Source organism: Halarcobacter sp., assembly GCF_963675975.1.
In the GTDB taxonomy this organism is placed as follows: domain Bacteria; phylum Campylobacterota; class Campylobacteria; order Campylobacterales; family Arcobacteraceae; genus Halarcobacter.
The window spans coordinates 115,343-173,013 of sequence record NZ_OY780939.1 but is presented as its reverse complement, the minus strand read 5'-3'; the positions used below and the strand labels follow the sequence as shown (position 1 = coordinate 173,013).

Here is a 57,671-nt window from a genome sequence, read left to right as displayed (position 1 = left end):
CTATGGACATATTGTTGGTGATAAAGTATTAATAGAATTAGCTAATATAGTAAGTGATGACATAAGAGTTACTGATTACTTTTTTAGAGTAGGTGGAGAGGAGTTTGTAATTCTTTTGTCAGATACTACTTTAGAAGAGAGTAAAGCTGTTGCAGAAAAAATAAAAAATTCAATTAGTGAAAAAGTAAAAGTTATAGATTCTTTAATAGTAACTGTTAGTATTGGTTTAACAGAAGTAATAAAAGGTGATGAGGAAGAGAGTATTTATAAACGAGCTGATGCTAATTTGTACAAAGCTAAACATACTGGAAAAAATAGAGTTGTAGTTTAAAGATGATAATTTTAATTATCATCTTTAGCTTTTTATACGAATTAATGTTTTCCCATATCTAATAGTCCAAATAATAAATAAAACTATCCATAAAGTACTACTCAAGTGTAAAAATATTGTAAATGAATCTAGATTAGCAATAAAACTTACAGAAACTAAAACTCTAGAGATTAAAACTATTTGTGTTAAGACAAACAATGAAACTGTAATCTTATCTGCAACCATTGCTTGAGGTGGTACAGCATGACCCATTACAACTCTACTTCCAAATCCAATCAATAGTGTTGTTACAAATCCAATTGCAAATATATGAAAAGAGAGTTTAAAACTATAAGGTATAAATATAGATTCTAAAAATAATAATATATAAGCTATCTCAAACCAAAGCAAACCTACAACTAAGATACTAATCAAAGCAGGTGTTTTCTTAAAAAGATTTAATTTATATATAATGAAACCAAAAAATATAAGAGAAATAAAAGATACTATTTTTAGAAGAGAATCAAAATGAAACTGCATTGATATACCTGTAACACTTAATAAAATAAATGAGATAGGTCTAAGATACTCAGGTCTTTGCCAAGGAGTAATTCTTGTATGTGCAAAATAAAATGCTGGAATCATTCTAAGGGCAATAATAAACACCATAGATAAAAGATAAGCAAAGAATACTAATGTAGATAGATTGTAAAAAGTAATAGCTTCTATAGCTAATAAAGTTGCTCCAATGCAAAGTATAAGGTTTATATATATACTATCAGTTTTAATAAAAGCTTTTCCCTCTTTTATGCTAGTATAGAAAAGTTTAACAAAATAAAACATCACTAAAGAAACTAAGATTTTACCAATAAATACACTTATAAACAAAGTACATAAAATTCCAACTTGATATATAATCCAAGCATTTAAGTATTGATTCTCTTTTATAATTGTAGAGGAGTTATATTTTGGCATCACAGTTATCAAAAAGCCTAAAAAAGCATTTGTAAATAATCCATAATTTAGACCAAAGCCATGAATAAGTGCAAAATTTAAATCAGTTTTTCCTAAAAGTGATAATAAGCTTAGAGTCATAATAAATATTGCAAAAAATATAGCTGAGGTGAAAAATAGTTGATGGGGTTGAGAACTAAATCTTTCCCACCAAGTTTGTCTAACAATCTCTTGTTGAAATGAAGTTGAAAATTGCATCTGTTATCCTAAATTTTTTTAGAAGTATGACATAACTGATAACTATTATCATTGATTCAAATCAATAAAAAAGGGGGAAGAGTTTTTACTCTTCCCCCTTTTTTGGTTTTATATATTTTTTATTTAGTCCATAGTCCCAGCAGGAACAAATACATTACCATCCATAATAATTCTAGCACTTCTACTCATAGAAGCTTTTTCAACAGTATATTTATCACCATTTTTAGAAAGTGTTGCACCAACTTTAATAGCTCCACTTGGATGTCCAAAAGTAACTGAATCTTTCTCTCCACCACCAGCAGCAATATTTACTAAAGTTCCAGGAATACAAGCAGCAACCCCAATAGCAACAGAAGCTGTACCCATCATAGCATGGTGTAGTTGTTGCATAGAAAGTGCTCTTACATGTAAATCCATCTCATTTGCTTTCATCTCTTTACCACTTGAAGTTGTAAAGTCTTGTGCAGGAGATACAAAAGCAATTTTTGGTGTATGTTGTTGAGTTAGTGCATCTTCTGGTGATTTCATAACACCCATTTTAAGAGCACCTGCAATTCTGATTTTTTCAAATCTTTCAAGTGCAGCTGTATCTGAGTTGATATCACCTTGAAGCTCAGTTCCTTTGTATCCAATCTCATCAGCATTTACAAATACAGTTGGGATACCAGCAGTGATCATAGTAGCTTTAAATGTACCAACACCCTCAACCTCTAAATCATCAACTAAGTTTCCAGTAGGAAATAGCTCTTCACTTGGATCTACTGGCTCAACAAACTCTAAAACAATCTCTTCAGCAGGAAAAGCAACACCATCAATCTCATAGTCACCCATCTCTTTTACCATACCATCTTCCATAGTTACATAGCAAAGGATAGTTTTTTTGATATTTGCTTGCCAAATTCTTACACAACATACACCATTTTCAGGTACATTATCAACAAGCCCCTCTTTAATTGCAAAAGGGCCAACAGCACTAGAAAGATTTCCACAGTTCCCACTCATATCAACAAAGTCTTTGTCAATTGCAACTTGGCAAAAATAGTAATCTACATCGTGGTTAGCAACTGAAGATTTTCCTACTAAAATAGCTTTAGATGTAGATGAAGTTGCTCCACCCATACCATCTATTTGTTTTTTATATAGATCAGGACTTCCTACTATTCTTTGAAGTAATTTATCTCTTTTTCTTGGATCATTTTTTGCTTCTTCTGGTAAATCAGCGATGTTAAAAAAAGTTCCTTTAGAAGTACCACCTCTCATATATGTTGCTTTAACTTTAAATTGTGGTTTATAAGCCATTAAATTTCCCTTGTAAATTAGTATATTATCTTTTTTAAATATGAACAGATTATTCACACTAAAAAAAGATAATTCAAAGAGCAAAAGCTCTTTGATTATCATATGATATTATTAACCTTCAGCTACAACATCTTTAGCGAATTTTTGTAAAATACCACCGTTTTTATAAACATCAACTTCAGCAGAAGTATCAAGTCTACATAAAACTGGGAATTTAACAACTTCACCATTTGCTCTAGTCATAACAACTGTTAAGTCACATCTTGGAGTGATTTCACCTTCTATGTCAAAAGTTTCAGTACCATTGATATTGTAAGTAAATCTTGTATCACCCTCTTTAAATTGTAATGGTAATACACCCATTCCAACTAGGTTAGTTCTGTGAATTCTTTCAATTGATTCAGCAATTAAAACTTCAACACCAGCAAGTCTTACACCTTTTGCTGCCCAGTCTCTTGAACTACCTTGACCATAGTTAGTACCAGCAATAATAATAAGTGGTTGTTTTCTATTGTTATACTCTTCAATAGCTTCCCACATTCTAGATTCTTTACCTTCTGGCATAATCTTAGTTAATGAACCTTGTTTAACATTTCCATCTTCATCTTTAACCATTTCGTTAAATAGTTTTGGATTTGCTAACGTTGCTCTAGAAGCAGTGTTGTGATCACCTCTATGTGTTGCATAAGAGTTTAAGTCTTCAACTGGTAATCCCATTTTTAAACAATACTCACCAGATGCAGAGTCTGGTAAAATTGCATTTGATGGAGATAAGTGGTCAGTTGTGATATTATCAGGGAATACACCTAATGGTCTTAAACCTTTTAATGCTGGCATACTCATATACTCATCTTCCCAATATGGTGGTTTTTGAATATAAGTTGAGTTTGGATTCCATTTATAGAATGGCTCAGCTTTAACTGCTGTTAATCCATCTCTATTGAACATTGGCTCATAGATTGCATTATACATCTCTGGTTTGATATAGTTTTTCTCAATCTCATCAATCTCAGCATCAGATGGCCATAAATCAGCTAATTTAATATCATTTCCATTAGCATCTTTTCCTAAAGAATCGTTTTCAATATCAAATCTTACAGTCCCAGCAAGAGCATAAGCAACAACTAGTGCAGGAGATGCTAAGAATGCTTCTTTTACGTATGGGTGGATTCTTCCATCAAAGTTTCTGTTTCCAGATAATACAGCAGTTGAATAGATATCTCTATCAACAACTTCTTGTTGGATTTTTGGGTCTAGTGCACCAGACATACCATTACATGTAGTACAAGCAAAACCAACTACACCAAATCCAAGTTTTTCCATCTCTGGTAATAATCCTGATTCTTTTAAGTAAACTTCGATTACTTTTGAACCTGGTGCAAGTGAAGACTTAACCCATGGTTTTCTAGTAAGTCCTAATTCATTTGCTTTTTTAGCAAGTAAACCAGCAGCGATTACGTTTCTTGGGTTTGAAGTATTTGTACATGAAGTAATAGCAGCAATTAAGATACCACCATCTGGAATTAAATCACCCTCTTGAGTCCACTCTTTTACTATACCTTCTTTTCTAAGTGTAGAAGTTGGAACTAATTTATGTGGTTTAGATGGTCCTGCTAAAGATCTTGTAACAGTTGATAAATCAAATTTTAAAGTTCTTGCATATGTAGCTTTATCAAATTGATCAGCCCATAAACCATTTGCTTTTGCATAAGCTTCAACTAACTCAACTTGTTTTTGCTCTCTACCAGTTACTTTTAAATAAGAGATTGTTTGCTCATCAATAGCAAACATACCAGCACTTGCACCATACTCAGGAGTCATATTTGCAATAGTTGCTCTATCACCTAAGTTTAGGTATTTAGTACCTGGTCCAAAGAACTCTAAATAAGCAGAGATAACATTGTTTTCTCTTAAGAAAGATGTAATTGAAAGTGCAATATCAGTTGCAGTGATTCCAGGAGCTCTGTCACCTACAATTTCAACACCAATGATTTCAGGAACTCTCATATATGAAGGGTTTCCAAGCATTACATTCTCAGCTTCTAATCCACCAACACCAACAGCAATAACACCAAGTGCATCAACATGTGGAGTATGTGAATCAGTACCAACTAATGTATCTGGACTTGCAATTCCATCATTTAAGTGTACAACTGGAGACATTTTTTCAAGGTTGATTTGGTGCATAATACCATTACCTGGAGGGATAACATCAACATTATTAAATGCTTCTTTAGTCCAGTTAATAAAGTGGAATCTATCTGCATTTCTTCTATCTTCAATATCTCTATTTTTTTGGAAGGCATCTGGATCATATCCACCACACTCAACTGCTAATGAGTGGTCAACGATTAATTGAGTTGGAACAACTGGATTAACTTTATCTGGGTTTCCACCTTTTGAAGCAACAGCTTCTCTTAGTCCTGCTAAGTCAACAAATGCTGTTAGACCTAAGATATCATGACAGATAACTCTACTTGGATACCAAGGGAAATCTTTATCTGTTCTTTTTTCAATTAATTGAATAAGTGAATCTTTTAAGTCCTCACTTGGACATTTTCTAATTAAGTTCTCTGCTAAAACTCTTGAAGTATAGTTTAGTTTTTCGAATGAACCAGGAGTAATATCTTCTACCGCTGATTTAACATCATAATACTTAACACCATCTATACCATCAAGGTCTTTAAGATATTTTTCGTTTGTCATTATTGTATCCCATATTATCGAATTGTTTGATTTATTTATTTGCTATGGCTCTGAAGCTTTTAGCACTAACACCTTTTTCAGCTACCCCACTTTTGAGGCAATTGAAAAGTGTATTGTTAAGTATGTGAAAGAGAAAGAGTTAAACTCTTATCTCTCTTCCATAGGAACGAAATCTCTTGGCTCAACACCAGTATATTCAGAACCTGGTCTGATAATTCTATTATTTGCTCTTTGTTCAAATGCGTGAGCAGCCCATCCAGCAGCTCTTGACATAATGAATAATGGAGTATAATATAATCTCTCAATTTGCATATAGTGATAGATTAATCCACCGAAGAAATCGATATTATCAGGTAAACCTTTATCTGCTTTTACTTTATCTCTTACTGCTGCTGCAATATCATAAAGTTTTGGATCACTTGTTGGAAGCTCTTTAAGTTCAGCTGCTAATTGGTGCCCAATAGGAGATCTTGGATCTACATTTCTATAAACTCTATGTCCAAATCCCATGATTTTTTCTTTTTTTGCAAATAATTCATCTACAGATTTTAGTGCATCATCAACATCACTAAATCCAAGTACAAATTTAATTGCAACTTCATTTGCTCCACCATGTAATGGACCTTTTAATGTACCAATACCAGTAGTCATACAAGAATAAATATCTGATAATGTAGAAGCTGTGATTCTATTTGCAAATGTTGATGCATTAAACTCATGCTCAGCATATAAAGTTAACATAGCATCCATTGCTCTTACTTCAACATCAAGTGGTTTTTTCTCTTTTAATCTTTCTAAAATATATCCAGCAATTGTTGGTTCATCAGATTTTAATTCAATCTCTTTACCATTTACATGCCAGTGATGCCAATATACTAAAAATGATGGAAATGCTCCAAGAAGTCTTAATATTTTGTCCATTTGATCAGAAAAATCTGTTTGCTCAGGTTCAACACAACCTAATGCTGATGTTGCAGTCTTCATTACATCCATTGGATGAGATGAAGCTGGTAATGCTTTTAAAACATCTTTTACATTTTGAGGTAAATCTCTACCTGCAACAATTTTTGCTGTAAACTCTTCTAATTGAGCTTTGTTTGGTAGTTCACCCTCTAATAAAAGGTATGCAACCTCTTCAAAATCACATTTTAATGCTAAGTCTGCAATATCATAACCTCTATAGTTAAGACCATTTCCTAAACCACATGTACAAATTGCTGATTCTCCAGCTATAACACCTGCTAATCCACTCATATTTTCTCCTTTTGTAAATTTTCCCTAGTTTTTACTTTTTTTCTTTTATAAATTATAGTTTGTGTAGGTTAAACTATTTTGCTTTTCCCTTTGAAAATAGTTCATCCATTTTTTGCTCATAATCATGGTAACCTAACATATCGTATAGTTCCATTCTTGTTTGCATAGTATCAAGAACACCTTCTTGTGTACCTTTATCTTTTAATTCTTGGTATACATTTAATGCAGCTTTGTTCATTGCTCTGAATGCTGATAATGGGTAAAGAACCATATCAATACCAACTTCTGCTAACTCTTCAGTTGTAAACATTGGTGTTGCACCAAATTCTGTAATATTTGCTAATACAGGTACTGACATTTTTTCAGTAAATTCTTTATACTCTTTTAAAGTGTGAATTGCTTCAGCGAAAATTGCATCTGCTCCAGCTTCAACATATGCTAATGCTCTCTCAACAGCAGCATCTTGTCCTTCAGAAGCGTGTGCATCTGTTCTTGCAATGATATAAAAATCAGGGTCAAGTTGCATTTTTGCATCAACAGCAGCTCTAATTCTGTCACACATCTCTTCAGTTGTAACTAACTCTTTGTTTGGTCTGTGTCCACATCTTTTTGCAGCAACTTGGTCTTCAATATGTAGTCCAGCAGCTCCAGATCTAATGAATTCTTTAACAGTTCTAGCAACGTTAAATGCATGTCCCCAACCTGTATCAGCATCTACGATTAATGGAGTATCACAAATAGAAGTGATTCTTCTGATATCAATACATACATCCTCAATCATTGTCATACCTAAATCAGGTAAACCATAAGAAGCGTTTGCAATACCTCCACCTGAAAGGTAAATTGCTTTATGTCCTACTTTTGTAGCTTGTAATGCTTGGTAAGCATTGATTGTACCTACAATTTGTAAAGGTTTTTCTTCAGCAAGTGCTTCTCTAAATTTTTTTCCTGCGCTCATATAAATCCTTCTGTAATTATTTCAATATTCATTATACATGAGTTTGATGCTAGTGTGATGTATAGTTTTTGCTTTAGAAAAAGCAATTTTTTTTACTTTCTATTTAATTTGTACAAAATCTGTTCTTATGTATATAAATGGTACAATAATAAAAAAATAAATAAGGTTTACTAAGATGACATATAAAAATGGAATAGAAAAATTCATAGAAATCTTTAAAAGATCAAATTTGAGTATATCAAAATTTGCGTCATTAATCCAAAAAGATAGAAGAACTGTTACTTCTTGGATTGACCATATTTCAGATATAGAACCAAACAATGATGTAAAAAATAAAATCTGTCAAGTATTTAGATATCCTGATTTTATCTGGGATGAGGGCTGTTCCGGAGAAGAGTTTATAAAATCAATTACACAAATACCTCAAAAAGAGGTAAGAATTATTGATGAAGATTATACTGGAAGATTAAAATATATTATTGATTTGGAAAAAAATAGAAGATTTGTAATTCAAGCGCAATTTCCTGGACCTATGTATAGAGATAGTGCAGTTCAAAGAGTCTCAAAAACAAAAACTAACTCAGAGATTGAAGAATTAAAACAAAAAAGAATTGACCAAATGTTAAGATATGATTACGATACAACTGAATGGTACTCAATAAAATCTGTTCTAAGTTTCTGTTTTGCTTCGATTGGTAACTTTTATACAAAAGAGGAAAAATTAAGAGTTTTAGAACTTATGTATGAACTTTTTAACAATAACTATAATAAGAAGTTATTTTTATTTGATTCTTATTCAAGAAAGATATATGGTACTGAGACTACATATATATCTATAAATGTAAAACAAAAAGTATTGTTTTTTAAATCACCAATAGAATCTGTATTTATTGAGATTAGAAATAAAAGTTTAGTTGAAAGAATGCATAAATATTATTCTTCTCCAATAGAAGCTCCAAGTCATGTAAACTTTTTAGAATCAGTAAAAATATTAAAAATATTACAAGATGCTTTAAAATATAACAATAGCATTGCACAAGCTTATGAAACTATAAATAGAACAACAGATTATGGAGAGCTTTTTTACAATAATCTAAGTATCGATTTACAAAAACAAGTTAGTCAACCAAAGCAAGGGCAAAAAAGAAATTAAAAGATTTTTTATTATTTAATTTAACATTCTTAAGAGTATAATTATACAACGGAAAGAAGGAGTTTATAATGAAAACTTTAACAAAAGTAGGTGTGTTTTTATGCACGGTTTTAAGTTCATTATTGATTTTTTCAAGTTTAGGTATGGCACAAGATTTACCCTCAAGAGGACCAATACCTTTTGCTACATATGATGTAAATTCAGATGGATTTGTTTCTCAAGATGAGTTTTACAATATAAGAGCAAAAAGGATTCAACAAAAAGTAGATCAAGGTATGCCTATGAGAAATGTTGGAAATGCTCCAGATTTTGAGTTATTTGATACAAATGGGGATGGAAAACTAACTGAGCTTGAACTAATTAAAGGTCAGAATGCTATGATGCAAGAAAGAAGACAAAACAAAGGTAAAGGTTTTGGTGGCAAAGGCATGATGCAACAACAATAAATATGAGGGACTTCCCCTCATATTTCTTCTTCTAATAACTTACCATAAAAAAGAGGTACAATGGATTTTTCAATATATATACATGAATTTTTAATTTTAGCAGGAGCTATGATTTTAGCTTTATTATCTCCTGGTCCTGATTTTGCAATGATTTTAAAACAAAGCGTAACTTATGGAAAACGTTCATCGATTTTTGCAAGTATAGGAATAGGTCTTGGAATCTCTGTACATATTATATATTCAATACTTGGAATAGGGCTGATAATATCAAAATCGATAATTCTTTTTAATATAATAAAATATTTAGGTGCCGCATATTTAATCTATATAGGTTATCAAAGTTTAAAGTCAAAAGGTATAAAACTTGATAATAGTGCTTCAAAGGCAAATAAAAATATGAGTGATTTTAAATCGTTTTGGTTTGGTTTTTTATGCAATGCCTTAAATCCAAAAGCAACTTTATTTTTTCTTTCAATGTTTACAGTTGTAATAAGTATTGATACCCCTTTATATATCCAAGCTTTTTATGGTTTATTTTGTATCTTAGCAACTATGATTTGGTTTACAAGTTTATCTTTAATCTTGAGTCAAAATAGAGTAAGAGAATTTTTAAATTCATTTGGTAAATGGTTTGACAGAGTCATCGGGTCTGTCTTAATTTTGCTTGGTTTAAAAGTTGCTTTCTCAAAATAGGAAACTTATGATTAAAAAAATTTCTATATTATTTCCACTTTGGGCTGTTTTATTTTCTATAATTTCATATTTTAACCCAAATTTGGTAGTTGGTTTTAAAAGTTGGATTATCCCACTTTTGATATTGATAATGTTTTGTATGGGTGTAACTTTAAAAATATCAGATTTTAAAAGAGTATTAAAAAGACCAAAAATTATAGCTTTGACAGTTTTTTTGCAATTTTTAATTATGCCTTTGGCTGCATTTATAATCTCAAAACTGTTTAATCTTTCAGATGAATTATTAGTAGGAATGGTACTTGTTGGGGCAGTTTCTGGTGGAACTGCTTCAAATGTAATAGCATATTTAGCAAAAGCTGATGTGGCTTTATCTATTACAATGACGGTAGTTTCAACTTTATTATCTATATTAGTTACACCATATCTAACACTTTTATATGTAGGACAAACAGTTCCCGTACCTGCACTTGATATGTTATTTAGTATATTTAAATTGGTATTTATGCCTGTAGTAGCTGGCTTAATAATAAATCAAATATTTGATAAATATATAAAAGAGAAACATGATATTTTTGCTTTATTGTCTATAGTCTCTATAGTTTTTATAATAGGAATTATAATAGGAATAAATCAAGAAAAAGTTTCAAGTTTAGCATTATCATTGATGTTGTCTATTGCCTTACATAATATTATAGGTTTAGTAGGTGGATTTTATATAACAAAACTATTAGGTTTTGAAAAAAAAGAGTGTAAAACAGTTGCTATAGAAGTAGGGATGCAAAATTCAGGACTAGCAGTAGTCTTAGCAATGAAATACTTTACAGCTCTAAGTGCACTTCCTGGAGCCATATTTAGTATTTGGCATAATATTTCTGGTTCAATTATCGCTGGAATTTGGGCGAAACAAGAAGATTAATATTTACAAAAAGTAGAAATAGGCAAAAATAGTATACAAATTGCCTTTGTATAATTAAGTATTAATTTTATAATCATTTTAAATTTATATAAGGATTTAAAATGATTAAAAACAAAGTAGCTATTATTACTGGTTCATCTAAAGGGATTGGTAAACAGATTGCCTTACATTTAGCAAAATTAAATATCACAGTAGTTATAAACTATAATAGTAATAAGCAAGAAGCTCAAAATTTAGTAGACAAAATAGTTTCCTTAGGTGGAAATGCAATTGCATTTAAAGCAGATATTTCAAAAATAATAGAGATAGAAAAACTATTTGAAAATGTATTAAATGAGTTTGGGAAAATAGATATTTTAATAAACAATGCAGGAATTATGGAAAATAATCTATTAAAAGATGTAACTGAAGAAGAGTTTGATAGACAGTTTCTAACAAATGTAAAAGGGACATTTTTTTCTTGTCAACAAGCAATGAAATATTTGAGTAACAATGGTAGAATTATAAATATTTCAACCTCTGTAAATGGTGTAATGTTTCCTGCATATAGTGTATATGCAGCATCAAAAGGAGCAGTTGAACAAATAACAAGACAATTGGCAAAAGAGTTTGGAATAAAAGGTATTACAATAAATGCAATTGCCCCTGGTCCTGTTGCAACAAATTTATTTTTAGAAGGAAAATCTAAAGAACAAATTGATAATTTAAGTAAGATGAACTCTTTTGGACGTTTAGGAAATGTTGAAGATATAGCAAATAGTGTTGAGTTATTGATTGATGAGAAGTCTCAATGGATTACGGGACAAACAATTAGAGTAAATGGTGGATTTATATAAAAAAGGCTTAAGATGGATACTCTTTCAAAAATAAAAGAGATAGTTAATAAATATGATTTAGAAGAGGGATTAAATAAAACAAATATACCTTTTGTAAAGGTTTTTAAATCTTCAAATAGTTCTGAAATTTTACAAAGTGTTTATGAACCATCTTTATTTTTGATTTTACAAGGTTCAAAAAAAGTTATGGTAGGGGATAAAATATTTGAATATGATAGTTCCTCTTATTTTATCTCCTCTACACATTTAGCAGTATCAGGAAAAACCGTTAAAGCTTCAAAGGATAAACCTTTTATCTCTCTTCAAATAGCTTTTAAAGAGGATGAGATTTTTCAAGCACTAAATGAATTTTCACTTGCAATAAATAAAATAAATAGTACAAATTTTAGTGCTTCTATTTATAGATTGGACAATGATTTAAAAGATTGTGTTTTTAGATTGTTAAGTTTAAATAAAATAGATATAGATGCTTTGTCAAAATTGTATTTAAAAGAGATTTTGTATAGATTGTTAGTCTCAAATCAAAATAAAGAGTTGCAACAATTGGCCTTTATTGAAAGTAATTCTTATAAAATCTCAAAAGCAATTACTTTGATAAATGAAAATATTTATGATAACTTTTTGGTAGATGATATTGCAAAAGAGGTTAATATGAGTATCTCATCTTTTCATAAAAATTTTAAAATTGTTGTTGGTATTAGCCCTTTACAATATATTAAAAAAATAAAACTTCAAGAAGCTAAACGCTTAATGACTTTAGAGAATATGGATATTTCAGGGGCTTCATTTTATGTAGGATATAAAAGTTGTTCTCAATTTAGTAGAGAGTATTCAAGCTATTTTGGTATGTCTCCTTCAAAACATATAAAGAGTTTAAGAGATTAATAGTGAAGGGATTATAATAAATCTAACTCTTCACTGATATCTTTTATAAGTTTTGAAAGAGGACGTTTGTGTAAATCTTCAACATCTAAATATCCGCATGTTATAAACCTATGTATTTCTGCCTCATCAAATCCAATTCCACTTAATGATTTGCGAAGTACATTAAAATGTTCTTTAGTAGATTCATTATATAGTTTTGCATAAAGTTCATAAACTATATCTCCATGATGTTTATAAAAATCTTCAAGTTTAAAATATTTATCATTTATATCAATTTTTGTAACTAGTTTAGGTGGAAAGTTATCGATAGATTTAATATCAAAACTAAATTTAAAATTATCATTTATCATTTCATAAGGGCTTATTAATTTATCTTTATAACTATCATTATTGCCTTTTACTGTTGTTCCATTACATACTGAACAAGAAGGTATAAGATTATAGAATGAAACTCCTAAATATGGATATTTATCTTTAGGAAAAAAATGGTCTATTTGAGGTCTAACTACTCCTCTTCTACTTACTGATTGGATATAAGCTCTATTGCAATAGGGACAAGTTTGTAGCCTAATATCATTTACAAATTTTAAACCATTAAACTTTTTTGTTGAATATACATTGCTGACAAATATATTGTAAATAACTTTTTTTAAATTATTTGACATTTGAGGCTCAAAGTCATTAATAATATCTCGTAATTCCTTTGTATTAGCAGTTAATATTTCTTTTAATTTTTTTTCTAAATTAATAGATTTCAAAAAATCTAATTCATTTGTATTGAGTGGAATTCGAGAACGTTTTTTTGTTGCTTTAAGTCCACGGTCTTTTATAATACGATTCAGTTGATTTTGCACATTTCTCCACATCTTCTCAGCAAATTTATCTGCTTGAGTTTGCTCAATCTTTAGGCTTAACATTCTTTAGCCTTTCTATTTCTTCTTCAAGTTTTTTAATTTTTGCTTCATTCTTCACTTCATCACTTGAATAGTTTTCATGAAACATTTCTTCTAATTTGTACTTTAAAAATGGCTCACCAACTATTTGGATGATTTTCCAAGCATCTTTTTTTGTTTGAATTGTTGATTTATCATTGTTTAAAAAATTAATAACATTTTGAATTTTTTCTTTTGCAAACCCTCCCATAAGTCCATCTTTCATAAAAAAACCATGAGAGAGTAAAGTATGAATATTTGCTCCAAACGTTTGTTGATTATCTTCAAAAGGATAAACTTGTTTTCCTTTTTCTAAAAATATTACATTTTCTTTTGGTAAGTCTGAAAGAATAAATGGAGAGTGAGAAGTAATAATTACATGAAAATTTTTATTTGGAAAATTGTGAAGTAGGTTTAACAGTTCTTTTATATATCCTTTTTGCCAATCAGGATGAAGACTTAAATCAGGTTCATCTAATACTAACAATATATCATCCTTATCTGTTTTTACAATTGCATCATAAATCATTAGTGATTCAGTAAAAAACTTTCTTTCTCCTTGAGATAAATCAAAATAAGTTCTTTTTAAACAATCCACGAAATCTATTTGTAAATAACCTATTTCTATAAGTTTTAAAATCACTTCTTTATATTCGTTATATATAGTACTAAAAGATTCAAGGGAAAAAGCTGTATTATTTTCATATTTGGATAAAGTATCAAAAAAATCATAATATAATTTTAGTTTATCAAGCTCAAATTCTTTAACGTATTTAATTACCGTTTCCTTATTCTTTTTAAATGATTTTTCTAAAGAATCTCTATCCTTATTAGTAAGAATTCCAAGATGGTTAATTTGGGCATAAAGAAAAACAAAAAAATTATCTTTAGATAATATCTCTTTTTGACTCTCTTCTATGAGTTTATTAATTTTTTTAGAATCAACTTCAGGCATTTTTACTTTAAAAAAGATTTTTATAGGATTAAATATAAAGATATTAGATTTAAATAGTTTTCTATATTTAACAATTAAATTATAAAAATTTTTTCTAAATTTATCTATATTAAAATCTAAACTTATTGCAATATTATTTTCAACTTTTTTATATAAATTTTTATCATAAATATGTAAATTGAAATAATCCGCATAATTTTTCTTAGGTTTGATTTTTATTAAATCAGAATCTAAATAAATTATCTCATGTTCTTTATATGAGTTATATTCATTCAATTTTTTATTACATTTCGAATCTTTAAAATGGGAACTAAACAATTTACTTTCTTCTTTTTTGATTACAATTTTTCCATTTGTTATACCAACTAATAAACTACTCTTTCCACTTCCATTTTCTCCAACAATAGCCGTAATATTTATGTTTTCAGGAAATATACTCACATAATCTTCATTTTCATTAATAGTTAATTCTTCAGTATTTTTATCATACTTACACTCAAACCTAGGAGAAAAATTAAACCCCTGTTTCTTTATATTTTTATAATCTTCAACCCACAAATAAACCAATTCCATAATAACTCTTTAAATATAATATTTGCAAATATATTACAAGAATATTATTTAAAAGTTTACATAAATATCAATGACTTATTTAGAGGTTTTTTATTTGATTCAAGATAAAAACTAGAAAAAAGTATGAATCTGCTAAAATAACAAACTATAAAAAAAGAAGGAATATCATTGAAACAATACTTAGACTTACTGCAACATATTTTAGATAATGGTATTAAAAAAGAGGATAGAACAGGTACTGGTACTACTTCTGTTTTTGGTTATCAAATGAGATTTGATTTAAGTGAAGGTTTTCCTTTAGTTACTACTAAAAAAACACATCTTAAAGCTATTATTTCTGAGCTTTTATGGTTTATTGAGGGAAGTACAGATGAAAGAAGACTTGCTGAAATCCATTTTGGAGACAAAGCAGAAAACCTTATTGGTAAAAAAACTGTTTGGACTGCAAATGCAGATGCCCAAGGGAAAGCTTTAGGGTATACAAATACTGATACTGAAAAACAATTAGGACCAGTATATGGAGCTCAATGGAGATCTTGGGAAGGTGCAAATGGAAAAAGAGTTGATCAACTAGCTGATATTATAAATCAAATCAAAACAAATCCAGATAGTAGAAGAATTATTTTAAATGCTTGGAATGCAGCTGAGATAGACAATATGGCATTACCACCTTGTCATACTTTTTTCCAGTTTTATGTAGCAAATGGAAAACTATCTTGTCAACTATACCAAAGAAGTGCAGATGTATTTTTAGGAGTTCCTTTTAATATAGCTTCTTATGCACTTTTAACTATGATGATTGCACAAGTTTGTGAATTAGAATTGGGAGATTTTGTACATACGTTTGGGGATGCACATATCTACTCAAACCATATGGAACAAGTAAATTTACAACTAACAAGAACACCATTTAAAAAACCAACAATGAAAATCAATCCAGATATCAAAGATATAAATGATTTCAAAATGGAAGATTTTGAACTTGTTGATTATGAGTGTCACGAAGCAATAAAAGCAGTTATGGCTGTATAGCCAAAAGGCAACTCGTTGCCTTCTTTAGAATTTTCCTACTTTTAGAAGAAATTTATTTTCTTCGCTAAAAAGTAGACAAATAAAAAAAGGTCCCTTTTTATTGGGAACCAATTAAAAGGAATAGTATGATTATATCGATGATTGTAGCTTATGGAAAAAACTGGGAGATTGGTTTAAACAACCAAATGTTATGGCATATTTCTGAAGATTTTAAAAACTTTAAACAAATAACTTCAGGACACCATATTCTAATGGGAAGAAAAACTTTTGAATCTATAGGAAAACCTCTTCCAAACAGAACATCGCTTGTTTTAAGTAATAGTGGTTTTGAGCACGAAGGTGTTCACACTTTCAATGATGTTCAAGAAGCTTTTAATTTTGCAAGAAAAACTGCAGAAGAGGAGCTTTTTATTATAGGTGGAGCAAATATTTATAAAACACTTTTTCCTTATGTTGACAAAATGTATTTAAGTGAAGTTGATTTTGAGGGTGAAGCAGATGCATTTTTAGAGCCAATTGATTTTTCAACTTGGGATTTAGTTGAGCAAAAAGATTATGAAGAGATCACAGAAAATGGTCAAGTAAAAAGTCCAGCTTGGAAGTTCAAAGTTTGGACAAAAAAAGATTAGTTAGTTTTAACTAATCTTTTTTAAAACAAATCTTAAAATCATCTCAACCATATGATTTTCAAAATTTTCAATATTTTCTTTCGAAGTTAGTACATCTCCAAAAGCAGTTGTAAAAGATGGTCTATTTGAGATATTAAAAAAAGATATTGCACTTATATGCCAATGTATTTCTAATGGACTAATACCTTTTCTAAATAGATCTTTCTCAACACCTTTTTTATAAATCTCTTCAAGCCTTTTAATAGCTGGAGCATTTACCTCTTTTATTATAGATGATAGTTTTAAATATTTACAATCATGTATATTTTCATTCATAATAATACGAATAAAGTCAGGATTTTTAGCATGATGTTTTATTGTAAATAAAGCAAGTTTTTTTAGTGCCTCAATTGGTTCAAGTTCATCAAGTTTTATACTCTCTTCTGCTTTTCTAATAGAATTATATGTTGATTCAAGTACTGCTTTATATAAGCCCTCTTTGTTTTCAAAATAGTAATAAATCATTCTTTTTGAGGTATCACATTTTTCTGCAATAATATTTATTCTACTTCCTGCAAGGCCATTTTTAGATATCTCTTTAGTAGCTACTTTTAATATATTTTTTTTTACTAATTGGGGATCTTGCTTCCAACTTTTTCTTTTAATAGTTTTTTCCTTTTCAAAACAATTTCAAAATTTATTATACCTATTACTTGTTAAAGCTAATTAAGAAAAAAAATTGATATAATTAACCATTTGGTACATTTAGTAAGTAGCTAATCGTAAACTAGGGTACTAAGAGTTAATCAAGGAGAAATAATGAAAAAATTGTCTATATTAAAAGCAGTAGCAGCTTTAGGTTTTTTTGCCTCAACAGCAATAGCAGCTCCTGTAATTAAATTAGGTCATGTAGATGGTTCTGAATGGCAAACATCAAAAAAAGGTTCAGCAGCAATTATTTTTAAAAAAATTGTTGAGGGCGAAACTGATATAAAAGTTGAGATTTTCCCTGCAAAAGCTTTAGGAAATGAGAGTGAAATGATTCAACAAGTACAAGAGGGAATCACTTCTATGGCTATAGTTTCAGGTGCTATGTCAAAAGTTTGTCCTGCAGCATCAGTTTTAGATATTCCTTATACTTTCTCTTCGCCATCAGTTGCGTGGGATGTTTTAGATGGACAATTTGGTAAAGAGTTATCAGCTCATTGTTTAGAAGAGACTGGACTTAGAACTTTAGCTTATGGTGAAACAGGTTTTAGAAATTTTACTAACAATACAAAAGAGATTAAAACTCCTGCAGATATGAAAGGCTTAAAATTTAGAGTTATGCCTATTCCATTATATGTAGAGATGGTAAAAGGTTTAGGTGGTGAGCCAACTCCAATTGCATGGTCTGAGTTACCAAATGCCTTATCAACTGGTGTTGTTGATGGACAAGAAAATCCAGTAGGAACTATTTACAACAATAAATTTCATAAACTACAAAAATATATGATTTTAGACAACCATGTTTATGGTGCAGATTTTATTGTAATCAATGACGAACTTTTTGGAATGTTCACACCAGCTCAACAAGAGATTATTCAAAAAGCTGCAAGAATTGCAGGAACTATGGGAAGAGCAATCCAACAGTTTAACACAGCAGATGGTGTAACAAAAATTGTAGCAGAAGGGATGAAAGTTTATTCTCCTACAAAAGACGAATTAAATCAATTCAAAAAAATGGCACAACCTGCTGTAAAAAAATGGTTAGCAAGTGAGCTTGGTAGTGATTCTGTATGGATTAAAAAACTTGACAAAGCAGTACAGGAAGCTACTAATTAATGTTTAAAAAATCTTTAGAAAAAGTTACTAATACCTACTCTACCTTTTTAGCAGGTGGAGCAGGGCTTTCAATGTTTGCTGTGTTTCTTATAATTTTTATAAACTCAACAAGAAGGTATGCTTTTGATAAATCCTTTGAATGGGGAGAACAACTTCCAGTATTTTTAGCAATATATGGAGTTATGTTTGGAGTAGCTTGGGCATATATGAATGATCAACATGTAAAATTTACTATATTAGTTGATTTTATCTCAAAAGCTTGGATGAAAAGATTAAATATCTTTGTTGATTTTATTATGATTATAACTGGTTTTGTATTGATGTACTCAGGATATGTTTTTGCAGCAAAAAGAGGAAAGATTCAAGCTTCTGGTTTAATAAATGGTGCAAAAGATTTAAGAGATTTCTTTGGCATTGATAACCTTATTATCTTAGGGAAAATGTACCCTTATCAATTTTCAATTGCATTTGGTGGATTATTATTAGCTCTTGCAGCATTAATAAGACTTTTAAATAGACTTTATGAAGCTGACTCAGATAAAGTAGTGGAGGCTGGTCTATGACTTATGCAATTTTACTTATTGGACTTTTAGTTGGTGTTCCTATTGCTTTTTCTATTTTAGCAGCACTATTTTATTTTATGGCAGTTGGAGATTTTCCTTATAGCTTAAGAATTGTAGCAACTCAAGTTTTTGGTGGACTTCAATCTTACCCATTATTGGCAATTCCTTTATTTATCTTAGCTGGTGAGTTGATGAATGAATCTGGTATCACAAGTAGAATTATCGCTTTTGCTAGTATTTTAGTTGGAAGATTAAGAGCTGGCTTAGCAATGGTAAATATTTGGGCATCTGTAATCTTTGCAGGACTTTCAGGTTCAGCTGTTGCTGATACTTCTGCTATTGGTAGGGTTTTTATTCCTGAAATGGAAAAAAGAGGTTATCCTAGAGATTTTGCAGCTGCAATTACTGCTGCATCTTCAGTTATTGGTCCTATTATTCCACCTAGTATTCCTGTTATTATTTATGCTCTTACTGTTTCAGGTGTTTCTGTTCCTGCACTTTTTGTAGCTGGTATTGTTCCAGGAGTTATGTTAGCAATATTTTTATCAATATATGTAATGGTTTTTGCAGGTCATTATGAGAAAAAACTTGAAAAAGAAGTTGATGGTAAAAAACAATCAACAGCAAGTGTTTTACTTCAAGGTATTGTTCCTATGATGATGCCTGTACTTGTTGTGGGAAGTATTTTAATTGGAATTGTAACTCCAACAGAAGCTGCAAGTTTTGCTGTTGCTTATGCGATTATTATTGGTGTATTTATAACAAAAGAGTTAAAAATAAAAAGAATACCAAAAATATTTGCAAATGCTATGAGAGATAGTTCTGTTATTCTTATTGTTATTGCTGCTGTTGCAGCTGCAAACTGGCTTTTAAACTATAACAGAGTTCCAAATATGATTACTGATTTTGCATTACAATATATGACTGTAAAATGGATGTTCTTAATAGCTGTAATATTCTTATTTTTATTTGTTGGCTTATTCTTAGAAGGGATTGCTGCAATGTTAGTGTTGGTTCCTATTTTACACCCAATTGCAGTAAGTTTAGGAATCGATCCAGTACATTTTGGAATATTAGTAATCTTTAACTTGATGATTGGGCTTATAACCCCACCACTTGGACTTTGCCTCTTTGTTGCAGACTCCATTGCAAATGTTGGTTTTGGAAAACTAACAAAACAGATTTTACCACTATTTTTAGTGGAACTTTTAGTATTAATAATTATCACTTTTGTCCCAGAAACAGTTATTGGGCTACCAAAACTTCTTGGTATAGAGTAAGGAAATAGATGAAAAGAAAATTAAAATTGGGTTTACTTGGAAATGGTATTGGAAAAACTCAATCAAAAAAATTACATGAATTAATTGGAAAACTTTATGATTTAGATACAAGTTATGAGTTAATGGATTTAGCAAATAAAGAAAATGCAAATATTGAAGAGGAACTAAATCGTTGTAAAAAAGAGGGCTTTGATGGAGTGAATGTAACACATCCATATAAAGTAAATGCTTTCAAATGTGTGAAAACTATGGAAGGTTTTCCAAAAGGATTAACTTCAGTTAATACAGTACTGTTTAAAGATGAACTAATAGCAGACAACACGGATTATTTAGGTTTTTGTGAAGCATATAGAAAAAGATTCAATGAACAAAATCCTGGAAAAGTTTTAATGCTAGGAGCTGGAGGAGTTGGATTGGCTATCGCTTATGGACTTTGCAGTTTAAATGTAGAAGAGTTGATTGTTCATGATATGAATGAGCAGTTGGCAACTTCATTAGTTGAAGACTTAAAAAATGCAGGATTTAATGCAAGACTTATAAAAAGCAGTGTTGAAGAGGAGATGAAAAGTGTTGATGGACTAATCAATGCAACTCCAATTGGAATGTTCCAATATCCTGGAAACCCTTATCCAAAAGAGGGATTTGGTGGACAAAAATGGGCATTTGATGCAGTTTATACACCAGTAAATACGCAGTTTTTACAAACTTGTGAAGAGAATAATATTATAACTATCTCTGGATTTAAACTGTTCTTATATCAAGGGATTGAAGCTTTTAAAAGATTTAGTGGAATAGATATTGATAGTGATAAAATCGAAGAAGAGTTTTTAAAAGAATATCCACTAGAAAAATAATTGAAAAGGGAAAGTGATGAGCTATAAAAAATTTTTTATGCCAATAGATAGTGGAAATGAACTAAGAGAAAGAATCTTTGGTGCACTTCTAGTTGCAAAACATTTTGATGTTTATCTAGAGATGTTACACTCAGTTCCTGGAGTAAAAATAAATAGACAACTTCCAGTTCATATTTTAGAAGAGCTTGAAGAGTTTGCCTTAGAAAAACAACAAACTGAATCAGTAAAATTCAATGAACTATTACACGATATCACAAAAGATATTGGAGTAAAGATTACTAAAGAATCTGTTGCCCAAGGGTTTTGTGTTCATCCATTAATTCAACTTGGAGATAGAAGCTCTTTAATTGCACAAGAATCAAAATATTCAGATATGGTAGTATGTGCAGCGCCAACTGATGGAATCATCTCTGAAACTTTTGAATCAGTTGTTTTACAAAGTGGAAAACCTATTATGGTAATACCAAGAGAGATGAAAACATTTGATACAAAATCAGTAATAATTGCATGGAATAATTCTCCTGAAGCAGCTAGAACTATAACTGAGGCTTTACCAATTTTAAAAAATGCACAAAGAGTACATTTGGTATCATCACCTGAATATTTACCTGAAGGTGATAATCTAGAAAAATTAAAAGAGTATTTTGCTTTTCATAATGTGAAGATTACAACAGAGTTTTTAAAAACAGCACTTCATCCGGGAGAAACACTTTAAAAACAGCAAAAAGTGGTGATTTTGATTTAATTGTTATAGGGGCTTTTGGGCATAATAAAGGTTTAAAAGAGATTGTATTTGGTGGAGCAACTAAATATTTACTAAAACATTCTAAATTGCCTATGTTTATGGCTCACTAATAAAGGAATATTTTGAGTATAGAGTTAACAAATTTTGATGAGATAGATTTTAATCACTTATATAAAGAGCAAAAAAAAGAAACAACATTTAAACCAAAAAGTTCAAGTGATTGGGATAAAAAGTCAGTTTTTATGAATGAAAAAGTTCATAATTCAATTTATAATAAAGAGTTTTTAGAGCTTTTAGATTTAGAGGGTATTGAAACTTTACTTGATGTTGGTTGTGGAGTTGGAAACCTAAGTTTAAAGTTAGCACCCAAACTAAAAAAAGTTTATGCTTTAGATTATTCTTCAAAAATGTTAGAGCTTTTAGAATCCAATGCAAAACAAAAAGATATTCAAAATATTGATTTGATAAACAAATCTTGGGATAATTCTTGGGATGAGGTTCCTACAAGTGATTTGGTAATTGCTTCAAGGTCTTTAGAAGTTGAAGATATGAAAAGTGCTTTAACAAAATTAGATTCTAAAGCAAATAAAAAAGTTGTATTATCCTACAAAGTAGGAGGCTCATTTTTATCTGAAGAGATTCTAGATGTTCTTCAAAAAGATATTGTAAAAAAGCCTGATTATATCTATTTACTTAATATACTTTATCAAATGGGAATAAATGCAAAACTTGATTTTATAAGAAGTGAAGCTAAAACTATAAAAAAAGACTCTTTTGGAGATTTTGTAGATTCTATAACTTGGAGTATAGGAAGTTTAAATGCAGATGATATCCAAAATCTATGTACTTATTACAATGAGGTTCTTATAAAAAAAGAACCTCAAGAAGAGTATATTTATTGGGCTATTATCTCTTGGGATAAAAGAGTTAAGCTTTCTTAACTCTTTTTATCTTAAATTTTGAAGGTGAAAATTCACTAATAAATACACCAGCTAAGATGATAGCAGAGGCTATTATCTCCACAAAAGATATAACTTCATTTAAAATTAGATTAGCTAAAATCAAAGTAAAAATAGGAATAAGATAGATAAATACAGCAGCTTTAGATGCTTCTATTTTTGTTAAAGCATAATTATATAAACCATATCCTCCCAAAGTAACCACAATACCTAAATAAAATAAAGAAGCAACAGAATTAAAAGTAAAATTCAATTCTAATTGCGTATATTCAAAAACAAAAAATGGCAAAAAGAAGATAGTTCCAACAAAAACCTGAAAAGCAGTAATAAATAGTGCAGAGAACTCTTTTGACAGATATCTAGCAACAATTGTATACCCAGCACCACAAACCATCGCTAAAAGCTCATAAAAATTCCCTAGTATAGGATTTGGGGCAGCTTCTGAAGCTGTTGCTTGAGAGCTTAAAAGTATTGCTCCTGATAAAGCAATAATTGAACCAATAATTAGTCTTCTTGTAATTTTTTCTTTTAGAAAATATCCTGCTGCAATTCCTGCAATTATAGGCATAAGTGAAGTTATCATTCCAGCTTGTGAAGCAGTAGTATTTTGTAAAGCTTTTGCCTCAAAAATAAAATAAAGACAAGGCTCAAAAAAAGCTAAAAGTAAAAGTAGTTGGATATTCTTTTTGGTAAAATTAAATTTTAAAAAGTCTTTTATAAAATATAAAAAACACATTGATGCAATAACCATTCTTAAAAAAATAACAGTAAATGGTCCTAAATCTATCATTGCTATTTTTAAAGCAATAAAAGAACTACCCCATATAAACATAGCTATTGTTAGTAAAAACATTCCGAAATAATTCATTTTTTTTCTCTTGAGTATTAAAATATAAGATTTGATTTTTTTAATAAACTTTAAAACTTGTGAGAAAATGTTTTACTATGGTCTATTAAAATGGAATTATATAGCTGCTTTACTAAAAATAAGCAAAAATGTAGTTTTTATAAGAGAAAAATCTCTTATAAAATATCTAATTGGTGAGCTAAATCTGCTGCGATTCTTTTGTAGTTTCTAACTGCTAGTAATCTTTCTTGCCCATTTAATCCAACTTGAGCCACTTCATCTTTTGGCAAATCTAAAATATATTCAAGTTTCTCTTTTATGGCATCTTTTGAAAATTCACAAAACCAAGCATCTTTATCTTCTTCAAAAATCTCATTATTGTTTGCATTATTAGTCATAATACAAGGTACAGCTGATGAATAATAATCCATAATTTTAACTGGCGTTGATGTATTAAATAGTGGAATATCAGGTAAGATAGAAACTCCTATATCAGCTTTTGCAATCAAATCAAGAAGTTGCTCTTTTGTTTTTGCATTTTGGATTCTAACTCTAGCTTTAAGATTTTCAAAACCATCAATTACCTCTTTTGTATATTCAGGATCTTTTGTAGAAATTGTTAAAGTCCAATCTTTAGTATTTAATGAATCAAAGGCTTCTAAAACTGTTTCAAATTCTCTTAATTTATCAAGAGTCCCAGCATAAAAAAATCTTTTTTCACTGTCTTCATGCTGAATATTATCATGTAATATTTCAGGGTCAAGTGCAGGAGGACAGATATAAGTTTTGACATTTACATCTTTAAAATACTCTTCATGCATCTGTCTTGAAGTTGGAAGAAATAAATCACATTGGTTTATAAGTTTGGTTTCTGAATAAGTAGCCAAAGTATTATTTAAATCTTTTAAGAAGTTTGATTTATTGTTAGCTTTGTCAGCTTGTATTCTTGCCCTTCTTTTAGGAAAAGAGAGTCTATATCCAACTTTATAATCATAAACTCTACTATTAGATAATACATCTTTTAATATCTCTGAACTATTTCTAACAACAATATATGAATATGAAGAGATATCAATATTTGCATTTTTTAGTTCTTTGATAACTTTTGACTTAGCTGCAACAGGAAGAATAAACCTATTTTCATCTTTTTTTTCAAATTCTGCTTTAAATTCACTAAAATATACAATATCAACTTCATAGTATTCTTTAAGATATTTTTCAAACAAAGGCCCTATAAAACTGTGATCTGTATACTCATCTTGGTCTGTAATATATAAAAACTTTCTCATGCATATCTCCTTGGAATAAGGTATTGGAAATTATATACCCCATTCGTTGCAAAAGAAAAGCATTTTTATTTTTTTTATAATTTTTGGTTACAAAAAATGTAAGTTGCTAAAAAGATTATTTAAGTTAGATTGGATTAATATAGTGCAAATATTATAATCAAGGAGTATATTATGGCACGTTTTACATTGCCAAGAGATATTTATCATGGTGCAGGCTCTTTAGAAGAATTAAAAAATTTAAAAGGTAAAAAAGCAATTTTAATTGTTGGTGGAAGTTCAATGAAAAAATTTGGCTTTTTAGATAAAGCAATTGAATATTTAAAAGAAGCAAATTTAGAAGTTGAAACTATTGAAGGTATTGAACCAGATCCTGGTGTAGATACTGTTATGAATGGTGCAAAAAAGATGCTTGAATTCCAACCAGATATTATTATATCAATGGGTGGAGGTTCTGCTATTGATGCTGCTAAAGCTATGTGGATCTTTTATGAATATCCAGACTTTACTTTTAAAGAAGCAGTTATTCCTTTTAATCTTCCAACTTTAAGACAAAAAGCTATTTTTGTAGCTATACCTTCAACTAGTGGAACTGCTACAGAAGTTACAGCTTTTTCAGTTATTACAGATTATAAAGAAAAAATTAAATACCCTATGGCAGATTTTAATATCACACCAGATATTGCAATTGTTGATCCAAATATTGCAAAAACAATGCCACAAAAATTAGTAGCTCATACAGGTATGGATGCTTTAACACATGCAACAGAAGCTTATGTAGCAGCTTTACATAGTAATTTTTCAGATCCTTTAGCTTTAAAGTCTTTGGAGATGATAAAAGATACATTACTTGATTCTTATAATGGTGATGAAAAAGCAAAAGAGTTGATGCATGAAGCTCAATGTTTAGCCGGTATGGCATTTACAAATGCATTGCTAGGAATTACTCACTCAATGGCTCATAAAGTTGGTGCAGTATTTGGAATTCCTCATGGGTGTGCAAATGCAATATTTTTACCTTATGTTATCTCTTATAATAGAAAAGCTTGTGAGGATAGATACGCAGATATTGCAAGATTTTTAAAACTTGAAGGTGAAACTTCAAAAGAGTTAGTTGATTCTTATATTAGTTTTATTGATGGATTAAATGATAAATTAAATATTCCTCATTCTATGAAGGAGTATGGAATTGATGAAAATGAGTTTGAAGAGCATTTAGATTTTATTGCTCATAATGCAGTTCTTGATGCTTGTACAGGAGCAAATCCTAGAAAAATTGATGATGAAACAATGAAACAGCTATTTATTTGTAGCTTTACAGGTAAAAAAGTAGATTTCTAAATTTATAACCTAAAATAGATTTATCTATTTTAGGTTTACTCTTTTTTTAGTTTTAATTCTGCTAGTAGTACAGCAAATATGATAAAAACTGCCCCTAAAATTTGTATTGAAGTTAATAATTCATTTCCTACAAAATAACCATAAATTCCTGCACTTACAGGTTCCATTGTAAATATAATAGCAGTTTTTGTTGGAGTTGTAAACTGTTGCATATATGTTTGGATTAAAAATGCATAAACTGTAGCAAAAACTGAAGTTACAATTACAGCTTTTAAAAATGCACCATCCATATTTACATTGAAAGTTACTTCATCTAATGAAAGTGAAAAAATCAATGAATATATTGTTACTGTTAAAAACTGAAATAAAACCAGCATAAATACATTTACTTTTTTTGAGTATTTATCTGTAAACAAAATTTGTAATGCAAATAAAGCAGAACAAATAAGAGTTAAAAACTCTCCAAATCCAAGTGTTAATTCTCCACTCATAGTAAGAAGATATAATCCCACTACGGCAACAAGTGAACCTATAAAAACCATTTTTCTGACATGGTCTTTAAATATAACATAAGCAAAAAATGGAACTAAAATTACATTTAATCCAGTAATAAAAGCTACAATTGAACTCTTTGTATATGCTAAACCAAAAGTTTGTGTGGCAAAAGCTGAAAAAAGAAATGTTCCTAAAACAAAGCCATAAAATATTGTTTGTTTGTTAATTTTATTGTAAAACTTATAGGCAATTATTGCCATAAGTACTGTTGCAATTAAAAATCTATAAAATAAAAAAGAATACACAGGTACAGTCTCTATAGCTTCTTGAACCATCAAGAAAGTAACTCCCCATGCAATTGCAACTGTTAAAAGTAGTAAGTCTGCTCTTAACTCTAATAATTTTTTTCTATTCAAATCTATACTCCTAAAAATAAAGATGAGAATTATACATTTAAGTTAATTAAACTATTAATTTTTCAAAAATTGTATAATTGTTACACATTTATATTTTAGTTTAAATCTATTTATTATATTATAATTGTTTAGACTAAAAAAAGAGAGATAATGGGTAGTAATATTATAAGTATGGATAAAATTGATAAGTATTATGACGATTTTCACGTCCTAAAAGGTATCAATTTTTATGTAAAAAAAGGTGAAATTGTAGTTGTTTGTGGACCATCAGGTTCTGGTAAATCAACGCTAATTAGGTGTATTAATGGTTTAGAAGAAATTGATAGTGGAACTATTGTAGTTGATAATATCGACATCAATGAGAGTAAAAAGAATCTACAAGCAATAAGGGGTGAAGTGGGAATGGTATTTCAGCACTTTAATCTTTTTCCACACTTAACAATATTAGAAAATATAACATTAGCTCCAGGTTTAGTTAAAAATGTAAAAAAAGAAGATGCTAAAAAAATAGCTATGGAACTTCTTGAAAAAGTTAAACTTGAACACAAAGCTGACTCTTATCCAGGTGATTTGAGTGGGGGACAAAAACAAAGAGTTGCAATAGCAAGATCTTTGGCTATGAAACCAAAAGTTATACTTTTTGATGAACCTACATCAGCATTAGATCCAGAAACAATTGGTGATGTTCTTTCTGTTATGAAAGATTTAGCACATGAACAATACACAATTGTTTGTGTAACTCATGAAATGGGGTTCGCAAAAGAGGTTGGGGATAGAATTGTATTTATGGACCATGGAGTAATTGTTGAAGAAAATACTCCAAAAGAGTTCTTTGAAAATCCAAAAAGTCAAAGAGCAAAAGATTTTCTAAAAGAGATTTTAACACATTAATTTAGATTATATAAGGAATATTTTAAATGTTTAAAAAAATTTTACTTGCATTATTAACTTTTTTTGCAATAAATAGTTTATATGCAGAAGATATAAATTTATGGAAAAAATCAACACTAAATAAAATTTTAGATAAAGGTGTTTTAAAAGTTGGTTTAGAACCAGGTTATATGCCTTTTGAGATGAAAGATAAAAAAGGTAGAATTATTGGTTATGATGTTGACATTGCAAAAGCAATGGCAAAAGCGATGGGAGTTAAATTAGAAATTGTTCCAACAGCATTTGATGGGATAATTGCTGGGTTATTAACTGGAAAATTTGATGTTATCATTGCAGGAATGACAATAACACAACAAAGAAATCTTAAAATTAATTTTTCTGATCCATATCTTGTTGTTGGACAAACAGTTTTATTAAATAAAGATTTTGAACAAAAGATTAAATTTGCAAAAGATTTAGATGACAAAAAATATGTTATTACAGCAAAGCTTGGGCAAACAGGTGAAATTGTTGCTAAAAAATTCTTTAAAAATGCAATAATAAATACTTTTGATACAGAAGCAGAAGCTGTTGCAGAGGTTTTAAATGGCAGAGCTACTGCTTTTATAAATGACCAACCTTATAATGCAATTTTTGCAGATGATAAAGGTAAAGGCAAATTAGTACATTTAGATAAACCTTTAACGTATGAGCCACTTGCTTTTGCAATTAGAAAAGGCGACCCAGATTTTCTTAATTGGTTAAATAACTTTTTAAGACAAATAAAAGAAGATAAAGTTGTAAATTTACATGAAATACTTTATCAAAAATGGTTTGTTGATACTAAATGGTTAGACAAACTACAATAATTCAATCTTAAAATATAGGAGTAAAGATGAAAAAAATTATGTTGGCATTAGTTGCCTTTTTAAGTTTATCTGTTTTTGCAGATGATATCAATTTATGGAAAAAGTCTACATTAAATCAGATTTTAGAAAGAGGGGAGTTACAAGTTTGTATGGAACCTGGTTATATGCCTTTTGAAATGAAAGATAAAAAAGGTAGAATTATTGGTTATGATGTGGATTTTGCTAAAAAAATGTCAAAAGAGATGGGAGTTAAACTAAAACTTCTTCCAACAGCATGGGATGGGATTATTGCTGCATTAGTTACTGGTAAATGTGATATTATTATGTCTGGTATGACTATTACTCAACAAAGAAATTTAAAAATTAATTTTGCTAATCCTTATGTTGTTGTTGGTCAAACAATTTTAATGAAAAAAGAATTAAAAGGTAAAGTTAATACTGCAAAAGATTTAGATAAACCTGAATATACTATTGTTACTAAACTTGGTGTTACAGGTGAAGTTGCAACAAGAAAATTTTTCAAAAAAGCTAAAATTGTGACTTTTGAAACTGAAGCAGATGCTGCTGCTGAAGTATTAAATGGTAAAGCAGATGCTTTTGTTTATGACCAACCTTATAACGTATTATTTATGTCAGATAAAGGTAAAGGTAAACTTATTCACTTAGATAAACCACTTACTTATGAACCACTTGCATGGGCAGTTAGAAAAGGTGATCCAGACTTTATTAACTGGTTAAATAACTTTTTAAGACAAATGCAAGAAGATAAAGTTGTTGGATTTTCTGATGAATTATATCAAAAATGGCTAGTTGAAACAGACTGGTTAAAAAGAGTTCAATAGTTTATGGCTAGAAAAGAATCATGGACACAAAATAAAAACCTAGGGCATATTATTGCCGTAGGTTTTTACCTACTTATAGGGTATTTCTTTTATATGGCAGCTTCAAACATGAATTATGTTTGGAAGTGGAATTCTGTTCCTAAATATTTTGCATATGAGGAAACTATTACTATAGAAGCTCCAGTAGATGGAAAACTACTGTTTGAAAATAACAAATATTTCATTGATGGTGATGAAAGAGTAGAATTAACAAAATTAGATAGTAGTTTTTCATTTGATTATGAAGTTGGTGAGAAAGTTTATTCGGGTGATTATCTTGCTACAAAAAAAGAGATGAGAGCAGGTCCTGTATTAAATGGGCTTTGGATAACACTTAAAATCTCATTTTTTGCTGCAATTTTGACTTTTGTAATAGGTGTTGTTGTTGCATTTATGAAACTATCCTCATATCAGTTTTTAAAAGATATAGCTACTGTTTATATTACAATAGTTAGAGGTACTCCACTTCTTGTTCAAATATTCTTGTTTTACTTTATTGTTGCAAATATTTTTGAGTTAGATAGGTTTGTAGCTGGGGTATTATCTCTTGGAATTTTCTTTGGTGCTTATATGGCAGAGATTTTAAGAGGGGCAATTCAGTCTATAGACAAGGGTCAAGAAGAAGCAGCAAGTTCTTTAGGGATTACGAAATTTCAAGCTATGAGATATATTATTTTACCTCAAGCTTTTAAAAGAGCTTTACCAACATTAGTTGGTGAGATGATTGCTTTAGTAAAAGATTCATCTTTGGTTTCAGTTATCTCTATTACAGATTTAACAAAAGTTGGTAAAGAGATAGTTGCAAATACTTTCTCTCCTTTTGAAACTTGGATTGTTGTTGCACTTTTATATCTTACAATAACTTCTACATTAAGTTTCATCGGTCATAAAATAGAAAAAAGAATGGCTGAAAAAGGCGGAATGAGTTAATATTGGAACTTTTTCAAAATTTTCTACAGCAAACAATCACTTTGTTTGCAATTATGGATCCAATAGGGGTGAGTGCAATTGCACTCTCTTTATTGAGCCCTAATATTACAAAATCTCAAATCTCAATTATTGCTAAAAAAACTACTACTACAATATTGGTTGCTTTTTTTGTTGTTTTAATTACGGGAGATTTAGTTTTAAAGCTTTTTGGTATACATGAAGACTCATTAAAAGTAATGGGTGGTTTAATTCTTCTTTTGATGGCAATATCAATGGTAACTGGTAGTGCAATGAAAAGTAAAAAAGAGGAAGATGAAAGTAATAAAAATGATGAAGAACTGGCAATTATTCCAATAGGAATCCCAATTGCTTTTGGTACTGGTCTTTTTACTACAATTATTATTTTTAAAAATCAAGTTGAAAACAGTGTTGAAGTTTTTTCTTTGGTAATATCTTTTTGTATTAATGCACTGATTTTTTACCTTGTTTTAAAAAACTCAATCTATATAAAAAAATATTTAGGTCTTACTGGACAAAATATTATTACAAAACTTATGGGACTTATTGTTGGTGCCCTTGCTGTACAGTTTATAATCTCAGGTGTAGTGCATCTTTCACAAAGCTATTTGTAATGGAGTTTGACACTCTTCTAAGAGGCTTTGTTATTACAATCACATTGATTGTAGCAATAGGAGCTCAAAACGCTTATATTTTAAAACTTGGGCTTTTAAGACAACATGTTTTAAAAGCTGCTTTATTTTGTATCTTTTCAGATATATTTTTAATTAGTGCTGGGGTATTTGGTCTTGGATACTTTATAAAAGGTGAGCAACTTTTTATAAATGGTATTGCAATATTTGGAATAGCTTTTTTATGTTTTTATGCCTTTACTTCTTTTAAATCAGCATTAAAAAATGAATCATTGAAAATAGATGATCAAATAAAAACAAATCCAATAAAACAAGTGATAACTTTACTTTTTGTATTTACTTATCTAAATCCTCATACTTATTTAGATACAGTACTTTTAATAGGTGGAATTGGTGCAAATATTGAAGAGGGTCTAAAAATATTTTTTATAATAGGTTGTGCTTTAGCTTCATCTGTTTGGTTTTTATCTTTAGGGTTTGGAGCTAGACTTCTAATCCCTTTATTTAAAAAGCCAATTACATGGAAAGTTTTAGATATATCAATAGGGTTTTTAATGCTTTATATAGCATATTCATTAAAAGATTTAATAGTTTTATAAAAGAGTAAAAATGGTAGAAGAGATAGCAGGGTTTAAAACTATATTAGACCCATACAATGGAATAACAATAGAGTATAAAGACTTACCTAATAGTTTTAATAAGTTTGATGAAAATTTAGATATTTTAATTGAAAAGACAAAAGATACAAGAAATCTAATTTGGATTTATATAAATATAGAAAAATCAGATTTTATATCAAGTGCCACAAAAAAAGGGTTCTTTTTTCACTCATGTGGGGAAGATTATATATTACTAGTAAAAAGACTAAAAGAGAATGCAATAGTTCCAACAGCTGCAAATCATACTTTAGGAGTAGGGGTTGTTGCAATAAATGAAAAAAATGAATTACTTGTTATAAAAGAAAGAATCTCAAGAATTGGTTATAAAATACCAGGTGGTCATATAGATGATAAAGAGATGATAACTACAGCAGCTTGCAGAGAAGTATTTGAAGAAACAGGTATAAAAGTTGAGTTTAAATCAGTTATCTCTTTAGGGCATTTTTATCCTCACCAATTTCATAAATCAAATCTATATGTTTTATGTTTGGCAAAACCTCTAACTCATGAGATAAATATAAAAGATACCCAAGAGATAGAAGATGCCAAATGGGTAGATGTAGATGAATACTTAAATGATGAGAATGTACTTGATTATTCTAAAGCTATTGTAAAAGCTGCATTAAAAGAAGAAGGCTTTATAAGAGCAAACCAAGAAACTTTAACTCACATAAAAAGAGATTTTGAGCTGTTTTTCCCAAGAGATTAAAAGTTAGAAGGCAGTATAATAAATTTTTAAATATATAAAGGATTAATATGAAAGAAATTATATCAACACCAAAAGCTCCAGCAGCAATTGGACCATACAACCAAGGTACATCATTTGAAAAATTAGTATTTTTATCAGGACAAATTCCATTGAATCCAGAAACAATGGAAGTAGTAGAAGGTGGAATCAAAGAGCAAACTGTAAAAGTTATGGAAAACCTTGCAGAAGTATTAAAAGAAGCAAACTCATCTTTTGATAATGTTTTAAAAACAACTTGTTATTTATCAGATATGGATAATTTTGTTGCATTTAATGAAGTTTATGCAGAGTATTTTAAAGCTGAAACAGCTCCAGCAAGAGCAACTGTAGCTGTAAAAACACTTCCTAAAAATGTTTTAGTTGAAGTTGATGTAATCGCATATAAAAACTAAATCTTTTGGCTACTTTTATTTAAAAAAGAGTAGCCAATAACTTTCAAACTCAAGCCTACCTTTTATTTCTCTAATCAATCTTTTTCTTGATAATTAAAATTAGAATTAAAACTTTAAACTAGTAATATAGTTAAACTTAAAAGATGAAATAAAAAATTATAATTTATTAGAATGCTTTAATACTATATCTTCAAAAATTTATTTTTTATTTAAGGATCAAATATGTATGTAAAAATAGCTTTTTATAATTCTAAAGAAGAATTTTTAAGACATAGTTATGATGTGAAAAAGAAGTTAGTTATTTTTACAACAAATAAAACAAATATTCAAGTTGAAGATTTAAAAGATTTAAAAGTAGATTTTTATGGAGCTATTTTTCCAAAGATAATTTATAAAAATAAACTTTATGATGAGGGAATTATAGTTTTACAGATAAAACCTTCTATAAAACTTGAGTTTATTGAAAATATGAAAAACCACACACTCTGCGAAGAAAACTTTTCTAATACTCAGTCCATAATCTCAATTCTTGATGGTTATTCGAAACAAACAGTAAGTTTTTTAGAGAAAATATATGAATATATAAATGTAGATACAAATATATTTGGTGGTGGAGCTGGAAGTTTAGAATCAAGGGATACTTACTCATTTTTTAATAAAAATGGCTATTTTAATAATGCCGCATTACTTATATATTTAGATAAAAAGATTGATATAGGTGTAAGTCAAGGTTGGGATGTTTTAGATGGTCCCTTCATTGTAACAAAAAGTGAAAATAGAAAGATTCAAGAGTTAGACTATAGAAGCGCATTTGAAGTTTATAAAGAGTGCTTAGAAAAAGAAAACGATATAAAAATCACAAAAGATAATTTTATGTTGTATCTTAAAAAGTATCCAATTGGTGTTATAAAACATAATAATGATTTTATAATCAGAGATCCAATATCTATAAGTGAAAAGGGTGAGTTAGAATTAGCTACCTTAATAGAAGAAAATAGTATAATAAATGTTTTAAAAGGGAAAAAAGAAGCTTTGATAAATGCTGCATATTTAGCAAGTAAAGAAGCTACAAAAAGTGAGAGTGAATTTTTAATGGTATTTGACTGTGTTTCTAGATTAGGATTTCTAGATGAAGTATATGATAAACAAATTGATGTAATCTTGGAAAAGACTTCAACTAAATATATTTTAGGTGTTATTAGTGTGGGTGAGATAGCTAATAAAGGTAAGAGTTATATTAATTTTTTAAATAAAAGTTGTGTTATGGGTGGGTTATGTCTTTAGGTAATTTGGCAATCTCGTATAGGTGTGTAAACTCTATTGGAAATAGTTTAAATCTTGAGGAGATGCTTAAAGATTTTATTATCACTTTTGTAAAAGAAACTGATGCTATAAAAGGTGCATTTTTTAAAAAAACAAAAGATGAATATGAAGAGTTTATATGTGTTGGTAAAAGAATAACTTCAAACCTAGATGAGATAAAAGAGAAGTTAGAAAAAGAGTATGTTGTAAAAACCAAATACAATGATGATATTAATATACTATTTTACAAACTAACAAGAGGTTGTTTTGTTTTTTTCTATGATAAAAATAAAGATTTGGATTTTAATATTTCAGTTTTAAAAAGCTTAGAAAAAAGACTGAATATTAGTATAAACTCTTGTTTAAATGTTGAAAAGTTAAAAAAAAGAAATGAACAATTAAAAGAGCAAAAATTTCAACTAGAAGATTTAAATAAAAATCTAAAAGATGAAATAAATGCTGCAACAAAAGCAAATGTAGATAAAGAAAGACAAATCTATGAGCAACTAAAAATGTCTCAAATGGGTGAACTTATAGGAAATATTGCCCATCAATGGAGACAGCCTCTAAATGTAATCTCAACAGCAGCAACTGGTATGATGATAAAAAAAGAATACAATATCTTAGAAGATACTGATTTTGAAGAATATACAAAAAGTATAGTTGAGCAATCAAAATATCTATCAAATACAATAGATGAGTTTAGAGATTATATAAAAGAGAGTCATAGAGAAAAAGAGATTGTTATTCAAGATAGACTTAAAATGGCAATAAAAATGGTTGAGTCATCTTTTGCAATGGAAAACATTGAGATAAAAGAGGGAGTAATAGAGAGTGGAAAACTTCACTTTAGACTTGTATTAGGAGATTTATTACAAGTATTAATCTCTATATTTAATAATGCCAAAGATATATTAGTACAAAATGTAGAAAAAAATCGATGGGTTAAATATGAACTTCGAAAAAAAGAGTACACAGTTTTAATCTCAATAGAAGATAATGGTGGAGGAATAAAAGAGGAGATAAAAGATAAAATCTTTAATCCATACTTCACAACAAAACACCAAAGCCAAGGAACAGGAATAGGGCTTTATTCTGCATATGATATTGTAGTTAATAGATTAAGTGGTTTATTATATGTAGAGAATACAAAAGAGGGTGCAAAGTTTTGTATTGAGCTTCCTCTAAATGTAAACTATGTGATTTAAAAGTAGGCTTATTTTAAGCTCAAGCCTACTCTTTGTTTTTCTAAATCAACACTTACAACTTTTATATTTTCAAGATTTTGATTTATACTTAAAACCTCACTTGGGTGTGAAATTCTTTTATTAGAGATTTGTGAGATATGAAGTAGGGCATCATTTTTAAGTCCTATATCTACAAAAGCTCCAAAGTCTGTTATATTTCTAACTATTCCTGAAAGAGTGTAGCCTTCTTTTAAATCCTCTATTTTAGTTATATCACTTGCAAATCTTACTTGGTTGAAGTTTTCTCTTATATCAAAACCTGGTTTTTGAAGTTCATTTACAATATCTTCTATCTTTATAAGTGAAGTGTTTAGAGTGTTTGCTAAGGTTTGATATTGGTTTTTTTCTACAGCTTTTATATCACAAGTTTTTTCTAACCTTTTTACTAAATCATAATCTTCAGGGTGAATAGCTGTATTATCTAAAATAGAATCACCTTTTTTGATTCTAAGGAATCCTACACTTTGTTCATAAGCTTTTGCTCCAACACCTTTTACATCTAGAAGTTGTTTTTTAGAAGTGAATACTCCTAATTTTTTTCTATGTTCTACAATATTTTTTGCTAAAGTTTCTGTAATCCCTGATACAAAAGAAAGAAGTTTAAAAGAAGCAGAGTTAATATCAACTCCAACTTTATTTACTAAATCTATTGTTATGTTTTCAAGCTTCAAACTTAACTCTTTTTGGTTTACATCGTGTTGGTATTGACCAATCCCAAGTGATTTTGGATCTATCTTAACAAGAGCTGCCATTGGGTCTCTTAATCTACTTGCAATAGAAATAGCTCCTCTAATTGTAACATCAAGGTTTGGATACTCTTGTGTTGCTATTTTTGAAGCAGAATAAACACTTGCACCTATTTCACTAACTATTGCATAGTTTATATTAAGATTGTTTTCTTTTATTAGGTTTGAGATAAAACTTGCAGTCTCTCTCGATGCTGTACCATTTCCAATTGCTATTGAAGTTACATTATACTTTTTTATAAGTTCTAAAATAGTTTTTGATGAGGTTTTTATATCCTCTTTTGGTTTAGTTGGATAAATAACATTTGAATCTAAATACTCACCATTTTCATCAATAACTGCAACTTTACATCCAGTTTTATAACCTGGGTCAATTCCTAAGATTATGTGATTAACAAGTGGAGCAGTAAGAAGTAACTCTTTTAGGTTTTTTCCAAAAAGCTCAATAGCTTCTTTTGAAGCTTTCTCTTTTAGGTTAGCTATTGCTTCTCTTTTTAAACTTGGAAGAAGTAATCTTTTTAAGCCATCTTTATAAGCTTCAAAAACAAAAGAGCTTGATGATTTTGCCCAAGAGGGTATTTTATATTTTTTGATATTTTCTAAAATATGTTTCTCATCAATATCAACTTTTATTGATAACTCTTTTTCATTTACTGCTCTTAAAATAGCTAAAACTCTATGGGGTTTGATATATTTGATTTTCTCATTTTGTCCTACAAAATTACTATAAACTCCATCTTTTTTAAACTCTTTTGCCTCTTTTATCTCTATTGTTCCCCAATTAGAAATAAGGTTTCTTAAGACCTCTTTTGATTTAAAATCATCTGCATATCTTTGAGCAATAATATCTTTTGCTCCTTGTATAGCTTCATCAACAGATTTAACATCTTTATTTGTAAAGTTTTTAGCTTTTTGTAAAACTTCATTCTCTTCATATTTCATTGATTGGATTATATTTGCAAGTGGCTCTAAACCATTTTCAATAGCAAGAGATGTTCTAGATGATTTTTTATCTTTAAAAGGTGTATAGATATCTTCTACAGCTTGTAAAGTTGTAGCTTCATTTAAACTCTTTTCAACTTTTTCATTTAAAAAGTTTTTCTCTTTTAGAAGTTCTAAAATCTCGTTTTTTCTTTGAAGTAGTTTTTTTGAATATGAGTAAACATCTTCAAAAATTCTTAACTCTTCATCTGTTGCACTATTAGTGAACTCTTTTCTATATCTAGCAATAAAAGGGATTGTACACCCCTCATCAAGAAGATTGATTATGTTTTCAATAACTTTTTTTGATAGGGATGTTTTCTCTTCTAATAAATTTGTAATATTAGCACTCAAGTACAACTTCCTTGAAGTCACTTCTTGTGTTTTTTAAAGGTTTATTTCCTAAAGCTCTTACTGTGTATACAAAAGAGATTTTTGCATTATCTGTGGCATTTTTACTTGCATGGTGAAGTGTTTTACAGTGAAATAAAACAATATCACCTTTTTCTAGATTTTGGTGAACTCTATTTTTTATAATCTCTTGATTAAATTCATTTTCATCTACAAAGTTTGAGTCTTCATCAAATGAGCTTTTTTCAAAATTGATTTTATGAGTTCCTGGAATAAACTCCAGTAAACCATTTTCTAAAAACTCATCATCTAAAGCTAACCATACAGAAACTAAATCATCATTTTCAAAATTCCAATATCTTCTATCTTGATGCCAAAAAGTTCTTGTACTTTCGTGAGGTAGTTTAGTCATTATTGAGTTGTGGTGAGCTAGAGTTAGTACAGGAGTATCATTTAAAACTTGTTTTAACATAGGTCTTATTTCAGAGTTTGTCATCCACTCTTTGAAAATCTCTTCTCTGTCATAAACTTGTCTTAATCTTCTTACAGTTATCTTTTCATCATCTAACTGCATATACTCTTGTTCACTCTCAATTGGTGCTTGTTTTTTTTCTAAATGGACTTTTGCTTTTTCTAAAATTTTGTCGCATAAATCTTTTGGGGCAAAGTTTTTTATGATTAAAAATCCATCTTCATTAAATTTGTTTAGTTGTTCTTTTGTAAGTTCCATTGTTATCTCAATATTTATTAAATTTAGATTTGTATTTTACTTTAGTTTTGATGTTAGCAAGGTTAAATTTAATATAGTTTTGTATAGATAAAAATATAGCTTTAAAATTAAATTTTTATCTAAGTTTTTATTCCATATAATCCTTTCATGCATGTAATTGATTAAAACAAATCAAAAAGGAAACTTAATGAAAAAGTTTTTATCAGTTGTAACTTTAGGTTTATTTCTTTTCTCTTCAAATGCCTTAGCAGAAGATAACAAGGGATTAAATGTTGTTTTAACAGCAAGCGATGCACAAACTCAAATGATGGCTATGGTTTTATCAATGATGACAATAAAACAAGAAAAAGCTGTAAATATCACTTTATGTTCAAGTGCAGGAGATTTAGCTGTAAAAGGGAAAGAGAGTCCTCTTTTAAAGCCTAAAAACAAATCACCAAAAATGTTGTTACAAGGTCTTATTAAAAGTGGAGCAAAAGTTGAAGTTTGCCCTTTATATCTTCCAAATGCAAACTTAGATAAATCTGTTTTATTAGATGGTATTACAGTTGCTAAACCACAAGAGGTTGCAAAACAATTATTAAATAGTGATTTTACTACTTTAAGTTACTAGAAAATTTAAGGGGAATTTTTCCTCTTAAATTGGATTATATAATTTAAGCTTATTAAAATATATAATGATTTTAAAGTCAAAATTTATAATTTCAATTATATTTAGGTATACTAAAAAGAAATACTAAGGTTAAATAAAGTGTTAGAAGAAGAGTTTGAAGTAGGTAAAAAAATTAAGAGTTTAAGAGTAGCAAAAAATATGGCTGCAAAACAACTTGCAAGTGAAGCAGGAATCTCTTTTGGAATGTTATCTCAACTTGAAAAAGGCTCAACACAAGGTTCAGTTGAAACCCTAAGAAAAATAGCAAAAGTATTAGATGTAACTTTAGCTCATCTATTTACTAACAATACTGAAGAACCTCAAGTTAATACTTTAGAAAATATTGAAAATGAAAAATCTTATGTAGTAAGAAAAGATGAAAGAAAGAAAATATCTTTTCCTGACCCTTTATATACATGTGAACTTTTAGTACCTGACTTACAAGGTGATATAGAATTATTACAAGTAAATATGGAGCCAAATAGAATCACTGAGGATCTAATACCCCATACAAAAGGTGGAGAAGAGTGTGATTATGTTCTTGAAGGTGAGATTGTAGTTACATTAAATAACAAAGAGTTTGAACTTAAAAAAGGGGACTCAATAAGATTTAATCCTGAAATCCCCCACAAGATAGAAAACAGAAGTTCAAAGAAAGCTTCTTATCTTTCTATAATTACTCCTGTTTCTTTTTAGTTTATGGATGTACCTCTTTTAGTGCATCTGCTATTGAAGTGATTGTTCTAACTGTACAAACTCCAGCTCTTTCAAGTGCTGAATATTTTTCCTGTGCAGTTCCTTTTCCCCCATCTATGATTGCTCCTGCGTGACCCATTCTTTTACCCTTAGGTGCAGTAACTCCTGCAATATAAGAAACAACAGGTTTTGTTACATGATGTTTGATAAATTCAGCAGCAGCTTCCTCTTTTGCCCCACCAATTTCACCAATCATAACGATAGCTTTTGTATCTTCATCCTCTTCAAACATTTTTAACATATCAATAAAGTCTGAACCAGGAACTGGATCTCCACCAATTCCTACACAAGTACTTTGTCCAAATCCTGCAAGAGTTGATTGGTTTACAGCTTCATAAGTTAATGTTCCTGATCTTGATACAATTCCAACACTTCCTGCCATATGAATTGATTCTGGCATAATTCCCATCTTACATTGGTCTGGTGTTATGATACCTGGGCAGTTTGGTCCTATTAGTCTTGAACCATTTAAATCAACAGCAGCTTTTACATCAAGCATATCAATAGTTGGAATACCTTCTGTTATACAAACAATAGTTTCAATACCATTTTCACTAGCTTCAATAATTGCATCTTTACAAAATGGAGCTGGAACATATATAATTGAAGCATTTGCTCCTGTTAATCTTTTTGCACACTCAACTGTATTGTAAATTGGTAAATCTAAATGTCTTTGACCTCGTTTACCTGGAACTACACCACTTACTACATTTGTTCCATATGCGATAGCTCTTTGTGTATGGAAACTTGCTTGTGCTCCTGTTAAACCTTGAACTAACACTTTCGTATTTTTATCAATTAAAATTGCCATTAGTTAGCTCCTTGTGTAAGTTCAATAATTTTTTGCGCTGCTTTATCTAAATCAGCTTCTTCGTAAACAGATACATCTGATTGTCTAATCAATTCTAATCCCTCTTTTGCATTTGTACCTTCAAGTCTTACAACAATTGGAATAGATAGATTCATCTTTCTAGCTGCTTCAATAATACCTGAAGCTATGATGTCACATCTTACAATACCACCAAAGATATTTACTAAAATACCATTTACTTTTTCATCTGATAAAATTATTTCAAAGGCTTCAATAACTCTTTTTTCATTTACACTTCCACCAACATCTAAGAAGTTAGCTGGCTCTCCACCATGTGTTTTGATTAAATCCATAGTTGCCATAGCTAAACCGGCACCATTTACCATACAAGCAATGTTTCCATCTAGGGTAACATAGTTTAAGTCTAGTTTTTCAGCTTTTAATTCTTTTGCATCTTCTTGAGTTTCATCTCTGATTTCATTAATTTTTGGCTGTCTGTAAAGTGCTGAGTTATCAACTACAACTTTCCCGTCAAGACATAAAATTGTTCCTTGCTTTGTAACAACAAGTGGATTTACTTCTATTAATGAAAGGTCATTTTTTACAAACATTTTATAAATTTTTTGCATCAAATCAATCATTTGTGCACTTAGAGTTTTATCTAAACCTAAGTCATCACAGATTTGTCTACATTGTGCTGGCATAATTCCAACAACTGGATTGATAGGATTTCTTAATATTTTTTCAGGAGTTTTTTCTGCAACCTCTTCAATCTCAACCCCACCTTCACTTGAAGTAATTATCATAATTCTTTGTGTTGTTCTATCTACAACAAATGCTAAATAGATTTCATCAATAATATCACAAGGTTGTTCAACATAAATAGAGTTTACAGGTTGTCCATCTTTATTTGTTTGGTAAGTAACTAAGTTACTTCCTAAAAGTCTTCTTACCTCTTCATTTGCTTCAGCTTTTGAGTCAACTACTACAACTCCTCCAGCTTTTCCTCTTCCTCCAGCGTGAACTTGGGCTTTAATTACCCATCTGTCTCCACCAAGTTTTCTTAATATATCATCAAGTTGAGAAGGATGAGTTAGCAGTTTACCTTTAGTAGTTGGTATATCATATTTTCTAAATAAATTTTTTGCTTGATACTCATGTAAGTTCATAGTTTTCCTAAATTATTTAATTGTTAAGTTTTGAATAGATGCTTATACCAAAATAATAATATAAGTGGGCTTAAGTTAAGTATAAGTATTACTAATAGAAGGGTGTAAAGGAGGGGATTCCTCCTTTACAAAGTATTATAAAACAGGAGACTTGATAACAAGAAGTTTTTCGTTAGTCATTTCTTCCATAGAGTCGTGAATACCACCAACACCAAGACCAGAAGCCTTAGCACCACCAAACGGCATCCAGTCAACTCTAAACGCAGTGTGGTCGTTAACCATTACAGTAGTACCGTTGATTCTCTTAACAGCTCTTAAAGCTTTGTCAATGTTCTTAGTGAATACAGCAGCTTGAAAAGAAACCTCTAAAGAGTTAGCTCTGTCAATAGCCTCTTCCATGTCAGAATAAGAATAAACACAAACAACAGGACCAAATACCTCTTTAGTAGAAACTAAAGCATCGTCAGCAGGATTTAAAAGAACAGTAGGCTCATAACAAGAATTAGAGATTCTCTTACCACCAGTTAAAACTTTAGCACCTTTCTCAACAGCTTCGTTAACCCACTCTTCAACTCTGTTAACTTCATTGTTGTTAATTAAAGGACCAACTTCAGTTTTAGGGTCTAATTGATTACCAACAACTAACTTAGAAGCATAATCAGAAAGCTTAGAAGCTACCTCGTCAACAATAGATTCGTGAACATAAACTCTTTGAACAGAAACACAAACTTGACCAGCATGGTAGAAACCACCTTTACCTAAATCAGGAATCATAGCATCAATATCCGCATCAGGCTCAACAATAACAGGAGCAACCCCACCATGCTCTAAAGCAACTCTAGTACCATTAGAAACTTTAGAATTTAAATACCAACCAACAGCACCAGAACCAATGAAAGTTAAGAAACTAACTTTAGGAGATGTAGCTAATAATTCCCCACCAGTTCTGTCACAAACAACAGCTTGAGCCCAACCTTTAGGAAGACCAGCTTCTTCTAAGATTTCTACTAATCTAATAGCAGACATAGGAGTTTGAGTTGCAGGTTTAATAACCACAGGACACCCAACAGCAATAGCAGGGATAACTTGGTGAATAGCTAAGTTAAAAGGGTGGTTAAAAGCAGAGATTGCAGCAACAACCCCAATAGGTTCTTTGAAAGTATAAGCCATTCTGTTAGCAGAAGAAGCAGTGTGACCCATAGCAACCTCTTTACCTTCTAATGAACCTAAAGCTTCAATTGCAAGCTTAACACCATTGATAGCTCTGTAAACTTCAACCTCAGAATCAATCCAAGGTTTACCACCTTCAGATGCACAAAGTCTAGTTAATTCTTCAACTTGTGAAGACATAATTTCAGCAACTTTTTCTAAGATAGCAACTCTTTTATACTTTGGTAAGTGGTTTTTATGATCTAAGAAAGTTGCATGTGCTAAATCTATAGCAGCTTGTACTTCTTCGTTTGTACTAAATGGAACTGTTCCTACTACGCTATCATCATATGGTGATGTTACTTCTATTGTACTCATTTTTATTTCCTTATTTTAAAATTTAATTTATAATTGATTTTCTTCAAATTCTTTTGCATTTAAAGATAAATTTTCAGGGCTCAATCTATAGATATCTAAACTCTCTACACACTTCGCTCCAAGATTTTCATAAAACTTTATTGCAGACTTATTCCAATCAAAACAAGCCCATTCTAAATATTCATAACCTTTATCCTTTGAATATTTTGAAAGATATTGAAATATATATTTTCCTAAACCTTTTCCTCGTACACAGTCATCTACAAAAAAGGCATCTATATAAAGTCCTTTTCTTCCTGTAAAGGCAGAATTTTTTTGATTAAAGTATACAAATGAAACAATCTCCTCCTCATAAATACCAAAAATAACTTCAGCCAAGTTTTCTTCTAAAATATTTTTAATACGTTCAGGTGTTGTTGTAATCACATTTTCCATATTTTGATATTTTGCAAGTTTTTTAATAAAAGTAACCACTAAATCTGCATCATTCGGTGTTGCTTTTTTTAAAATAAAATTTGAGTATGGAGTAGAGATTGAACTCTGCATTATATCATCCTTTTGTAAAGTAAGTTATATATTTAAATAAAGGGTAAATATATTGTGAATATTTAGAATTATTCACAAAAATTTTAAATTAGATAAAAAGAAAAGGAATTTTCCTTTAACTTCTTATCTATAGTTTATTTATTGATAATCAGTTAGTCTGATTACAAATACAGAGCAAGCAGCATGTCTCATAACTCGCTCTGAAGTACTACTTATAAAGTAGCTTCCAAGTCCTGGTTTTGTTGCCATCATAACAATAGCATCAGCTTTTATTCTTCTTGCTTCTTCAAGAATCTCTCTGTGAGCTGAACCATCTCTTATATTAAAAGTGATTTTATCTTCAGGTAAAGAGTGTTTCTTAGCAATCTTTTTTAATTCTATAAAAGCATCATGATTGTAATGTTTCTCATTTTCTTCATCAAGAATTGGATAAACAGAGCCATGAGCTCTGTTTTCATTTACATATAATAAAGATAATTTTCCCTCTTCATTATCTAAAACTTCTAATGCTCCAGCAAAAAGTTTTTCGTGATTGTCTATATAATCTAAATGCAATGGCACTAAAATATTTTTAAACATCTATTCTTCTCCTTTATCCCATAACTTTATTAGGTAGCCACAGAACAATTTCTGGGAAAATCATACAAATAATTAACACTGTTAGGTTAACTAAAATAAATGGTGTAACTGATTTATAAATTTCACCCATACCAACTTCTGGTGGTGCAATACCTTTTAAGTAAAACAATGCAAACCCATATGGAGGAGTTTGTACGGCAATTAAAATATTAATAATCATTAAAACACCAAACCAGATTGGATCATAACCTAAAGATACAGCAATAGGAGTAAATAAAGGTGCACACATTAATACAATAATAAATTCATCAATGATAAATCCAAGGAAAAGCATAATAAGTTGGAACATAATAATAATCATGATTGGAGGTAAATCTAAACCATGAGTAAAATCTGAAATCATACCTTGAATCCCCATAAGTAAGTGGAAGTTACTAAATACAGAAGCACCTAAAATAATCCACATAGCAACACTTACTAGAATACCAGTTTGTAGTCCAACTGTTCTCATCATTTCAAGTTTAAATCTTTTGAAAAATATTGCAAGTAAAATAGCTCCAGCAACACCTAATGCACCAGATTCTGTTGGAGTAGCAATACCACTGATGATACTTCCTAAAACAACAAAAATAAGACCAATAGATAAGAAACCATCTCTAAATACTCTAAGTTTTTCTTTCCCTTGAAGTTTTGGTAAACCAGGGTTGTTTTCACTTAATAATGGAGCATTTTCAGGTTTGATTTTTGAACTAATTATGATATATGTAATAAGTAAAATAACAGTTACAAGAGCAGGAACCATAGCTCCAAGGAACATTCTACCTACAGAGTTTTGAGTTGAAGCTGCAAACATAATCATTGGAATACTTGGTGGAATTAAAATACCCAAAGCACCACCAGCCATAATCGTACCAAGAGCAAGTCTTTTGTTGTATCCAGCATCAAGCATTGGTTTTAATGCAATACTTCCTGAACTCATAATACCTGCACCAATAATACCAACCATTGCACCAATCATAGAACAGATAAATACAACACTGATAGCTAATGAACCTCTAATTTTACCAATTAACATCTGGCTAGCTTTAAACATAGCATCACCAATACCTGAATGAGTTAATAATTGACCCATATAGATATATAATGGAATAGCTAATAAAATAAAACTGAAAAATGTAGCTTCAACAGTAGTTGGAATAACATTAAAAATTCCATCACCCCAAGTGAAATATCCTACCATCATAGCGATACCACCTAAAGCTAATCCAACAGGAGCACCTAGTGCAAAAAAGATTAAGATAAATAATAATAGTACACCAGTTAATAATTCAACACCCATCGTTAGACTCCTTTTCAATTAAAGGTAAACCAGTAAATAAATGGTAAGCTTCTTCAATAATATCTCTAATTAATTGTATTGCAAAAGTTACACTAGCAATACATAGCATTAACCAAAAATGCCACATAGGAGGTGCCCATTCACTTTGACGTCTATATCCAAATTCTAATGCTTCATTAAATTTAGTAATTGACATATAAAATACAATAACTAGGAAAAATATACCTAATGAGTAAGAGATTAAATTAAAGATATTTTTAACTTTAGGCGAAACTGATAAATAAAGAATATCCACATTAATATGAGATTTTTTCTGTTGAGCATAAGCTCCCCCTAAAGCAGCAATATATCCAAATAGAAACAAAGATAAATCGTATGCCCAAATTGTTGGAGCATCAAAAATATATCTAGCAACTACTTCATAAGCAACAATAAAAGCAAGGACGGGCATCAAATATGATGCCCCTTTCCCTAACCACATGACAACTGTATCAATTGTCTTGCAAAAAATTTGTAAGAATTTTTTAAACATGGTCTGACCTGTCAAAATTCATTACTTAGCTTGGTTTTTTAATACGTCAATAAGTTGTTTGCTGTATTTATCTTTAGCAGCATACTCATCCCAAAGACCAGCACCAGCTTGAGCCCAAGCTTTTTTGTCAGCAACAGATGGTTCTGGAGACCATTTTAAACCTTTAGCTTCCATTTGAGCAACAGCTTCTTTTTCCCATTTTTTAGACATAGTTAATTGAGCTTTTGCATGAGCTACAGTTGCATCATAAACACCTTTTTTCTGAGCATCAGTAAGTTTATTCCAAGCAGATCTATTTACAACGATTGGTAAAACTTGAGCACCAGCTAAAGGAAGTTTGTACATATATTTAGCAACTTCAACGTGATTACCATCTCTGTGGTCAATCATATTAGAACCAATAGAACCATCAATAACACCAGTAGCTAAACTAGTATAGATTTCACTCCACGCTAAAGAAACAGGAGAAGCACCTAAATTTCTTAAAAATTTACCATAAGCACCAGGAGCTCTAATTTTTAAACCTTGGAAATCAGCAACAGATTTGATAGGTTTTTTAGTGATAATATAAACTGGAGGTTGAATATAAGGCTCTAACCATACTAAACCTTGAGAACCATAAGCTTCTTTAAGGATTTTATCCCAACCTTTTTCATGGAAAAGTTTGTAAAGCTCATCAGTATCAGCAGTACCACCAGGTAAACCAATTTCAACAACACCAGCAGGTAATTCACCAGCATGCATAGATTGGAATGGCGCAGCCATAGTAATAAGACCAGATTTAGTAGCACCTAAAAGTCCAGAAGTACCTACACCTTCACCAGAAAATAATACTTGAACTTTGATTTCACCGTTAGTATTTTTTTCAATATCTTTTGCAAGTTGTTGATATAAATCACCGAATGCTGTTCCTCTACCATAAAGGTTTGAGAATCTCCAATTTTGAGCAGCTGTTGCTGTTTCAACAACTGACATTACACCTAATAGTACAACTAATGTAGTCATTACTATATTTCTTTTCATGTTAGTAAATAAATTTAACATAAGTATCCCTTTCTTTTGTTTTATTTCTTTCTCTAGCATTTTGTCTTTTTTAGTAAATTCTATATATTAGTTTTTTACTACGTTTTTAAATAATTCTTGGAATTTATCTAATCCCTCATTAGCAATCTCGTCACTTATTGTTAATGCAGGTAAAAATCTAATTACATTGCTGTTAAAACCACAAGATAATAGAATTAATCCATATTCTGTAGCTTTTGCAGTAAGTGCTTTAGTTAATTCAGCATTTGGTTTTTCAATATCACCATCTTTCATTAATTCTAAAGCAATCATAGCACCTTTATTTCTTACATCACAAATTAATTCTGGAAATTGATCTTTAAGTTCATTTAATCTTTTATTAAAGATATCACCAATTTGATTTGCTCTGTTAATTAAGTCTTCTTCTTCAATTATTTCTAATACAGCTAATCCAGCTGCACATCCAACTGGTGAACCACCATAAGTTCCACCAAGTCCACCAGGAATTGCAGAATCCATAATTTCAGCTTTACCAACAACACCAGATAATGGGTAACCACCAGCAATACCTTTAGCCATTGTCATTAAATCTGGTTCAATACCTGCATACTCGATATTGAACATTTTACCAGTTCTTGCAAATCCAGTTTGGATTTCGTCAATAATTAATACTATTCCATGTTCATCACAAATTCTTCTAAGCTCTTGTAATAGCTCTACTGGAGTTTGGTAAAAACCACCTTCACCTTGGATTGGCTCAATAATAATTGCTGCAACATCTTCAGGTAAAATATCTACTTTGAATAGATTTTTTAGTGCAGTTAAAGTATCTTTAACTGATGTACCATTGAATTGTGTTGGGTATGGTAAGTGATAAATCTCAGCTGGAAATGGTCCAAAACCTTTTTTATAAGGCATAGTTTTTCCAGTAAGAGCCATAGTCATATTAGTTCTACCATGGAAACCACCATTAAATGCGATAATACCTCTTCTTCCTGTGTGTGCTCTTGCGATTTTCACACAGTTTTCAACAGCTTCAGCACCAGTTGTAACAAAAATAGCTTTTTTCTCAGTTTCACCTGGAGCTACTTTAGTTAATTTTTCAGCTAGTTCAACACCTACTTCATATGGAGTAACTGTAAAACAAGTGTGGCTGAATTTTTCAATTTGAGTTTTAACTGCCTCAATGATTTTTGGATGACTATGTCCAGTATTACATACAGCAATACCTGTTCCAAAATCAATTAGTCTATTACCTTCAACATCCCAAACTTCAGAGTTTTTAGCCTCTTTAATATATACAGGGTAAGCATTACCTTGACCTCTAGCGAAAGCCTTGTTTTTTCTTTCTTGTAAGTTTTGATTGCTTACCACTTGAACATTTTTATTCATTCTTTAACCTCTTGTAAATTAATAAATTATTTAGCTTGGTTTTTTAATACGTCAATAAGTTGTTTGCTGTATTTATCTTTAGCAGCATACTCATCCCAAAGACCAGCACCAGCTTGAGCCCAAGCTTTTTTGTCAGCTTCAGAAGGTTCTGGAGACCATTTTAAACCTTTAGCTTCCATTTGAGCAACAGCTTCTTTTTCCCATTTTTTAGACATAGTTAATTGAGCTTTTGCATGAGCTACAGTTGCATCATAAACACCTTTTTTCTGAGCATCAGTAAGTTTATTCCAAGCAGATCTATTTACAACGATTGGTAAAACTTGAGCACCAGCTAAAGGAAGTTTGTACATATATTTAGCAACTTCAACGTGATTACCATCTCTGTGGTCAATCATATTAGAACCAATAGAACCATCAATAACACCAGTAGCTAAACTAGTATAGATTTCACTCCACGCTAAAGAAACAGGAGAAGCACCTAAATTTCTTAAAAATTTACCATAAGCACCAGGAGCTCTAATTTTTAAACCTTGGAAATCAGCAACAGATTTGATAGGTTTTTTAGTGATAATATAAACTGGAGGTTGAATATAAGGCTCTAACCATACTAAACCTTGAGAACCATAAGCTTCTTTAAGGATTTTATCCCAACCTTTTTCATGGAAAAGTTTGTAAAGCTCATCAGTATCAGCAGTACCACCAGGTAAACCAATTTCAACAACACCAGCAGGTAATTCACCAGCATGCATAGATTGGAATGGCGCAGCCATAGTAATAAGACCAGATTTAGTAGCACCTAAAAGTCCAGAAGTACCTACACCTTCACCAGAAAATAATACTTGAACTTTGATTTCACCGTTAGTATTTTTTTCAATATCTTTAGCAAGTTGTTGATATAAATCACCAAATGCTGTTCCTCTACCATAAAGGTTTGAGAATCTCCAATTTTGAGCAGCTGTTGCTGTTTCAACAACTGACATTACACCTAATAGTACAACTAATGTAGTCATTACTATATTTCTTTTCATGTTAGTAAACATAGTTATCCCTTCCCGTTTTAATTTGACCATTTGTAAATAGTTTTTACCTAATCTATTCATATCATACCTGTTTACACAGCTAAAGATAATGAGTGGCAAGTAAAATATGAATATTTCAGATAATTTAATTATTACTGAAAAGAGTAGTGAAAAAGTAACCATCTATTATGTTTTTTTATATATATAAAATTAAAAAAATAGATGTGTAAAATAGGAAACAAAACTGTAAAACTTATCAATATCCTTAGAGTATTTATAAGATTTTTAGTTTATAGGTATATAAATAGAGAATTGTACTCCTTGATTAATATTCTTAACACTTAATTGACCTTTCATATTTTGTTCAATAATGATTTTACTCATATATAAACCAAGACCTGTACCGTTATAACTGTCTTTTGTTGTAAAATATGGTTCAAATACTTTATTAATGATTGACTCACTAATACCTCCGGCATTATCTGAAATCATAATTTTTATATGTGTTTGTATAAGCTTAGTTTTTATAACAATTAAAGGGTTATCAATATTTTTTTCCAAAAATGAATCTTTTGAGTTAGTTATAATATTTAGTAATACTTGAGATAGTTCACTTTCAAATCCATAAATAGTTACATCATCAGCGATTTGATTTTCTATTTTTATACTATTACTTTTAAAACTGTCATCTATTAAAAAAATTGTTTGTTGAATAGCATCTTTTATTGAAAATGCTTTTTTCTCTTTATTTGGTTTAAAAAAGTTTCTGAAATCATCTATTGTTTTTGACATTTTTTCTGTTAAGGCATTACTTAATGTCATTTGTTTATCAAGGTACTCTTTATTCAGTTTATCCAAAGAGTAACGAAGATGAATATTTTGAATAATAGTACTAAGTGCACTTAGTGGTTGTCTCCACTGGTGTGCAATCATACTAATCATCTCTCCCATCTCTGCTAGTTTTGATTGTTGGATTAGAAGCTGTTCTTGTTTTTTTCTATTGTCAATCTCTTTTTTTATTCTTATATCAAGGGTATTATTTAGATGTTCAAGTTCTGAGGTTTTTAGTTTTAATTCTCTATTTGATAGTTCAAGTTCTTGAGTTCTTACTTGTACTTTTTTTTCTAGAGTACTATTTAGCATCTCTATCTCTTCTTTTACTTTTGTTAGTTTTCTAATATATCTTCTTTGAAGTATATATGTATATAAAATCAGTAATAGTATAAAGAAAAGAAAAGTTATGATACTCCAAAACAATTTGTAATCTATACTTTTTTCATATTTTATCGTTACCCATTTATTAATAATTCGCTGTTTTGTTTCATCACTTATTGAGTCTACAATTTTTTCAAAAATATTTAAAAGCATTGGGTCGTCATTTCTAACTCCCACAGATAGATGCCATTGCTCATCAAATTTACCTGCTATTTGTAAGCTTCCATAAAACTCTTCTTGGAAAGCATAAGCTACATTAAGATGAGTAGTAACTTGACCAAATATTTGACCCCTTTCTACTCTTTTTAGACCATCTCTTAAGTGATCCACATCAACAACTTCCAAATTAGGATATTTTCTTCTTATTATTTCATTATAAGCAAAGTTTTTTTGAATACCAATTTTTTTACCCTTTAATGCACTTAAATCACTAATAAAACTTACATTTCTTTTTGTAACTAAAACTAATGGAGCAGTTACATAAGGCTTTGTAAAGTTCATATATCCACGTCTTGATTGGATATCCATTACAAAAGATAGAATATCGCATCTTCTACTTTTCATAAACTCCAAAGTTTGAGTCCAATCTTTAGATTCTACAAGCTTTAAAGGAATACCTATTTTTTTCTCAAAGTCTTGCATATAATCAGCAACTATACCAATATGTTTATGATTTTCTATTTTTTCATAAGGCATCCAGTCTGGATCTACACATAAATTGATATGTGTTTTTTTATCTAAATAATTAATCTCTTCTTTTGTAAATATTATTGGTAGATCTGCTAAATCTTTTAAAAACCATTTATCAAATAGTTCTTTTTCCTCTTTTATAGAAATAGAATTTAAGCCTTTTTCTAAAATTGATTGTAGATGAGTTTTATTTTTACTTGTAAAAATAAATAGTTTTGAGGGTTCAAAACTTATAGAAGGTATAGCTTTTAAATCAATTATTAGATTGTTTTCAAGATATTCTTGAATAATAATTGGTGAAGCAATTAATGCATCAACTTCCCCAGCTAAAAGCTTTTGAACTGACTCTTTCATATTATTAGTTCTTTCCACTTTTATATTAGAAAGTTGCTCTTTTAGATTAGGAATAGTTCCCAATTGGTTAACAATAGCAACTTTTTTATTGATTAAATCTTTAAAAGAGTTGATTTTATTATCTTCTTTTCTAACAAATAAAATTCTTTTTATTTGTAAAATCTCAGAAGAGTATACACCTAAATTATTTTCAACACTGTCATTATTAATCATTGGTGCTAAATCTATTTTTTCTTCTTTAATAGCTAGTGGAATTTCAGCTTGTTTTACTTTTACAGCAGTTGTTTTGATATTGTATTTTTTTATTATGAGTTTTAATATATCACTTATGAAACCATCAATTTTATTGTCTTTGTTTACATAAGTTAAAGGGTATAATTCAGATACACCTATTTTAACTTCATTTTTCTCTAACCATATTTTTTCTTCTTCTGTAAGCTCAGAAGAATCCGCAAAAAGGATATTAAAAAAAATAAAAATAAGAAAAATAAACCTCAAACAAAGACTCCAAAATATTTTAATAATTATATCACACAGATTCCAAGATTATAGAAAAAGTAACTCCATCATTTGTATTGCTTGCGCATATTTTACCATTGTGGTTTTTTTCTATAATGATTTTTGACATATAAAGACCAATACCTGTTCCATTTTTTTCTTTTTTAGTAGAGAAATATGGTTCAAAAATAAAATCTATATTTTCTTTTTCTATTCCGCCACCGTTGTCATAGATTTCTACTTTAATTCCAGTATCTAAATCTTCAGTTTTAACTTCGATTTTTGCATTATTTATATTTTTTTCTAAAAATTTATCTTGGGCATTTTTTAGTAGGTTAATGATTACATGAATTATCTCATTTTCATAAATATTGATTTTCTTTTCACTTTTAAAATCAAGTATTACTTCTATATTATTTGTTTGTAAATCTTTTTCTATAATTTTTAAAGCATTTTTTATAGGTTTTTCTATATTTTCTAAAACTAAAATTTTATCTGTTTTATAAAAGTTTCTAAAATCATCTATTGTTGTAGTTAGATTTTGTACATAAAACTCTATTTCATCTAGTTTATTAGTGAAAAATTCAGCTTGTTCATCTCTTCCTTGTTTTGTTTCTAAATCAAATTTTCCTGATAAGAGTTTATATTTAAGATTAAATGATGCTGTTCCAATTGAAGCTAAAGGTTGTCTCCATTGGTGAGCTATCATACTAATCATCTCTCCCATTGCAGCAAATCTTGATTGAGCCTCCATAACTTTTTGTTTCTCTTCATTTTTTTGTATTTCTATTTCAAGTTTTTTGTTTTTTTCTATTAACTTTTCTCTTAATACTTTTGGTTCAATTGCTTTTATCAAAGATTCTTCTAGTTTATAAATATCAATAGGTTTTAGTACATAAGCACTTATGTTTAATTCAATTGATTGCATTAGATATGTTGTTTCTTGGTGGGCAGTTGTAATAATTATTGGAATATCTTTATCTATTTCTCTAATTTTTTTAATCATCTCCAAACCATCTAGTTTTGGCATTTTAATATCTGTTAAAATTAGGTCAATTTTTTTATCACTAGATTCAAAAATTGATAAACCCTCTTGACCATTTTGTGCACATATTACATCTATTTCAAAAAGATTTAGAGTTTCTGTAATACCTTTTTGGATAATTGATTCATCTTCAGCATAAAGTACTGTTATATTTTCTAAAATTTTGTTATTTATCATAATATCTCTTTCGGCGTTTTGAATAGTATATCACTAAATAGTAGTCAAATAATATTACCAACTAGTATATAATTGAATATATGATTATAATATTTATATGCTTTCATTGCATATTTAAAGTCTTAAAATGATAATATAATACTCTTTAAACACCCATGTAAAAGGAATTTAATGGACTATGGTTTATTAAAAAAATATACTAGAGATATAAATATACTTTTTGTAGAAGATGATATTGATTTTAGAAAAGAGTTTTCTGAATTACTCCAAGATATTTTTCCAAAAGTTACTACAGCTGTTGATGGGTTAGATGCACTTAAAAAGTATGAAGAGTATAATAAAAATACTGGAAAATACTACGACTTAATAATTTCAGATATAAAAATGCCAAACTTTGATGGGGTTCAGTTGGTTGACTCTATATATAAAATCAATGAAAAACAATTAGTAATAATCCTTTCTGCTAGAAATGAATTTGAATACTTATTACCATTAGTAAATTTAGGAATTCATCAATTTTTTACAAAGCCAATTGATTATAACTACTTCTTAGAAGATATTTTTAAATTATGTAATCAAATTTACCATGCAAATTTAAATAAAGATGACACTATTTTAAAAATAAATGAATCTTTAATATGGGATAAAAATAAAAAGAAATTGATTCAAGATGGTGAAGCTATAGATTTAACTAAAAATGAGATTCGTTTTGTTAATACTATTTTAAATAATAATGGAAAAATATGTACAGTAGATGAACTTATAAATATAATTTGGTATGAAGAGTTTGATTTAAATCCAGATATTTCCCACTTAAAAAGTTTAATTTATAGATTAAGAAAAAAAGTTCCGGGATTACATATTAAAAATATATATGGGATGGGATATACCCACGAAATAAAATAGAATAAAAAAGAAAATTAGTGAAGAGATAAACTCTTCACTAATAAAGTATTATAAAACAGGAGACTTGATAACAAGAAGTTTTTCGTTAGTCATTTCTTCCATAGAGTCGTGAATACCACCAACACCAAGACCAGAAGCCTTAGCACCACCAAATGGCATCCAGTCAACTCTAAATGCAGTGTGGTCGTTAACCATTACAGTAGTACCGTTGATTCTCTTAACAGCTCTTAAAGCTTTGTCAATGTTCTTAGTAAATACAGCAGCTTGGAAAGAAACCTCTAAAGAGTTAGCTCTGTCAATAGCCTCTTCCATGTCAGAATAAGAATAAACACAAACAACAGGACCAAATACCTCTTTAGTAGAAACTAAAGCATCGTCAGCAGGATTTAAAAGAACAGTAGGCTCATAACAAGAATTAGAGATTCTCTTACCACCAGTTAAAACTTTAGCACCTTTCTCAACAGCTTCGTTAACCCACTCTTCAACTCTGTTAACTTCATTGTTGTTAATTAAAGGACCAACTTCAGTTTTAGGGTCTAATTGATTACCAACAACTAACTTAGAAGCATAATCAGAAAGCTTAGAAGCTACCTCGTCAACAATAGATTCGTGAACATAAACTCTTTGAACAGAAACACAAACTTGACCAGCATGGTAGAAACCACCTTTACCTAAATCAGGAATCATAGCATCAATATCCGCATCAGGCTCAACAATAACAGGAGCAACCCCACCATGCTCTAAAGCAACTCTAGTACCATTAGAAACTTTAGAATTTAAATACCAACCAACAGCACCAGAACCAATGAAAGTTAAGAAACTAACTTTAGGAGATGTAGCTAATAATTCCCCACCAGTTCTGTCACAAACAACAGCTTGAGCCCAACCTTTAGGAAGACCAGCTTCTTCTAAGATTTCTACTAATCTAATAGCAGACATAGGAGTTTGAGTTGCAGGTTTAATAACCACAGGACACCCAACAGCAATAGCAGGGATAACTTGGTGAATAGCTAAGTTAAAAGGGTGGTTAAAAGCAGAGATTGCAGCAACAACCCCAATAGGTTCTTTGAAAGTATAAGCCATTCTGTTAGCAGAAGAAGCAGTGTGACCCATAGCAACCTCTTTACCTTCTAATGAACCTAAAGCTTCAATTGCAAGCTTAACACCATTGATAGCTCTGTAAACTTCAACCTCAGAATCAATCCAAGGTTTACCACCTTCAGATGCACAAAGTTTAGTTAATTCTTCAACTTGTGAAGACATAATTTCAGCAACTTTTTCTAAGATAGCAACTCTTTTATACTTTGGTAAGTGGTTTTTATGATCTAAGAAAGTTGCATGTGCTAAATCTATAGCAGCTTGTACTTCTTCGTTTGTACTAAATGGAACTGTTCCTACTACGCTATCATCATATGGTGATGTTACTTCTATTGTACTCATTTTATTCATTCTCCTTAAAAATTATAATATACACTCTTTTTTAGCTAATAACTCATTTAAAATCGAGTGATTTAATGAGTAATCTACAGCAAGGTCAATTAAGTGCACACCTTTTCCATTAACACATTTTTCTAAAACTTCTTCAAACTCTTCACAAGATTGTGGTCTATAACCTTTTGCTCCAAATGACTCAGCAAATTTAACAAAATCAGGGTTTTGTAAATCAAGTCCAAAGTTTTCAAATCCCATACCAGCTTGTTTCCATTTAATCATACCATATGAGTTGTCATTTAAGATAATAACTGTTAAATCAAGTCCTAGTCTAACTGCTGTCTCCATCTCTTGATCATTCATCATGAATCCACCGTCACCACACACTGCAACAACTTTTGAATCTGGGTTAACCATTTTTGCTGCCATACCAGATGGAAGTCCTGCTCCCATTGTTGCTAATGCATTATCTAATAACAATGTATTAGGCTTAGCACATCTGTAGTTTCTTGCAAACCAGATTTTGTAAACACCATTATCAAGTGTTACAATGTCATCGTCACTTGTTAATGTTTGTCTGATTGTTCTAACTGCTCTTTGTGGTAAGATTGGGAATCTTGTATCACCAAAGTATTTAGAAAGTCTAGTTCTAATCTCGTCTGCTAATCTTGCATAGTATTCAAAATCCCAATGATCTTGTTTAGAGATATTATTAGTGATTTTTTCCATACTTGTTGCAATATCTCCTACAACGTCTAATTGTGGGAAATAAGTATCATCAACTTCAGATGGGAAGAAGTTTACATGAATAACTTTTGTTGAATCTTTTTCATTTTCCATAAAGAATGGTGGTTTTTCAATTACATCGTGACCAACATTGATGATTAAATCTGATCTTTCAATTGCGCAGTGAATAAAGTCATCTTTAGATAATGCAGCAGTTGATAAACATAATTTGTGGTTCTCATCAACAACACCTTTACCCATTTGAGTAGAGAAGAATGGAATACCAGTTTCATTAACGAAATCAGTTAAAGCTGTAGAAATATCATCTCTGTTTGCAGCATTACCAATACATAATAATGGTCTTTTAGCTTTTTCAATCATCTTAACTGCATCAGAAATTGATTTTTTATGTGCTGTTGGATATTCAAATGATTGTACTGGATAGATGTTATCTTCTACATCTTCTTCAGCTGAAATATCTTCAGGGAACTCAATATGAACAGCACCTGGTCTTTCAGTTGTAGCAATTTTAAATGCTTCTCTAATCATA

At 29.8% G+C, this 57,671-nt stretch carries 57 protein-coding genes (2 of these 57 running past the window's edge); 30 read left to right on the top strand and 27 right to left on the bottom strand.

Features of this window, described 5'->3' with window-relative positions; all coding sequences use genetic code 11:
* Window positions 1-331, top strand: the 3' end of a protein-coding gene (locus ACKU3H_RS00815) for a GGDEF domain-containing protein (RefSeq protein WP_320035078.1). 1,085 nt of this gene lie to the left of the window's left edge; only the last 331 of its 1,416 coding nucleotides appear in the window; its start codon lies beyond the left edge, outside the window; it ends in the stop codon at window positions 329-331.
* Between the two features lie 24 nt (window positions 332-355).
* On the opposite strand, the gene ACKU3H_RS00810 is transcribed toward ACKU3H_RS00815, so the two are convergent.
* The 5 genes from ACKU3H_RS00810 to prpB form a co-directional block, all read right to left on the bottom strand.
* Window positions 356-1,522 (bottom strand): NnrS family protein, encoded by a 1,167-nt coding sequence (locus ACKU3H_RS00810; RefSeq protein WP_320035077.1) that lies wholly within the window; start codon window positions 1,520-1,522, stop codon window positions 356-358.
* A 123-nt stretch (window positions 1,523-1,645) separates the two neighbouring features.
* The gene (gene prpF, locus ACKU3H_RS00805; protein WP_320035076.1) at window positions 1,646-2,821 is read right to left on the bottom strand and encodes a 2-methylaconitate cis-trans isomerase PrpF; all 1,176 of its coding nucleotides are present in this window, start codon (window positions 2,819-2,821) and stop codon (window positions 1,646-1,648) included.
* Between the two features lie 111 nt (window positions 2,822-2,932).
* On the bottom strand, window positions 2,933-5,527 hold the full coding sequence (acnD, locus tag ACKU3H_RS00800; RefSeq protein WP_320035075.1) for a Fe/S-dependent 2-methylisocitrate dehydratase AcnD: 2,595 nt from the start codon (window positions 5,525-5,527) through the stop codon (window positions 2,933-2,935).
* A gap of 147 nt (window positions 5,528-5,674) precedes the next feature.
* The gene (locus ACKU3H_RS00795) at window positions 5,675-6,781 is read right to left on the bottom strand and encodes a citrate/2-methylcitrate synthase (protein ID WP_320035074.1); all 1,107 of its coding nucleotides are present in this window, start codon (window positions 6,779-6,781) and stop codon (window positions 5,675-5,677) included.
* A 73-nt stretch (window positions 6,782-6,854) separates the two neighbouring features.
* Window positions 6,855-7,739: a methylisocitrate lyase gene (gene prpB / locus ACKU3H_RS00790; protein ID WP_320035073.1), complete on the bottom strand. Its 885-nt coding sequence runs from the start codon at window positions 7,737-7,739 to the stop codon at window positions 6,855-6,857.
* A 175-nt stretch (window positions 7,740-7,914) separates the two neighbouring features.
* On the opposite strand from prpB, the gene ACKU3H_RS00785 reads away from it, so the two are divergent.
* From ACKU3H_RS00785 to ACKU3H_RS00760, 6 genes are all read left to right on the top strand, one after another.
* A complete protein-coding gene (locus ACKU3H_RS00785) occupies window positions 7,915-8,892 on the top strand; it encodes a hypothetical protein (protein WP_320035072.1) in 978 nt (325 codons plus the stop codon).
* A 68-nt stretch (window positions 8,893-8,960) separates the two neighbouring features.
* Window positions 8,961-9,338, top strand: coding sequence for an EF-hand domain-containing protein (locus ACKU3H_RS00780; RefSeq protein ID WP_320035071.1), 378 nt, complete (start codon window positions 8,961-8,963; stop codon window positions 9,336-9,338).
* A gap of 60 nt (window positions 9,339-9,398) precedes the next feature.
* Window positions 9,399-10,031 carry a LysE family translocator gene (locus ACKU3H_RS00775; RefSeq protein WP_320035070.1) on the top strand — a complete coding sequence of 211 codons (633 nt, stop codon included), beginning with the start codon at window positions 9,399-9,401 and terminating at the stop codon, window positions 10,029-10,031.
* 7 nt (window positions 10,032-10,038) lie between these two features.
* Window positions 10,039-10,947: a bile acid:sodium symporter family protein gene (locus ACKU3H_RS00770; protein WP_320035069.1), complete on the top strand. Its 909-nt coding sequence runs from the start codon at window positions 10,039-10,041 to the stop codon at window positions 10,945-10,947.
* Window positions 10,948-11,048: 101 nt separating this feature from the next.
* Entirely contained in the window at window positions 11,049-11,783 is a 735-nt protein-coding gene (locus ACKU3H_RS00765) for an SDR family oxidoreductase (RefSeq protein WP_320035068.1), read from the top strand.
* A 12-nt stretch (window positions 11,784-11,795) separates the two neighbouring features.
* The gene (locus tag ACKU3H_RS00760; RefSeq protein WP_320035067.1) at window positions 11,796-12,668 is read left to right on the top strand and encodes an AraC family transcriptional regulator; all 873 of its coding nucleotides are present in this window, start codon (window positions 11,796-11,798) and stop codon (window positions 12,666-12,668) included.
* A gap of 11 nt (window positions 12,669-12,679) precedes the next feature.
* Here the strand turns inward: ACKU3H_RS00760 and ACKU3H_RS00755 are convergent, their stop codons facing one another.
* Together ACKU3H_RS00755 and ACKU3H_RS00750 are read right to left on the bottom strand one after the other, a co-directional pair.
* Window positions 12,680-13,585 carry a hypothetical protein gene (locus ACKU3H_RS00755; protein ID WP_320035066.1) on the bottom strand — a complete coding sequence of 302 codons (906 nt, stop codon included), beginning with the start codon at window positions 13,583-13,585 and terminating at the stop codon, window positions 12,680-12,682.
* The gene (locus ACKU3H_RS00750) at window positions 13,566-15,128 is read right to left on the bottom strand and encodes an AAA family ATPase (protein WP_320035065.1); all 1,563 of its coding nucleotides are present in this window, start codon (window positions 15,126-15,128) and stop codon (window positions 13,566-13,568) included. The genes ACKU3H_RS00755 and ACKU3H_RS00750 overlap by 20 nt, the downstream gene beginning before the upstream one ends.
* Window positions 15,129-15,296: 168 nt before the next feature.
* On the opposite strand from ACKU3H_RS00750, the gene thyA reads away from it, so the two are divergent.
* Entirely contained in the window at window positions 15,297-16,160 is an 864-nt protein-coding gene (thyA, locus tag ACKU3H_RS00745) for a thymidylate synthase (RefSeq protein ID WP_320035064.1), read from the top strand.
* 125 nt (window positions 16,161-16,285) lie between these two features.
* On the top strand, window positions 16,286-16,789 hold the full coding sequence (locus ACKU3H_RS00740; protein WP_320035063.1) for a dihydrofolate reductase: 504 nt from the start codon (window positions 16,286-16,288) through the stop codon (window positions 16,787-16,789).
* A gap of 6 nt (window positions 16,790-16,795) precedes the next feature.
* Here ACKU3H_RS00740 and ACKU3H_RS00735 read toward each other — a convergent pair whose 3' ends face one another.
* Window positions 16,796-17,293 (bottom strand): hypothetical protein, encoded by a 498-nt coding sequence (locus ACKU3H_RS00735; RefSeq protein WP_320035062.1) that lies wholly within the window; start codon window positions 17,291-17,293, stop codon window positions 16,796-16,798.
* A gap of 294 nt (window positions 17,294-17,587) precedes the next feature.
* On the opposite strand from ACKU3H_RS00735, the gene ACKU3H_RS00730 reads away from it, so the two are divergent.
* From ACKU3H_RS00730 to ACKU3H_RS00700, 7 genes are read left to right on the top strand one after another with little or no spacing between them, the layout of a single operon-like run.
* On the top strand, window positions 17,588-18,592 hold the full coding sequence (locus tag ACKU3H_RS00730) for a DctP family TRAP transporter solute-binding subunit (RefSeq protein ID WP_320035061.1): 1,005 nt from the start codon (window positions 17,588-17,590) through the stop codon (window positions 18,590-18,592).
* Window positions 18,592-19,155, top strand: coding sequence for a TRAP transporter small permease subunit (locus tag ACKU3H_RS00725; RefSeq protein WP_320035060.1), 564 nt, complete (start codon window positions 18,592-18,594; stop codon window positions 19,153-19,155). Before ACKU3H_RS00730 ends, ACKU3H_RS00725 begins: the two co-directional genes overlap by 1 nt.
* A complete protein-coding gene (locus ACKU3H_RS00720) occupies window positions 19,152-20,435 on the top strand; it encodes a TRAP transporter large permease (protein ID WP_320035059.1) in 1,284 nt (427 codons plus the stop codon). The genes ACKU3H_RS00725 and ACKU3H_RS00720 overlap by 4 nt, the downstream gene beginning before the upstream one ends.
* 8 nt (window positions 20,436-20,443) lie before the next feature.
* Complete coding sequence (locus ACKU3H_RS00715) at window positions 20,444-21,289, top strand: hypothetical protein (RefSeq protein ID WP_320035058.1); 846 nt, start codon at window positions 20,444-20,446, stop codon at window positions 21,287-21,289.
* A gap of 16 nt (window positions 21,290-21,305) precedes the next feature.
* Complete coding sequence (locus ACKU3H_RS00710; protein WP_320035057.1) at window positions 21,306-22,004, top strand: hypothetical protein; 699 nt, start codon at window positions 21,306-21,308, stop codon at window positions 22,002-22,004.
* Between the two features lie 29 nt (window positions 22,005-22,033).
* Window positions 22,034-22,144, top strand: a complete 111-nt coding sequence (locus ACKU3H_RS00705; protein ID WP_407933686.1) for a hypothetical protein — start codon at window positions 22,034-22,036, stop codon at window positions 22,142-22,144.
* A gap of 12 nt (window positions 22,145-22,156) precedes the next feature.
* Window positions 22,157-22,975 carry a class I SAM-dependent methyltransferase gene (locus ACKU3H_RS00700; protein ID WP_320035056.1) on the top strand — a complete coding sequence of 273 codons (819 nt, stop codon included), beginning with the start codon at window positions 22,157-22,159 and terminating at the stop codon, window positions 22,973-22,975.
* On the opposite strand, the gene ACKU3H_RS00695 is transcribed toward ACKU3H_RS00700, so the two are convergent.
* Window positions 22,962-23,861 carry a DMT family transporter gene (locus ACKU3H_RS00695; RefSeq protein WP_320035055.1) on the bottom strand — a complete coding sequence of 300 codons (900 nt, stop codon included), beginning with the start codon at window positions 23,859-23,861 and terminating at the stop codon, window positions 22,962-22,964. The genes ACKU3H_RS00700 and ACKU3H_RS00695 overlap by 14 nt on opposite strands.
* A gap of 155 nt (window positions 23,862-24,016) precedes the next feature.
* Entirely contained in the window at window positions 24,017-25,129 is a 1,113-nt protein-coding gene (locus tag ACKU3H_RS00690; RefSeq protein ID WP_320035054.1) for a glycosyltransferase, read from the bottom strand.
* Window positions 25,130-25,300: 171 nt separating this feature from the next.
* On the opposite strand from ACKU3H_RS00690, the gene ACKU3H_RS00685 reads away from it, so the two are divergent.
* Window positions 25,301-26,467: an iron-containing alcohol dehydrogenase gene (locus tag ACKU3H_RS00685; protein WP_320035053.1), complete on the top strand. Its 1,167-nt coding sequence runs from the start codon at window positions 25,301-25,303 to the stop codon at window positions 26,465-26,467.
* Between the two features lie 35 nt (window positions 26,468-26,502).
* On the opposite strand, the gene ACKU3H_RS00680 is transcribed toward ACKU3H_RS00685, so the two are convergent.
* Window positions 26,503-27,378, bottom strand: coding sequence for a DMT family transporter (locus ACKU3H_RS00680; protein WP_320035052.1), 876 nt, complete (start codon window positions 27,376-27,378; stop codon window positions 26,503-26,505).
* Window positions 27,379-27,540: 162 nt separating this feature from the next.
* On the opposite strand from ACKU3H_RS00680, the gene ACKU3H_RS00675 reads away from it, so the two are divergent.
* The 10 genes from ACKU3H_RS00675 (at window position 27,541) to ACKU3H_RS00630 (ending at window position 35,887) form a co-directional block, all read left to right on the top strand.
* Window positions 27,541-28,269, top strand: a complete 729-nt coding sequence (locus tag ACKU3H_RS00675; protein WP_407933685.1) for an amino acid ABC transporter ATP-binding protein — start codon at window positions 27,541-27,543, stop codon at window positions 28,267-28,269.
* Window positions 28,270-28,295: 26 nt separating this feature from the next.
* Window positions 28,296-29,117 (top strand): transporter substrate-binding domain-containing protein, encoded by an 822-nt coding sequence (locus tag ACKU3H_RS00670; RefSeq protein ID WP_320035050.1) that lies wholly within the window; start codon window positions 28,296-28,298, stop codon window positions 29,115-29,117.
* A 26-nt stretch (window positions 29,118-29,143) separates the two neighbouring features.
* On the top strand, window positions 29,144-29,959 hold the full coding sequence (locus ACKU3H_RS00665; RefSeq protein WP_320035049.1) for a transporter substrate-binding domain-containing protein: 816 nt from the start codon (window positions 29,144-29,146) through the stop codon (window positions 29,957-29,959).
* Window positions 29,960-29,962: 3 nt separating this feature from the next.
* On the top strand, window positions 29,963-30,928 hold the full coding sequence (locus tag ACKU3H_RS00660) for an amino acid ABC transporter permease (protein ID WP_320035048.1): 966 nt from the start codon (window positions 29,963-29,965) through the stop codon (window positions 30,926-30,928).
* A 2-nt stretch (window positions 30,929-30,930) separates the two neighbouring features.
* Window positions 30,931-31,560: a MarC family protein gene (locus ACKU3H_RS00655; RefSeq protein ID WP_320035047.1), complete on the top strand. Its 630-nt coding sequence runs from the start codon at window positions 30,931-30,933 to the stop codon at window positions 31,558-31,560.
* The gene (locus tag ACKU3H_RS00650; RefSeq protein WP_320035046.1) at window positions 31,560-32,177 is read left to right on the top strand and encodes a LysE/ArgO family amino acid transporter; all 618 of its coding nucleotides are present in this window, start codon (window positions 31,560-31,562) and stop codon (window positions 32,175-32,177) included. Before ACKU3H_RS00655 ends, ACKU3H_RS00650 begins: the two co-directional genes overlap by 1 nt.
* 10 nt (window positions 32,178-32,187) lie before the next feature.
* Window positions 32,188-32,946 carry an NUDIX domain-containing protein gene (locus ACKU3H_RS00645; RefSeq protein ID WP_320035045.1) on the top strand — a complete coding sequence of 253 codons (759 nt, stop codon included), beginning with the start codon at window positions 32,188-32,190 and terminating at the stop codon, window positions 32,944-32,946.
* A 47-nt stretch (window positions 32,947-32,993) separates the two neighbouring features.
* The gene (locus ACKU3H_RS00640; RefSeq protein ID WP_320035044.1) at window positions 32,994-33,377 is read left to right on the top strand and encodes a RidA family protein; all 384 of its coding nucleotides are present in this window, start codon (window positions 32,994-32,996) and stop codon (window positions 33,375-33,377) included.
* A gap of 222 nt (window positions 33,378-33,599) precedes the next feature.
* On the top strand, window positions 33,600-34,661 hold the full coding sequence (locus ACKU3H_RS00635; RefSeq protein WP_320035043.1) for an FIST C-terminal domain-containing protein: 1,062 nt from the start codon (window positions 33,600-33,602) through the stop codon (window positions 34,659-34,661).
* Entirely contained in the window at window positions 34,652-35,887 is a 1,236-nt protein-coding gene (locus tag ACKU3H_RS00630) for a HAMP domain-containing sensor histidine kinase (protein ID WP_320035042.1), read from the top strand. The genes ACKU3H_RS00635 and ACKU3H_RS00630 overlap by 10 nt, the downstream gene beginning before the upstream one ends.
* A gap of 8 nt (window positions 35,888-35,895) precedes the next feature.
* Here ACKU3H_RS00630 and ACKU3H_RS00625 read toward each other — a convergent pair whose 3' ends face one another.
* Together ACKU3H_RS00625 and ACKU3H_RS00620 are read right to left on the bottom strand one after the other, a co-directional pair.
* Complete coding sequence (locus tag ACKU3H_RS00625) at window positions 35,896-38,007, bottom strand: helix-hairpin-helix domain-containing protein (RefSeq protein WP_320035041.1); 2,112 nt, start codon at window positions 38,005-38,007, stop codon at window positions 35,896-35,898.
* Window positions 37,997-38,734, bottom strand: a complete 738-nt coding sequence (locus ACKU3H_RS00620) for a phytanoyl-CoA dioxygenase family protein (protein WP_320035040.1) — start codon at window positions 38,732-38,734, stop codon at window positions 37,997-37,999. Before ACKU3H_RS00620 ends, ACKU3H_RS00625 begins: the two co-directional genes overlap by 11 nt.
* A gap of 187 nt (window positions 38,735-38,921) precedes the next feature.
* On the opposite strand from ACKU3H_RS00620, the gene ACKU3H_RS00615 reads away from it, so the two are divergent.
* Window positions 38,922-39,347: a hypothetical protein gene (locus tag ACKU3H_RS00615; protein WP_320035039.1), complete on the top strand. Its 426-nt coding sequence runs from the start codon at window positions 38,922-38,924 to the stop codon at window positions 39,345-39,347.
* Between the two features lie 138 nt (window positions 39,348-39,485).
* Window positions 39,486-40,082: a cupin domain-containing protein gene (locus tag ACKU3H_RS00610; RefSeq protein ID WP_320035038.1), complete on the top strand. Its 597-nt coding sequence runs from the start codon at window positions 39,486-39,488 to the stop codon at window positions 40,080-40,082.
* A 1-nt stretch (window position 40,083) separates the two neighbouring features.
* Here ACKU3H_RS00610 and sucD read toward each other — a convergent pair whose 3' ends face one another.
* The 12 genes from sucD to ACKU3H_RS00550 form a co-directional block, all read right to left on the bottom strand.
* Entirely contained in the window at window positions 40,084-40,953 is an 870-nt protein-coding gene (gene sucD / locus ACKU3H_RS00605; RefSeq protein WP_320035037.1) for a succinate--CoA ligase subunit alpha, read from the bottom strand.
* Window positions 40,953-42,122 carry an ADP-forming succinate--CoA ligase subunit beta gene (gene sucC / locus ACKU3H_RS00600; RefSeq protein ID WP_320035036.1) on the bottom strand — a complete coding sequence of 390 codons (1,170 nt, stop codon included), beginning with the start codon at window positions 42,120-42,122 and terminating at the stop codon, window positions 40,953-40,955. Before sucC ends, sucD begins: the two co-directional genes overlap by 1 nt.
* Before the next feature lie 135 nt (window positions 42,123-42,257).
* Window positions 42,258-43,649: an aldehyde dehydrogenase family protein gene (locus ACKU3H_RS00595; protein WP_320035035.1), complete on the bottom strand. Its 1,392-nt coding sequence runs from the start codon at window positions 43,647-43,649 to the stop codon at window positions 42,258-42,260.
* A 27-nt stretch (window positions 43,650-43,676) separates the two neighbouring features.
* The gene (locus tag ACKU3H_RS00590) at window positions 43,677-44,195 is read right to left on the bottom strand and encodes a GNAT family N-acetyltransferase (protein WP_320035034.1); all 519 of its coding nucleotides are present in this window, start codon (window positions 44,193-44,195) and stop codon (window positions 43,677-43,679) included.
* A 138-nt stretch (window positions 44,196-44,333) separates the two neighbouring features.
* Window positions 44,334-44,774, bottom strand: a complete 441-nt coding sequence (locus ACKU3H_RS00585) for a universal stress protein (protein WP_320035033.1) — start codon at window positions 44,772-44,774, stop codon at window positions 44,334-44,336.
* A 13-nt stretch (window positions 44,775-44,787) separates the two neighbouring features.
* Window positions 44,788-46,113, bottom strand: a complete 1,326-nt coding sequence (locus tag ACKU3H_RS00580; RefSeq protein WP_320035032.1) for a TRAP transporter large permease subunit — start codon at window positions 46,111-46,113, stop codon at window positions 44,788-44,790.
* Complete coding sequence (locus tag ACKU3H_RS00575; RefSeq protein WP_320035031.1) at window positions 46,103-46,645, bottom strand: TRAP transporter small permease; 543 nt, start codon at window positions 46,643-46,645, stop codon at window positions 46,103-46,105. The genes ACKU3H_RS00580 and ACKU3H_RS00575 overlap by 11 nt, the downstream gene beginning before the upstream one ends.
* A gap of 21 nt (window positions 46,646-46,666) precedes the next feature.
* Complete coding sequence (locus ACKU3H_RS00570) at window positions 46,667-47,689, bottom strand: TRAP transporter substrate-binding protein (RefSeq protein ID WP_320035030.1); 1,023 nt, start codon at window positions 47,687-47,689, stop codon at window positions 46,667-46,669.
* Between the two features lie 66 nt (window positions 47,690-47,755).
* Window positions 47,756-49,060, bottom strand: a complete 1,305-nt coding sequence (gene gabT, locus ACKU3H_RS00565; protein ID WP_320035029.1) for a 4-aminobutyrate--2-oxoglutarate transaminase — start codon at window positions 49,058-49,060, stop codon at window positions 47,756-47,758.
* A gap of 26 nt (window positions 49,061-49,086) precedes the next feature.
* Entirely contained in the window at window positions 49,087-50,100 is a 1,014-nt protein-coding gene (locus tag ACKU3H_RS00560) for a TRAP transporter substrate-binding protein (RefSeq protein ID WP_320035028.1), read from the bottom strand.
* A gap of 264 nt (window positions 50,101-50,364) precedes the next feature.
* Window positions 50,365-52,836 carry a transporter substrate-binding domain-containing protein gene (locus ACKU3H_RS00555; RefSeq protein ID WP_320035027.1) on the bottom strand — a complete coding sequence of 824 codons (2,472 nt, stop codon included), beginning with the start codon at window positions 52,834-52,836 and terminating at the stop codon, window positions 50,365-50,367.
* A gap of 31 nt (window positions 52,837-52,867) precedes the next feature.
* The gene (locus tag ACKU3H_RS00550; RefSeq protein ID WP_320035026.1) at window positions 52,868-54,058 is read right to left on the bottom strand and encodes a hybrid sensor histidine kinase/response regulator; all 1,191 of its coding nucleotides are present in this window, start codon (window positions 54,056-54,058) and stop codon (window positions 52,868-52,870) included.
* A 171-nt stretch (window positions 54,059-54,229) separates the two neighbouring features.
* Between ACKU3H_RS00550 and ACKU3H_RS00545 the strand changes: the two genes are divergently transcribed.
* Complete coding sequence (locus ACKU3H_RS00545; protein ID WP_320035025.1) at window positions 54,230-54,964, top strand: response regulator transcription factor; 735 nt, start codon at window positions 54,230-54,232, stop codon at window positions 54,962-54,964.
* Between the two features lie 48 nt (window positions 54,965-55,012).
* On the opposite strand, the gene ACKU3H_RS00540 is transcribed toward ACKU3H_RS00545, so the two are convergent.
* Both ACKU3H_RS00540 and ACKU3H_RS00535 read right to left on the bottom strand, forming a co-directional pair.
* Entirely contained in the window at window positions 55,013-56,404 is a 1,392-nt protein-coding gene (locus tag ACKU3H_RS00540; RefSeq protein ID WP_320035024.1) for an aldehyde dehydrogenase family protein, read from the bottom strand.
* Window positions 56,405-56,425: 21 nt separating this feature from the next.
* Window positions 56,426-57,671: the 3' portion of an acetolactate synthase large subunit gene (locus tag ACKU3H_RS00535; protein ID WP_320035023.1), read on the bottom strand. It continues 410 nt past the right edge of the window; the window shows 1,246 of its 1,656 coding nt (coding positions 411-1,656); its start codon lies beyond the right edge, outside the window; its stop codon occupies window positions 56,426-56,428.

Bases quoted from the DNA above. Each gene is read 5' to 3' on its own strand.
- ACKU3H_RS00785 (WP_320035072.1), top strand. From the start codon at position 7,915: ATGACATATAAAAATGGAATAGAAAAATTCATAGAAATCTTTAAAAGA.
- ACKU3H_RS00540 (WP_320035024.1), bottom strand. From the start codon at position 56,404: ATGAGTACAATAGAAGTAACATCACCATATGATGATAGCGTAGTAGGA.
- ACKU3H_RS00560 (WP_320035028.1), bottom strand. From the start codon at position 50,100: ATGTTTACTAACATGAAAAGAAATATAGTAATGACTACATTAGTTGTA.
- ACKU3H_RS00590 (WP_320035034.1), bottom strand. From the start codon at position 44,195: ATGCAGAGTTCAATCTCTACTCCATACTCAAATTTTATTTTAAAAAAA.
- ACKU3H_RS00660 (WP_320035048.1), top strand. From the start codon at position 29,963: ATGGCTAGAAAAGAATCATGGACACAAAATAAAAACCTAGGGCATATT.
- ACKU3H_RS00580 (WP_320035032.1), bottom strand. From the start codon at position 46,113: ATGGGTGTTGAATTATTAACTGGTGTACTATTATTATTTATCTTAATC.
- ACKU3H_RS00640 (WP_320035044.1), top strand. From the start codon at position 32,994: ATGAAAGAAATTATATCAACACCAAAAGCTCCAGCAGCAATTGGACCA.
- ACKU3H_RS00770 (WP_320035069.1), top strand. From the start codon at position 10,039: ATGATTAAAAAAATTTCTATATTATTTCCACTTTGGGCTGTTTTATTT.
- ACKU3H_RS00720 (WP_320035059.1), top strand. From the start codon at position 19,152: ATGACTTATGCAATTTTACTTATTGGACTTTTAGTTGGTGTTCCTATT.
- ACKU3H_RS00545 (WP_320035025.1), top strand. From the start codon at position 54,230: ATGGACTATGGTTTATTAAAAAAATATACTAGAGATATAAATATACTT.
- ACKU3H_RS00685 (WP_320035053.1), top strand. From the start codon at position 25,301: ATGGCACGTTTTACATTGCCAAGAGATATTTATCATGGTGCAGGCTCT.
- prpB (WP_320035073.1), bottom strand. From the start codon at position 7,739: ATGAGCGCAGGAAAAAAATTTAGAGAAGCACTTGCTGAAGAAAAACCT.
- prpF (WP_320035076.1), bottom strand. From the start codon at position 2,821: ATGGCTTATAAACCACAATTTAAAGTTAAAGCAACATATATGAGAGGT.
- ACKU3H_RS00710 (WP_320035057.1), top strand. From the start codon at position 21,306: ATGAGCTATAAAAAATTTTTTATGCCAATAGATAGTGGAAATGAACTA.
- ACKU3H_RS00760 (WP_320035067.1), top strand. From the start codon at position 11,796: ATGGATACTCTTTCAAAAATAAAAGAGATAGTTAATAAATATGATTTA.
- ACKU3H_RS00695 (WP_320035055.1), bottom strand. From the start codon at position 23,861: ATGAATTATTTCGGAATGTTTTTACTAACAATAGCTATGTTTATATGG.
- ACKU3H_RS00645 (WP_320035045.1), top strand. From the start codon at position 32,188: ATGGTAGAAGAGATAGCAGGGTTTAAAACTATATTAGACCCATACAAT.
- ACKU3H_RS00755 (WP_320035066.1), bottom strand. From the start codon at position 13,585: ATGTTAAGCCTAAAGATTGAGCAAACTCAAGCAGATAAATTTGCTGAG.
- ACKU3H_RS00735 (WP_320035062.1), bottom strand. From the start codon at position 17,293: ATGATTTATTACTATTTTGAAAACAAAGAGGGCTTATATAAAGCAGTA.
- ACKU3H_RS00725 (WP_320035060.1), top strand. From the start codon at position 18,592: ATGTTTAAAAAATCTTTAGAAAAAGTTACTAATACCTACTCTACCTTT.
- ACKU3H_RS00690 (WP_320035054.1), bottom strand. From the start codon at position 25,129: ATGAGAAAGTTTTTATATATTACAGACCAAGATGAGTATACAGATCAC.
- ACKU3H_RS00635 (WP_320035043.1), top strand. From the start codon at position 33,600: ATGTATGTAAAAATAGCTTTTTATAATTCTAAAGAAGAATTTTTAAGA.
- gabT (WP_320035029.1), bottom strand. From the start codon at position 49,060: ATGAATAAAAATGTTCAAGTGGTAAGCAATCAAAACTTACAAGAAAGA.
- ACKU3H_RS00615 (WP_320035039.1), top strand. From the start codon at position 38,922: ATGAAAAAGTTTTTATCAGTTGTAACTTTAGGTTTATTTCTTTTCTCT.
- ACKU3H_RS00650 (WP_320035046.1), top strand. From the start codon at position 31,560: ATGGAGTTTGACACTCTTCTAAGAGGCTTTGTTATTACAATCACATTG.
- ACKU3H_RS00630 (WP_320035042.1), top strand. From the start codon at position 34,652: ATGTCTTTAGGTAATTTGGCAATCTCGTATAGGTGTGTAAACTCTATT.
- ACKU3H_RS00715 (WP_320035058.1), top strand. From the start codon at position 20,444: ATGAAAAGAAAATTAAAATTGGGTTTACTTGGAAATGGTATTGGAAAA.
- ACKU3H_RS00730 (WP_320035061.1), top strand. From the start codon at position 17,588: ATGAAAAAATTGTCTATATTAAAAGCAGTAGCAGCTTTAGGTTTTTTT.
- ACKU3H_RS00780 (WP_320035071.1), top strand. From the start codon at position 8,961: ATGAAAACTTTAACAAAAGTAGGTGTGTTTTTATGCACGGTTTTAAGT.
- sucC (WP_320035036.1), bottom strand. From the start codon at position 42,122: ATGAACTTACATGAGTATCAAGCAAAAAATTTATTTAGAAAATATGAT.
- ACKU3H_RS00575 (WP_320035031.1), bottom strand. From the start codon at position 46,645: ATGTTTAAAAAATTCTTACAAATTTTTTGCAAGACAATTGATACAGTT.
- ACKU3H_RS00665 (WP_320035049.1), top strand. From the start codon at position 29,144: ATGAAAAAAATTATGTTGGCATTAGTTGCCTTTTTAAGTTTATCTGTT.
- ACKU3H_RS00550 (WP_320035026.1), bottom strand. From the start codon at position 54,058: ATGATAAATAACAAAATTTTAGAAAATATAACAGTACTTTATGCTGAA.
- ACKU3H_RS00670 (WP_320035050.1), top strand. From the start codon at position 28,296: ATGTTTAAAAAAATTTTACTTGCATTATTAACTTTTTTTGCAATAAAT.
- ACKU3H_RS00775 (WP_320035070.1), top strand. From the start codon at position 9,399: ATGGATTTTTCAATATATATACATGAATTTTTAATTTTAGCAGGAGCT.
- sucD (WP_320035037.1), bottom strand. From the start codon at position 40,953: ATGGCAATTTTAATTGATAAAAATACGAAAGTGTTAGTTCAAGGTTTA.
- ACKU3H_RS00585 (WP_320035033.1), bottom strand. From the start codon at position 44,774: ATGTTTAAAAATATTTTAGTGCCATTGCATTTAGATTATATAGACAAT.
- ACKU3H_RS00740 (WP_320035063.1), top strand. From the start codon at position 16,286: ATGATTATATCGATGATTGTAGCTTATGGAAAAAACTGGGAGATTGGT.
- ACKU3H_RS00595 (WP_320035035.1), bottom strand. From the start codon at position 43,649: ATGAGTACAATAGAAGTAACATCACCATATGATGATAGCGTAGTAGGA.
- ACKU3H_RS00810 (WP_320035077.1), bottom strand. From the start codon at position 1,522: ATGCAATTTTCAACTTCATTTCAACAAGAGATTGTTAGACAAACTTGG.
- ACKU3H_RS00620 (WP_320035040.1), bottom strand. From the start codon at position 38,734: ATGGAACTTACAAAAGAACAACTAAACAAATTTAATGAAGATGGATTT.
- ACKU3H_RS00750 (WP_320035065.1), bottom strand. From the start codon at position 15,128: ATGGAATTGGTTTATTTGTGGGTTGAAGATTATAAAAATATAAAGAAA.
- ACKU3H_RS00765 (WP_320035068.1), top strand. From the start codon at position 11,049: ATGATTAAAAACAAAGTAGCTATTATTACTGGTTCATCTAAAGGGATT.
- ACKU3H_RS00795 (WP_320035074.1), bottom strand. From the start codon at position 6,781: ATGAGTGGATTAGCAGGTGTTATAGCTGGAGAATCAGCAATTTGTACA.
- acnD (WP_320035075.1), bottom strand. From the start codon at position 5,527: ATGACAAACGAAAAATATCTTAAAGACCTTGATGGTATAGATGGTGTT.
- ACKU3H_RS00570 (WP_320035030.1), bottom strand. From the start codon at position 47,689: ATGTTAAATTTATTTACTAACATGAAAAGAAATATAGTAATGACTACA.